Genomic DNA, 55235 nt, shown 5'->3' with positions numbered 1-55235 from the left:
GAGGCGGCGCAGCACGGCCTTGATCCTGGCGTCCAGCTGTGCGGCGCCGAAGGGTTTGACGATGTAGTCGTCGGCGCCCGCTTCGAGGACGGTGACCATCTGGGGCTCGTCGTCGCGGGCCGTCGCCACGATGACGGGGACGTCGCTGACCGCGCGCAGCATCCGGAGGACCTGCGCGCCGTCGACGTCCGGCAGGCCGAGGTCGAGGACGACCAGGTCGGGCCCGTCCGTCACCGCGGCGTCGAGCCCGGCCATGCCGTTGGGCGCGGTCGCCACGGCGTGCCCCTTGTCGCGCAGGGCCCGTACGAGGGCGCCGCGGAGCTGGGGATCGTCCTCGACGACGAGAAGATGTGCCATACAACCACCGTAGTCAGGGGTGGGGGCGGGGCCTTGTCCGGGTCAGGACGTGCTCAGGGCGTGCTCAGGACGCGCTCTTAACCGGGCGTTAGGAAACGATGCGGCACAGTGGCGGGATGAGGAAGTGGCGGAACGCCGTCGTGACGGCGGCGTGGGTGGCCGTGGGGACGGCGGCGGGGGCGTTGGGCGCGTGGCAGCTGGCGAGTTCCGACGGGGAGGGCGGGGCGGCGCACAGTCGTCCGTTGGACGAGGCGGCGGTGCGGAGGGCTCTGGCGGCGTCGTCCGCGCACCCTTCGGCTTCCGCGCCCCCGAAGTCCCCCTCGTCCCCGTCCCCCTCCTCCTCGCACCCGTCCTCGTTTCCCTCGGCGACCGCCTCCCCGGAACGCTCCACCGTCCGCTTCACGGGGGGATCGGCCACGGCGGAGTGCCGCTCCGACGGGACGGTCTACCTGGTGTCCTGGAGTCCAGCGGACGGCTTCCACATCGACGACGACGTGGAGCGGGGGCCTTCGGCGGTTGCCCGCCTTGAGGCGGAGCCGGGCGATGACGACGAGCGGGAGGACCTTCCGTACGAGATCCGCTGCGGGCGGTCGGGCCCCTGGGCCAAGGTGGTCCCGGACCTGGACGACTGACGCCCGCCCCTTGCGCCTGCGGCGCGCTCCTTGTGCCTGCGGCGCTCCTTGTGCCTGCGGCGCTCCTTCCGTCTGCGGCCCGCCCGTGGCTGGTCGCGCAGTTCCCCGCGCCCCTGAAGCAAGACCCGCGGCCCCCACCCGCAAAGGTGACGCCCAGGGCAGCCTCGTCCCCCGGGCCCCGCCCCTGAAGCAAGACCCGCGGCCCCCACCCGCAAAGGCGACGCCCAAGGCAGCCTCGTCCCCCGGGCCCCGCCCCTGAAGCAAGACCCGCGGCCCCCACCCGCAAAGGCGACGCCCAGGGCAGCCTCGTCCCCCGGGCCCCGCCCCTCAAAACCCCCGCCACCCGACACTCTGTCGGGTTCCGCGACACACGTCAGACAAGACGCCCATGTCCCGTCCACTCCGTGGACACTTACCCTCGGCCCCATGACCCCTCAGCCGAATCCCCAGGTCGGCGCCGCCGTGAAGGCCGCGGACCGCGCACACGTCTTTCACTCCTGGTCCGCACAGGAGCTCATCGACCCGCCCGCGATCGCCGGCGCCGACGGCTCGTACTTCTGGGACTACGAAGGAAACCGCTACCTCGACTTCACCAGCGGCCTCGTCTACACCAACATCGGGTACCAGCACCCGAAGGTCGTCGCCGCGATCCAGGAGCAGGCGGCGACGATGACGACGTTCGCGCCCGCCTTCGCCGTCGAGGCCCGCTCCGAGGCCGCACGCCTCATCGCCGAGCGGACCCCGGGCGACCTGGACAAGATCTTCTTCACCAACGGCGGCGCCGACGCCGTCGAGCACGCCGTGCGGATGGCCCGCCTGCACACGGGGCGCCCCAAGGTTCTCTCGGCGTACCGCTCGTACCACGGCGGCACCCAGCAGGCCATCAACCTCACCGGCGACCCGCGCCGCTGGGCCTCCGACACCGGCACGTCGGGCGTCGTCCGCTTCTGGGCGCCGTTCCTCTACCGCTCCCGCTTCTACGCGCAGACCGAGGCGCAGGAGTGCGAGCGCGCGCTCCAGCACCTTGAGGACACCCTCGTCTTCGAGGGCCCCGGCACCGTCGCCGCGATCATCCTGGAGACGATCCCCGGCACCGCGGGCATCATGACCCCGCCCCCCGGCTACCTCGCCGGCGTCCGCGCGCTCTGCGACAAGTACGGCATCGTCTTCGTCCTGGACGAGGTCATGGCGGGCTTCGGACGGACCGGCGAGTGGTTCGCCGTCGACCACTTCGACGGCGTCACGCCGGACCTGATGACCTTCGCCAAGGGCGTGAACTCGGGATACGTGCCGCTCGGCGGCGTCGCCATCTCCGCGGAGATCGCGGAGACCTTCGCCAGGCGCCCCTACCCCGGCGGCCTCACCTACTCCGGCCACCCGCTGGCCTGCGCCGCCGCTGTCGCCACGATCAACGTCATGGCGGAGGAAGGCGTCGTCGAGCACGCCGCCGCCCTCGGCGCCCAGGTCATCGAGCCGGGCCTGCGCGCGCTCGCCGAGCGCCACCCGTCGGTCGGCGAGGTGCGCGGCGTCGGCATGTTCTGGGCCCTCGAGCTGGTGAAGGACCGGGAGACCCGCGAGCCGCTCGTGCCGTACAACGCGACCGGCGAGGCGAACGCCCCGATGGCCGCGTTCGGCGCCGCCGCCAAGAAGCAGGGCCTGTGGCCGTTCATCAACATGAACCGCACCCACGTGGTCCCGCCGTGCAACATCACGGAGGCCGAGGCGAAGGAGGGCCTCGCGGCGCTCGACGAGGCGCTGACCGCGGCGGACGAGTACACGGTGTAGCCCGCCCGCACCCCCCGGTGACGGCCCCGGTGCCGGAACCCCGACCACGTAGTCTGACGTGCTCGTAAGCAAGACGACAGCACGACGACAGCATGACGACCACGTCAGACTCCGTGGGGGAATCCAGATGCCCGGCACCGACGGCTCCGCCGTCATCCGCAGCACCCTGCGCCAGCAGATCGCCGACGCCCTGCGCGACGAGGTCCTGGCCGGCCGGCTGGAACCCGGCCAGGAGTTCACCGTCAAGGAGATAGCCGAGCAGTACGGCGTCTCCGCGACCCCCGTCCGCGAGGCCCTGGTCGACCTCACCGCGCAGGGCCTCCTCGACGCCGACCAGCACCGCGGCTTCCGCGTCCACGAGCACACCCTCGCGGACTACCGCTCCATGCTGGAGGCCCGCGGCCTCGTCGCCGACGGCATCTTCCGCGACCTCGTCGCCCACGGCTCCCGCGAGGACGCCGGCGCCGGCCTGATCTCCGTGCGTCGCCGCGGCGAGGAAGCGGCCCGCGCGGCCTGCGCCGGCGACCTGACTGTCCTGATCGGCTACGACCTGCGCTTCTGGCGCGAGCTCAGCGCCCTCTTCGGCAACCCCTACCTCTCCGACTTCCTGCACCGGCTGCGCGTGAAGTCCTGGGTCTGCGCCGTCACCCACCTCCGCCGCTGGTCCGAGAGCAGCGGCGAGGACCTGCGGGGCCTCCTGTGGTCCCGGCACACCGAACTCGTCGACGCCCTGGCGCGCCGCGACCCGCGGACCGCCCACGGCATCGTCGAGGAGTACAACGCGCACTCCCTCGCCCTGATCGAGCGACTGGCCGCCGCATGAGCGTGGATCTGACCGTCGTCGTCCCCGCGTACAACGAGGAGCGGCGCCTCGGCCCCACCCTCGACGCGCTGCGCGAGCACCTGGACGGGACGGACGCCGGCACCTGGGAGCTGATCGTCGTCGACGACGGCTCCACCGACCGCACCGCGGAGATCGCCGAGGAGGCGGCCGAAGCCGACCCCCGCGTCCACCTCCTGAGCAGCGACCGCAACCGCGGCAAGGGCCACGCCCTGCGCCTCGGCGTCCTGGCCTCCTACGGCCGCCGCGTCCTGGTCACCGACGCCGACCTCGCCGCGCCCATCGAGGAGCTCGACCACCTGGAGAAGGCGCTCACCGACGGCCACGCCGCCGCGATCGGCTCCCGCGCCCGCCCCGGCGCGAGCATCGGCGCCCACCAGCACCGGCTGCGCGAGCTGCTGGGACGTACCGGCAACTTCGTCATACGCACGGTCGCCGTCCCCGGAATCCGCGACACCCAGTGCGGCTTCAAGCTCTTCGACGGCGACCGGGCCCGAGAGGCGTTCGCCTCGTCCAGGCTGCACGGCTGGGGCATAGACGTCGAGATACTGCAGTACTTCCGGCGGGCGGGCTGGCCCGTCGCCGAGGTCCCCGTGCGCTGGTCGCACCAGGAGGGATCGAAGGTCAGGCCGCTGGACTACGTGCGGGTCCTCGCCGAGCTGACCGCCCTGAAGGCCCGCGCGGTGAACCGGGCCGACGTCCGCGTCGCCCTCCTCTTCCTGACCCTGTCGGTCATCCTCTTCTCCGGCCGCCTGCTGGACCCCGCGCACCGCTACTTCCCCGACTCCATGCAGGACCAGAACCAGTGGGAGTGGTTCTTCGCGGTGACTGCGGACAACGTCCGCCACCTTCACAACCCCCTCTTCACCACTCTGCAGAACATGCCGGACGGCGTGAACCTCATGGCCAACACGGTCATGCTCGGCCTCTCCGTCCCGCTCGCCCCCGTCACCTGGCTCCTCGGCCCCGCCGCCGCCCTGAACGTGGCGATGACCGGCGGCCTCGCCGCCACCGCCGTCTCCTGGTACTGGCTGATCCGCAGGCGCCTGGTCCCGCACCGCGGCGCCGCCGCCGTCGGCGCGGCCCTCGCCGCCTTCGCGCCCCCGATGGTCAGCCACGCCAACGCCCACCCGAACTTCGTCGTCCTCTTCATGATCCCGCTGATCATCGACAGGGCGCTGCGGCTCTGCGAGGGCACCCGCGTCGTACGCGACGGAGTCGTCCTCGGCCTCTTCACCACGTACCAGATCTTCCTCGGCGAGGAACCGCTCCTCCTCGCCGCGCTCGGGCTGCTGCTCTTCGCCCTCGCGTACGGGATCGTCCGCAGGGACGTGGCGAAGGCCTCCTGGCGCCCGCTCGCCCGCGGCACCGCGGTGGCGCTCGCCGTCACCGTGCCGCTGGTCGCCTTCCCCCTGTACTGGCAGTTCTTCGGGCCGCAGAGCTACAAGAGCGTGCTCCACGGCGACCAGGCGGGCAACAGCCCGCTCGCCTTCCTCTCCTTCGCGGAACGCTCCCTCGCGGGCAGCGCCGAGAGCTCCGACCCGCTCGCGCTGAACCGCACCGAGCAGAACGCCTTCTTCGGCTGGCCGCTCGTCGCCCTGGCCTTCGCCATCGTCGTACGCCTCTGGGAGCGCCCGGCGGTCAAGGCGCTCGCCGCCACCGTGTTCGGGGCGGCGCTGCTCTCGCTGGGCCAGAAGTTCCGCATCCCGCTGACCGACATCGTCCTCCCCGGCCCCTGGGCGGCGCTCTCCGACCGTCCGCTCTTCGAGTCCGTCATCGAGGCGCGCGTGGCGATGGTGTGCGCCCCGGCGCTCGGCATGCTGCTCGCGCTCGCCCTGGCCCGCCTGCCGGCCCTCCCGCGCCGTGCCCACCGGTACGCGGGCGTCGCTGCCGTCGCCCTCGCGCTGCTGCCGGTCCTGCCCGCGCCGCTGAAGGCGGTGGACCGCGCCGAGGTGCCGCCGTTCATCGCGAAGGGCACCTGGCGCGCGTACCTGGGCGAGGGCGAGACCCTCGTCCCGGTCCCGGTGCCGGACGCCGCCCACGCGGAGGCCCTGCACTGGCAGACCAGCGCCGACCTGGCCTTCCGCATCCCCGGCGGCTACTTCAACGGTCCCTGGGGCCCGGACCGCGTCGGCATTTACGGGCCCGTGCCCCGCAACACGTCCAACCTCCTGCGCGGCGTCGGCGACTCGGGCCGCGTCCCCGAGGTCACTCCGGCCTGGCGCGCCGCGGCCCGCGAGGACCTGAGGTTCTGGAACGCGGGCGTCGTCGTCCTGCCGCCGCAGCAGAACGACGGACAACTGCGCATCACCGTCAGCGCCCTCCTCGGTCGCCCCGGAAAATGGGTGGACGGCGTATGGGTATGGGACCTGCACCCGGGCAAGGGAAGGGCAGGAACGGCGGGAGCGCCGGGGACGACAGGAACGGCCGTGCACGAGGGCAGCTGACAGGCCCCGTCCCCGACTACGCTGCCTGCCACGCCGGACGCCGACGCACAGCGAGAGCGCCGGTGTCCCCGCGCCATTCGTACCGTCCGAACGACCGACCCGAGGAGCCCTTCTTGGCCTGCGACCTGTGGCTGGTCCCCCTCGTCGACGTGCTGTGCCACAGCGCCGACAATCCCTTCGCGGAAGAGCTCGCCGTCTACGACAAGGCGCTGCACGAGGCCGGGCTCCCGGCCGTCCCGGTCTTCGCCTACATGCCGGGCCTGTCCGGCGACGTCGCCCCGGTCGCGGGCTTCGACTACGACGCGCTGCATTTCCTGCGCCGCGCCTACCTCCTGCGGATCTGCGGCCTGGAGGTCACGCCGGTCGACGAGCTGGGCGGTGACTACGAACAGCTCCTGGAGATGTTCGACGCCACGGCACAGCAGTCGCACCTGGTCTGGCACTACGACCACGCGGGCGCGTACGTGCCGGTGGACTTCCCCGCCCCGCTCTCCAACGACGAGTTGCTCTCCGGCGGCGGCCCGCTGGGCTCCTCGCAGGGGCTCCTGCGCGAGCTGGAGTTCGTCGCCCCCTCGATCGGCATAGACCCGGCGAACCCGCCGCAGGCCCCGGCCCCGCCCCGGGCGCCCACGGCCCTGGAGGAACCGGCCACCGTGCCCCCGTCGGACGAGAGCCCCTTCGCGCGGGAGCGGCACGTCTGGCTCGGCCTGCACGCGGCGGCGACCCGGAGCCTTGCGCAAGGCTCGATGATCGTCTACAGCTAGCCTTCGCAACCGTCTCCGCAACCGTCTCCGCAGCCCGTCTCCGCAGCCCGTCTTCGCAGCCCGTCTCCGCCGCGCCGATGAGTTCGTGCGGTCCGTGCGGTCTACCCGTCGTCGCCCACGCATCGTCGGTGACACATGAGGAGGAGCAGGACCCGTGCCACAGTTACTGAAAGTCCAGAACTTCACCGTCTCGCAGGACGGCTTCGGCGCAGGTGAGGGCCAGAGCCTGGAGCGGCCCTTCGGCCACGCCGACCCGAGGGTCATGGCCGCCTGGGCCGGTGCCACGGCGAGCTGGCCGAACCGCACCGACTCCGGCGGGACCCGCGGTCTCGACGACTACCTCGCGCGGGACTTCCACCACAACATCGGCGCCGAGATCATGGGCCGCAACAAGTTCGGGCCCCAGCGCGGGCCCTGGCAGGACCACGAGTGGCGTGGCTGGTGGGGCGAGGAGCCGCCGTTCCACACGCCGGTGTTCGTGATGACCCACCACGTACGCCCGTCGTTCACGCTCTCCGACACCACGTTCCACTTCGTCGACGGCGACCCCGCCACGGTCCTTCAGCAGGCGAAGGATGCGGCGCAGGGCAAGGACGTACGCCTCGGCGGCGGCGCCACGGTCATCCGCGAGTTCCTGGCGGCCGACCTGGTCGACACCCTGCACGTGGCGGTCTGCGAGGTGAAGCTGGGCTCCGGCACCCGGCTCTGGGAGTCCCCCGACGAACTGCGCGACCGCTTCCACGTGGACGTCGTGCCCAGCCCGAGCGGTGTGACCCACCACTTGTTCTGGCGGAAGTAGCCCCGGCCGTACACCTGGTACCGGGGGATCAGCTGGTACCGGGGGATCAGCTGGTACCGCGGGATCAGCGCGGCTCCGGCGGTCGCTGGCGGGGCATGTTCGGCCGGGTCCCGGGCGGCAGCGGGAACCGTCCCGGGGCGGCGGGCGCCTCCCGGGGCGGGCTGACCGGCACCATCGCCTGCATGGCAAGGGGCACGGGCCCCGCCCGGAACTCCACCATCCAGTCCGACGTCTCCGCCCGCACCAGCTCCGTCACGTCCTCCGTGAACTTCCGCAGCACCCCGAGACACCGCTCGGCGGCCTCGCCCGCGGTGCCCTCGGTGGGCCCGAGGACCTCCCGTACGCTCTCCGAGGCCCAGTCGAACTGCAGCACCTGGAGCCTGCGCTGCACGGCCTGCGCCGTCGCCACGTCCCGCATCCACCCGGACGTGAGCCCGAAGAACCGGTCGCACCCCACGCACGCCACCCCGGCGAGCAGCGAGACGAACCCCCAGGAGGCCACGGGCCCCACGCCTCCGGACAGCTCGATGAGCGGCAGCACCCCGCCGCCCACGGCGCCCAGCGCGGCACCGGCCCGCAGCAGCCGCGCCGCACGCCGCTTGCGGCCGCGGTCGGTGAGGTACCAGGAGGCGGTGTTCAGGGCGCCGCGCTCGACCCAGCGGTACAGCTCGTCCAGCCGGTCGGCGGGTTCGCCCCAGTCGCCGAGCGGAAAGGCCCGGCCGGTGAGATCACCGAGCAGCGCGCCGGGACCCGCACCGGCCCTCGGGTCCGCCCCCGCCGCCCCCGCACCCGGTTCCGGATTCGCCCCGCCCCCCGAACCCTGCCCCTCGGGGGGCACCCCCTCGGGCTGCATCTCCGGCTGGCTCACCCGGCACTCCTCCAGATCGCGCGTATCGGCGGGGGTTCAAGGACAGGCCCTAATTCCTACCGCCCAATGGGTGGCCCCGAGACTGGGTTCACGGCTTTTCTACCCGGAAGGGGTGCTTGATCAGGTATAGGAGGGCGGCCGATCTCACTCGAAAGTGTGCCGGGGAGAGTGCTGGGGCGACCCGCCCGCCGACCACGTAGGCTCGGACCAGGCGGAAAATCCCGCTGGACGGACCCGTACGAAACGGAGCTGATCGTGATCCCCGGTGGTGGCCAGCCCAACATGCAGCAGCTGCTGCAGCAGGCCCAGAAGATGCAGCAGGACCTCGCCGCGGCGCAGGAGGAACTGGCGCGCACGGAGGTGGAAGGCCAGGCCGGCGGCGGCCTCGTCAAGGCGACGGTGAACGGCTCCGGTGAGCTCCGCGGCCTGGTGATCGACCCGAAGGCGGTCGACCCCGAGGACACGGAGACACTGGCGGACCTGGTCGTCGCGGCGGTCCAGGCGGCCAACGAGAACGCGAATGCGCTCCAGCAGGAGAAGCTGGGCCCGCTGGCCCAGGGCCTGGGCGGCGGCGGCATCCCGGGGCTTCCCTTCTAAGAAACCCCCCGGCCAACTACCGTACGTAGAGGGCCGACACCCTCCAGAGGACTTCAGGAAAGGCGTTCCGTGTACGAAGGCGTGGTTCAGGACCTCATCGACGAGTTGGGCAGGCTGCCCGGCGTCGGTCCCAAGAGCGCGCAGCGGATCGCCTTCCACATCCTCCAGGCGGAGCCGACGGACGTCCGCCGTCTCGCGCACGCCCTGATCGAGGTGAAGGACAAGGTCCGCTTCTGCGCGACCTGTGGGAACGTCGCGCAGGAGGAGCTCTGCAACATCTGCCGCGACCCGCGCCGCGACCTCTCGGTGATCTGCGTCGTCGAGGAGCCGAAGGACGTCGTGGCGATCGAGCGTACGCGCGAGTTCCGGGGGAAGTACCACGTCCTGGGGGGCGCGATCAGCCCGATCGAGGGCGTGGGCCCGGACGATCTGCGGATACGCGAACTCCTCGCGCGGCTTGCGGACGGCACGGTCACGGAGTTGATCCTGGCCACCGACCCGAACCTGGAGGGCGAGGCCACGGCCACGTACCTCGCGCGCATGATCAAGCCCATGGGCCTGAAGGTCACCCGCCTGGCCAGCGGACTCCCTGTCGGGGGAGATCTGGAATACGCGGACGAGGTCACTTTGGGCCGCGCCTTCGAGGGGAGACGACTCCTAGATGTCTGACGCCACGCTGAACACCGTGACCGACAACCCGGACGACTTCGCGGTGCAGATCTCCGACCAGATCGAGAGCTTCATCGTCTCGGTCAGGGAGATCGCGAAGGGCGACGAGCCGGATTCGGCCGTCCCCTTCCTCCTCCTGGAGGTCTCCCAGCTGCTCCTGGCCGGCGGCCGCCTCGGCGCGCACGAGGACATCGTCCCCGACGAGCGGTACGAGCCGGACCTCGGCCCCGAGCAGGACGTCGACGACCTGCGCGAACGCCTGGCCCTGATGCTCGACCCGATCGACGTCTACTCCGAGGTCTTCGACCCGTACGAGCCCCGCAAGGCCCCGGTGCCCTGCCGCATCTCGGACGACCTGGCGGACGTCGTCGCCGACCTCTGCCACGGCCTGGCCCACTACCGGGCGGGCCGCACGACCGAGGCCCTGTGGTGGTGGCAGTTCTCCTACTTCTCCAACTGGGGCTCCACGGCTTCGGGCGCCCTGCGCGCCCTGCAGTCCCTGGTGGCCCACGTCCGCCTGAACCAGCCCCTGGAAGACCTCGACGGCCTCGACACCGACGAGGACCTGGCGGCGGAGGGCCTGGAGGAGGAGGCGGGCAAGGTGATGGCGGAGGAGATCGCGGGACCGCTTGGTCTTCGGACGGTGAAGTAACCCGTCCCTGTACCAGCTCCGCCCTGGCTCTGCACTGTGCCGCCTCGGGCCGACTTTCACCCTCGGTGGAGAAGTGGATGCTCACGCCGGCGGAGGAGGACTCTGTGTCGGCCGACTTGGTCGAGGTGGCCGTCGACATGCTGGCGGAGCACGGCCCCTCGCTGGGTCGCCCGCTCGTCGACCGGCTCACTGGCTGCCGGACACACAACGGCATGGAGAAGGAAAGGGCGGAGGCGCCTGATGGGTGAGCACAGCAGCTGGGCAGAGGTGAAGCGCCGGATGCGCGAAAGCGCCCCCGACGTGTCCGACGCCGAGTGGGAGCGCCGCAAGCAGACGGCGCGCACCGCCACCGAGGCGTACGTCCTCGGACACCACCTGCGGGAGATCCGCGAGGAACAGAACCTGACCCAGGCGGATGTCGCCAAGGCGGTCGGAATCTCCCAGGCGCGGGTCTCGCAGGTCGAGCGGGGCGAAATCCACAACCTGGAAACCATGCGGACGTACGCGGCGGCGCTCGGCGCGAGGATCACGGTGTCGATCGAGTACGGGGATCGGACTGTCGGCGCCGCATGAGGTGCTCAACTTCACCTATGGCACGTCCTATTGGTGTGCTCCGGCGATAGGCTGCCGCGACACCGGGATCTCTGAACGGGGGCCGCGCCATGGCGGACGAAGCGTGGGTGGGGCTGGCCGAGGCGATCGGGGCGGTGCGTGCGGAGTTGGGGCGGGCGGCCGAGGAGGGGCGAGGGCAGGGCCTCCAGTTCCGTACGGGACCGGTCGAGTTGGAGTTCACCGTCGACGTGCGCAACGACGGTGAGGCGCGGGCAAAGGTTCTTGTTCTGCCCTTCGGCGCGGAAGCGAAGGCTGCGCGGTCCCGGGGCACGGTGAACCGGCTCAAAGTGACGTTGCAGCCGGTCGACCCGGAGACGGGTGAGGACGCGCGGGTCGGGGACGACGTGGGGGAGCGCCCCCGGTAGGGCGGCGGGCGCGTCATGGACGTACGACGGGTCGTGGAGGTCTGGAACCCCCGTGCGGGGTGTGCCGGGACCGGGTACTTGGTCGCGGACCGGATCGTCCTCACAGCGCTGCACAACGTCCAGGGCGCCGGGGGACTGGAGGTCCGCCGACTCGACCCGGGCGACCGCGAGCAGTGGACCGAAGCCGATCTTCTCTGGCCCGAGCCCGGGCCGGACCCGCAGCCGGACGCGGCACTGATCCGCGTGACGGGCACGTCCTGGGCGCCGCTGCCGCCCGATGCGGCTCCCCTGCGGTGGGGCCGCATCGATCCGACCGTCACCGAAAGCCGACTCGGCTGCCTGGCCGTCGGCTTCCCGCGTTCCGAAGTGCGGGACGGCGTCCGGGATACGAAGGAGATCCGGGGCCGCGTCGAGACCCTGACCGGCCTGAAGTCGGGCGGTGACGTGATCACCGCGTACGTCGACCGGGTCGCGGCCCCCAGCAAGGCGGATCCGGACGAGACGTCCCGCTGGTCGGGAGCGTCCGGCGCGGCGCTGTTCGCTCGCGGCCGGCTTGTCGGTGTCGTCACGACCGACCGCGCACGGGACTACGAGGCGGACCAGCTCACGGCGGTGTCCGTGGCGTCGCTCGCCGCGCGGCCCGGCTTCGCGATGGCGGTGAAGGCAGCGGGCGGGGACCTGGTCCTGGAGGACGTCAGCGCGGCGTCCGACACGGGGCCGCCGCGCACGGCGTACGACGTGGAGGTGCCCCGGGGACTGCACAATCTGCCGGACCTGCCGTCACGGTTCTTCGTCGGCCGGGACGAGGCCCTCGCCACGCTCAGCCGCGCCCTGTCCGAGGACTCCCAGACGATCACCCAGACCCTGCACGGTCTGGGCGGCGTCGGAAAGACGACGCTGGCGCTGCACTACGCCCACGGCCACCGGGACGCGTACCGGCTGGTGTGGTGGCTCCGCGCGGACACTCCCGACCTGATCGACACGGGCCTGGCGGCGCTCGCCGACCGTCTCCGGGGGGACAGGGCCCCCGTCCTCGCCACGGCACAGGCGGCTTCCTGGGCCATCGGGTGGCTACAGACCCATCCGGGCTGGCTGCTCGTCTTCGACAACGTGAAGAGGCCGGAGGACGTCCGTACGGTGACGGGGCAACTCCGCGACGCAGGTCGCCGGTTGATCACCAGTCGCTGCAAGGGAGGCTGGTCGGGCGAGCCGATCCCCCTCCCTGTACTGGACGCCGTAGCGTCCCTGGACCTGCTGGCACGTCTGACAGACGGTGGCGACGAGGAGGAGGCCCGCGCCCTGGCCGAAGAGCTGGGCCACCTGCCCCTCGCCCTGGAGCAGGCGGGCGGCTTCATCGCGCAGACCTCGATCACGGTCGGGGAGTACCGCGAGATGCTCCGCGAGTACGCGCGGCACACGACGGACGCCGCTCCCGAGGGCTCGAACCCCGCGCAGACGATGGCCCAGATCTGGCGCATCACGTTGGACGCACTCCACGAGCGGGACCCTCGCGCGGTGGACCTCCTGCGGATCGCCGCCTGGTACGCCCCGACGGGCATACCCCGCGACCTCTTCACCCCGCTCGCCGAGAACCCCGTCGACCTGGCCGCACTCCTGGCCCTTCTGGCGAACTACAACATGATCACCCTCGACCGTTCGACCCTCGGCGTCCACCGCCTCGTCCAGACAGTGGCCCGCACACCGTCGGAGGACGATCCGCACCGCACCGATTCCCTGATCACGGAGGCCCGCGACCGAGCTGCGGCTCGGATGTGCGACGTGCTCCAGGGCGACCCGCTGGGCAACGTGGCTGTATGGCCGACGTGGAGAATTCTCCTGCCGCATGCCGAAGCCCTGTTGGAGGCGTGGGGTTCTGGCGAGGACACCGAGGACACGTGCGTAGTGATCAATAAGGTCGCGTCTTACCTTGAAGGTCAAGGGGAAGTCCGTAAGGCCATCAGTCTCTTTCACCGCGGTGCGGAATCTGCCACCCGAGTGTTTGGTGAGTCTCACCCGGACACGTTGAAACTGCGGAACAACTTGGCGGGTGCCTATGAGACATCCGGTGATGTGGGCCGTGCGATCTCTCTGTACGAGCAGACGTTGACTGATTTGCTGCGGGTGTTGGGTGAGGATCACCCGGACACGTTGAGGGCGCGGAGCAACCTGGCCTTTTCGTATAGGGCGGCGGGTGATGTGGGCCGTGCGATTTCCTCGAACGAGCAGACGTTGGCTGATTTGCTGCGGGTGTTGGGCGAGGACCACCCGGACACGTTGAGGGCGCGGAACAACCTGGCCTTCTCGTACGGGACGGCGGGTGACATGGGACGTGCGCTTCCCCTGTACGAGGAGACGCTGGCCGCGCGGCTGCGGGTGTTGGGTCCGGATCACCCGGACACGTTGTCCTCACGGAACAACCTGGCGGGCGCATATCAGGCGGTGGGCAAAGTAGGTCGAGCGACCGCCTTGTACGAGGAGACGTTGGCCGCGCGACTGCGGGTGTTGGGTCCGGATCATCCCAGCACCTTGTCATCCCGGAACAACCTGGCGGGCGCTTATCAGGCGGCGGGTGATGTGGTTCGTGCGCTTGCCCTGTACGAACAGATTTTGGCGGACAGCATTCGCGTGCTGGGTGCGGACCACCCGGGTACGTTGACGTCGCAGAACAACCTCGCCTTTGCCTATGAGTCGGCGGGGGATGTGGGACGTGCGCTCGTGTTGTACGAGCAGGTGCTGGCCGACTGCGACCGGGTATTGGGCGCGGATCACCCGAATTCACTGGGAGCGCGGAACAACCTTGCCTTGGCCTACGAGTCGGCGGGGGATGTGGGACGTGCGCTCGTGTTGTACGAGCAGGTGCTGGCCGACTGCGACCGGGTATTGGGCGCGGACAGCCCGCAGACGCTACAGTGCCGGAACAACCTGGCGGGTGCGTACAAGCGGACGGGTGATGTGGGACGTGCGCTTGAGTCGTACGAGCAGGTGTTGACGGACTGCGCCCGGGTGTTGGGCGCGGACAGCCCGCAGACGCTGATGTCCCGGAACAATCTGGCAGGGGCGTACTTGGCGATGGGTGACGTGGGTCGCGCCATCCCTCTGTATGAAGAGGCATTGGCCGCTCGGCTGCGGGTGTTGGGTGCGGACCACCCGGACACACTGCTGTCGCGGAACAACCTCGCGGGAGCGTGCGAGGCGGCGGGCGACCTGGGGCGTGCGGTTCCCCTGTGTGAGCAGACGCTGAGCGACTGCGTTCGGGTGCTGGGGACGGAGCACTCGACCACCGTGGTTGTACGTCAGAATCTGGCTGCCGTGCGTGCGCGGTACCGGGACTGGCAGTTCGGGGAGTCTACGGACTGACCAGGTCCAGGACTGCCAGCAGGTGAGCCGGTACCACGTACGGCGCCGTCGGCGTCGGTTCCGAGTACCAGAGCAACGGCCACGTGTTGCCGTTCAGGGCCGGGACGCCGATGTACGTCACCGTGCGCGGGGTGCCGAAGCGCTGTACGCCCAGCGGCCACGTGTGGTCCTTGGCCGTGCCCGGGGCCACCAGGAAGTACATCCACCGGAACCCCGTCGCCTCGCAGATGACGGGGCCGGCGTCCCCGTCCGCCTCGGCGAGCAGTCGCGCGGCGACCTGTTCCCCTCGTACGCCCTGAATGCGGAGCGCGTCGAAGTGCACGCCGGACACCCGGAGTTGGTGACCGGCCACCGGGACCCACTCGGGCCAGTGAATTGCGTTCGTCATGGTCACAGGGTGCGTAGCGCGGGGCTACGCTCGGTAGTGACTGAGGGGATACGCGCCCGGCTGTATCCGTCGGAGGTGGTCACTGTGTCCGTTCAGTACAACCCGACGTGGCGGTACAGCGGGAACCAGTTGAAGCGGTGGCGGATGAAGGCGAACGTCACGCGTGAGGAGCTGGGCGCCGCCTCCAATTATGCGCCGGACACCATCAAGGCCATGGAGCAGGGCGTCCGGATGCCGACTGCCCGGGTGCTGGATGTGGCCGACGGGATGTGTGGGGCGGATGGGCTGTTGAGCGCGGCCAAGGACTACGTGAGGGCGGATAAGTTTCCGGCGCGGGCCCAGGACTTCATGGCGTACGAGCAGCAAGCGATCAGCTTGTGGTGGTACGAAGCCGCTTTGGTCCCGGGTTTGTTGCAAACCGAGGCCTATGCCCGGAGCCTGATCGGTAACCGTTGCCCACCGCTGGATGAGGAGACGGTGGATGAGCGAGTTGTCGCACGCGTCGAGAGGCAGGCGCTGCTGTCGCGAAAGGCGCCGGTGGCCTGCAGCTTTGTTCTGTATGAGGCGGTGCTTCGAGGGCCGCAGGTGGACAAGGCTCAGTTGATCCGGCTGCTGGAGGTGGGACAGCGCTGCAACGTCACCATCCAAGTGCTGCCTTTCGACCGCGCTATTCCGTCCGCGCTTCTGGGGGCGATGGTGCTACTGGAGACTGGCGAGCGCGAGCGCTATGCCTTCAGCGAGGGACAGTTGGCATCGCAGCTGTCTTCGGAGCCAGAGGTAGTCGGTGTGTACACGGAGCGGATTAGCATGCTCAGGGCAGAGGCCCTCGGCGCTGCTGAGTCGGCCCGGTTCATCGAGCGGATGGTGGAAATGCAGTGAGCGAGCGGCTGGCGTGGTTCAAGTCGAGCTACAGCGACGACGAGGGCGGCGCGTGCGTCGAAGTCGCCCTTGACTGGTTCAAGTCGAGCTACAGCGACGACGAGGGAGCCAACTGCCTCGAAGTCGCCCGGGGTTCGGGCACGGGCATGACCGTGGCCGTCCACGTCCGGGACTCAAAAGACCCCGCCGGCCCCTCGCTCGCCGTCTCAGCCCCCGCCTGGACCACCTTCATCGCCGCAGTTCAGCCCGGGGCTTGAGCCTCGGGACCCGAGCTCTTCCCTGGGTCTGGTTCACCGATGAAATGAACCCAACCAACCTGGCCAGAAGCGGAGTTGAGGGCTCCGTCACCCTCAAGAGTGACGTTCCGTAGTCAGCTTGCGTCGGAACGTAAAACCGCCCTAGGTTCGCGGCAATAGAACGGCCCCGGTCGGTGCGCCAACACCGGTTCCGAGGCCTAGTCCTACGATCGATCGAAGGTCGACCGTGGCTTACGCCAAGCCTAATGCTGCCCTCCCCTCCCCGTCCCACCCGATGGCCAAATCGGGCTACGGGAAACGCCTCGCGGGTGACGCGGAACCGGACACCGAGCCCGACTTCGCACACTTGATGCCCCGCGACGCGGAACTCGCGACGTTCGTCGATCACCTCCCCGACGGGGCCGCGATGGGCCACAAGGTCATCGCCGCCGAACACCCCCGCTACGGCCAGCAGGCCACCCGCACGTCACTGCGGCGCCTCACCGAGGCCGGGCACCTGCGCTGGGTCAAGGAACACATCACCGTCGAGGACAACTCGATGCGGTGGGTGACCAGGACGTATTGGTCCAGGGAGCCCAAGTCCCCGGATTGGTGGGCCGAGTTCGTGCGGGCCCGGCACGGGCGGGACGTCACGGACGCCTACCAGTCGGGCCTTGCCAGGGCGACCGAGCCGGAGCAGGAACAGGTCCCGCCGCCCGCCGACGAGCCGAGCGCCGCCCACCACACCCTCGCCCAACTCCGTACCGCCGACCGCCGCATGGCCCTCTCCGAGCAGGAGTGCAAACAGCTCGCGCCCCGCGCAGCGGAGTGGCTGGAGCGTGGCGCGACGCCGCAGGACATCACCCGCGCCCTCACCGAAGGGCTGCCGCCCACCGTCACCAACCCGGGCGGTTTCGCCCGGACCAGACTGGAGAACAAGATGCCCCCCAAGCGTCAGGCCCCCGCCAAGGCACGCGGCCGTGTCACGCGAGCCGTCATGATCTGCCCGTTCTGCGAGGAGCCCGAGACCTCCGTCGAGCTGATCAACGGAATCTGCATGGACTGCTGCCCGCCGGAGGAGCGCTCGGGGTACGTCCCGGACACGTTCCTCGCACGGCCGCCGATCCCGCCGCGCCCGCACCCAGCGGGATACGACGACGTCGTGGACGTCACCGAGCGGGTGGCGGAGCTGCGCCGGGCCGCCGGACTGCCGACGCCCCGGGGCGGCGTATGAGCGTGCAGGACGTGTCGGTCCGGGCACCATGGAGTCAAGGAGGCGACGCCATGACCCCCAGCACCGAAGAGCGCCCGGAGATGTCCGTCGAGGAGTTCGAGGAACTCGTCCGCAGGGCTCCGGAAACCGTGCGCAACAGGCTCGAATTTCTCGGCGGGAGGTTGTGCGTGAAGCATGGCCCGATCGATGTCGAGGACTTCGAGGAACTCGCCAGGGTGGCGCCCGCGACGGTGACGCTCGAACTCATCGACGGGAAGCTAGAGGTCAAGCCCGTGCCCGACCTGCGTCATGGAGCCATCATCATGTGGCTGCTGCGCACGTGTATGCAGCAGCGGCCGGAACTGGCTCTCTACCCGGAGCAGGCGCTGGCGGTGCCGGCCTACAGAGCTGGGCGAGCCCGAGCGGACGGAGCTCTCGCCCCCTTGGACCACTTCGCGGACCAGGAAGGCGAGTGGGGGGACCCGGCGGGCGTCCTCATGGTCGTCGAGGTCACCTCGTACGACCGCGACACCGATCGCCGCGACCGCCACGAGAAGCGTCACGGGTACGCGCGGGCGGGCATCCCCGTCTACCTCCTCATCGACCGGGACAGCGACAGCCTGACGGTGTTCAGCGACCCGCACGACGGCGACTACCGGCAGAGCCCTTCGTACGCGTACGGCGCCACCGTCACACTCCCCGCCCCCGTCGCCATCGCGCTCAACACCGAGAAGCTCAAGGACTACGCCGACTGATGCCGACGGCCGGGGCGGGACTGTGACCCGCCCCACTTTCCGGAGTGCCCCGCTCCGAACCGGGCATGTGCCCAGCCGAGCGGCCGGAACGTACTCCCCGAACAGCGGGGGCGTATGCCCCTGGTGATCAACTTGTGAGCGGGACATCTCACGATGCGATATGACCGAGGCGGATTTCGGCCGCTCGTTAGACTGAGCCGACCGCACAACGGATTGAGCGAGGAGCGCACGTGGGCCTTGTCGTGCAGAAGTACGGAGGCTCCTCCGTAGCCGATGCCGAGGGCATCAAGCGGGTCGCCAAGAGAATTGTCGACGCCAAGAAGAACGGCCACCAGGTCGTTGTCGTGGTGTCGGCGATGGGCGACACGACGGATGAGTTGATCGATCTCGCCGGACAGGTATCCCCGATTCCTGCCGGGCGCGAATTCGACATGCTGCTGACCGCCGGAGAGCGGATCTCCATGGCCCTGCTGGCCATGGCGATCAAAAACCTGGGCCACGAGGCCCAGTCGTTCACGGGCAGCCAGGCCGGCGTCATCACCGACTCCGTCCACAACAAAGCGCGGATCATCGACGTCACCCCCGGGCGGATCCGGACCTCGATCGACGAGGGCAACATCGCCATCGTCGCCGGGTTCCAGGGCGTCAGCCAGGAGGGCAAGAACATCACCACGCTCGGCCGTGGTGGATCCGACACGACCGCCGTCGCCCTCGCCGCCGCCCTCGACGCCGAGGTCTGCGAGATCTACACGGACGTGGACGGTGTCTTCACCGCCGACCCGCGTGTGGTCAAGAAGGCGCGGAAGATCGACTGGATCTCGTTCGAGGACATGCTGGAGCTTGCGAGCTCCGGGTCCAAGGTGCTGCTCCACCGCTGTGTGGAGTACGCACGTCGTTACAACATCCCGATCCACGTGCGGAGCTCGTTCTCCGGACTGCAGGGCACGTGGGTCAGCAACGAACCGCAAGGGGACCGCAAGGTGGAGCAGGCCATCATCTCCGGTGTCGCGCACGACACCTCCGAGGCCAAGATCACGGTCGTCGGCGTGCCGGACAAGCCGGGCGAGGCCGCCTCGATCTTCCGCGCCATCGCGGACGCCGAGGTCAACATCGACATGGTCGTGCAGAACGTGTCGGCCGCCTCGACGGGCCTGACCGACATCTCCTTCACCCTTCCCAAGGCCGAGGGCCGCCGCGCCATCGACGCCCTGGAGAAGACCCGCACGGCCGTCGGCTTCGACTCGCTGCGCTACGACGACCAGATCGCCAAGATCTCGCTCGTCGGCGCCGGCATGAAGACGAACCCGGGCGTCACCGCGACCTTCTTCGAGGCGCTCAGCGACTCCGGCGTGAACATCGAGCTCATCTCGACCTCCGAGATCCGCATCTCGGTCGTCACGCGCGCCGACGACGTGAACGAATCCGTCCGCGCCGTCCACACGGCCTTCGGGCTCGACTCCGACACGGACGAGGCCGTGGTCTATGGAGGCACCGGGCGATGAACCGGAAGCCGACGCTCGCGGTCGTCGGAGCGACCGGGGCCGTCGGCACCGTCATGCTCCAGATCCTGTCGCAGCACGCCGACATCTGGGGCGAGATCAGACTCGTCGCCTCACCGCGCTCGGCCGGCCGCAAGCTGGCCGTGCGCGGTGCGGAGACCGAGGTGCTCGCCCTGTCGGAGGACGTCTTCGACGGGGTCGACGTCGCCATGTTCGACGTCCCCGACGACGTGGCCGAGCGGTGGGCGCCGATCGCCGCCGCCAAGGGCGTCGTCGTGGTCGACAACTCCGCCGCCTTCCGGATGGACCCGGACGTGCCGCTCGTCGTGCCGGAGGTCAACCCGCACGCCGCGCGCGTGCGCCCGCGCGGCATCGTCGCCAACCCCAACTGCACGACCCTCTCGATGATCGTGGCCGTCGGCGCGCTGCACGCCGAGTTCGGGCTGCGCGAGCTGATCGTCTCCTCGTACCAGGCCGTGAGCGGCGCGGGACGGGACGGCGTCGACACGCTCCGGCGTCAGCTGCGCCTTGTCGCGGGCACGGAACTCGGCACCAGCCCCGGTGACGTACGCCGCGCGGTCGGCGACGACACCGGCCCCTTCCCGGAACCCGTCGCGCTGAACGTGGTGCCCTGGGCCGGATCGCTCAAGGACGACGGCTGGTCGTCCGAGGAGATGAAGGTCAGGGACGAGTCGCGGAAGATCCTCGGACTGCCCGGCCTCCGCGTCGCCGCCACCTGCGTACGCGTGCCCGTCGTGACCACCCACTCCCTGACCGTCCACGCCCGCTTCGAGGACGAGGTCACGGTGGACAAGGCCCGCGAGATCCTCGCCACCGCCCCCGGCGTCGTACTGTTCGACAACCCGGCCGCGGGGGAGTTCCCCACCCCCGCCGACGTGGTCGGCACCGACCCGACCTGGGTGGGCCGGGTGCGGCGCTCGCTGGACGACCCGACCGCCCTGGAGCTCTTCGTGTGCGGGGACAACCTGCGCAAGGGCGCCGCGCTGAACACGGCGCAGATCGCGGAGCTGGTGGCCGGGGAGCTCACGGCCGGTTGAGCGGCCCGGCTCACGGGCGCCCCGTATTGGTATGGACCACCCCGAAGCGGACCCCTTTGTTGGATCTGTGTAAGTTCTGTGTCCAACTTGGTGGTCGTGAGTCCTTGAACTGGATCATCTCCGCGTTCGAAGATTCGCCTCTGATCAGTTGCAACCGACGGCGAGGCGGGGGGCGTCTTTAGCGGTCGCCCGCAGGGGTGGCTCGAGCGCTGTCGAATATGGGGCATAGGGGAAGAGCTGGTACGCATGGGGGCATTTGATGCATCGTCACGAGCGGTGCCCGCGCAGCATGCCGCAAACGCGAGCCCGGATGCGTACAACCCTGATGGGGGGAAGCGTGTCCAACAAGCGTGGCAGAGGTACTCGATTTCACAGTGGTACAGGCGAGAGGTGCGGCCGGGCTGCGCCCCGCTCGTCGACCCCGCACGACCGGCGGCATGCCGGTGATCGCTCCCATGCCCGCAGCGCGGCCCGCCCGCATCCCGGCGCAGCGCGAGGGCGATGACTTGCGCGTGACCGCGGGCACCACAGTCGACCATCTCACCGAGACCTATCGCGCCCATTACCGCTCGCTGCTCGGCCTCGCCGCGCTGCTCCTTGACGACACCGCGTCCTGCGAGGACGTGGTCCAGGAAGCGTTCATCCGGGTCCACTCGGCGCGCAAACGCGTGCGCGACCCGGAGAAGACCCTCGCGTACCTCCGCCAGACCGTGGTCAATCTCTCCCGTTCCGCGCTGCGCCGGCGCATCCTCGGGCTCAAGCTTCTCTCGAAGCCGATGCCCGACATGGCGAGCGCGGAGGAGGGGGCGTACGACCAGCTGGAGCGTGACGAGCTGATCAAGGCCATGCGCGGCCTGCAGCGGCGCCAGCGCGAGGTCCTCGTGCTGCGCTACTTCGCCGACATGACCGAGGCGCAGGTCGCCGAGACCCTGGGAATATCCCTCGGCTCGGTGAAGGCGTACGGCTCGCGCGGCATCGCGGCCCTGAGGGTCGCCATGGAGGCGCCGGCATGAGTGAGCGCAAGCGTGATGAGCAGGGCGGATCTGAGCACCATGGCAGGAACGGAAACGTGAACCACGGCCCCGAAGACGGCCTCGGGCCGGACAGCGGGCCCGAGGGGTCCGGCGTCGAGGAGAACGATCCAGGCGTCGAGGGAAACGATCCCGGAGCCGGTGACCCGGACTCCCTCGCCGACGAACTCGCGCTGCGGCGGATGATGCGGCGGGCCGTGGAGGAGATCGAGCCGAGCGAGCGCTCCCTCGAACACCTGCGGCAGGCGGTGCCCGCGCGCAGGGCCCGCAAGCGCCAGGCCGTCGTCGGCCTCGCGGCCGCCGCGCTCTTCATCGGCACCGCCGTCCCCGCCCTGGTGCACGTCACCAATTCGGCGGGCGACTCGGACGACCGGACCTCGATCGCGGGCAACAGCGCGGACGCGCAGGGCGGGTCGAGCCAGGGCAAGGGCCCCGACGGCGGCGAGAAGGACCCGGGCCAGAAGCCCGGCAAGTCCAAGAGCAAGGACAAGAAGGACAAGAAGGGCAAGAAGGAAGGCAAGGAGAAGGGCGGCACGGGCGGCGGCGGCACGGGAGCGCCGGACCCCTCCACCTCCGAGGCCGCCACCTCGCCGGTCTGCGACGCCACCCAGCTCGGTGCCACGGGCAGCGCGGGCGCACCCGAGGCCGACAACAAGGTGTACGGCTCCTTCCGCGTCTCCAACGTCTCCGACAGCAGCTGCACCATCGAGGCCGCGGGCGCGGTCGGTACGGTGGCGCAGGGCGCGGCCGACCCCGCGAAGATCACCGTGGTCGACCACACGGCGGGGGACGCGGCGACCGGCCTGCCGGACCCGTCGCAGGAGGCCAGCCCGTTCGTGCTGCAGCCCGGCGCGGCGTACGAGGTGCGCTTCCTCTGGTTGCCTTCGGAGGCGTGTCCCTCGGGCGGCGGGGACCCGACGCCCGACCCGACGCCCACGGAAGGCGGCACCGGCACTCCCGAGGGCGGTACGCCCGGCGGCGTGGAGCCGCAGCTCGAGCGGACGGACGGCGGCGTGACCGACGGCAGCGTCGTGATCTCCCTGACCGCGGAGGCGGGCTCGCCCTCGGCGGGGACGACGATCGCCAACGCGTGTGCGGGGACGGTGTACCGGACCGGGGTGCTGCCGGCTTCGTAGCCGGGCGGCGGCTCGCGTGGCGCGGCTCGCGTGGCGCGGGGGCGGGGCGGGCTACGGGGCCGGGAGCAGGCCCAGGCGGGCGTCGCGGGCGAACTCCGCCTCGCGGCGGAACAGGCGGAACCACATGAAGACGACGAAGCCCGCGAAGACGAACCACTCACCGGTGTAGCCGAGGTTCTGGAAAGCCTTCAGGTCCAGGCCGGTGTCGTTGGGCGCGGTCGCCGGTACGGGCTTCATGCCGGAGTCGGCCTTGCCGAGCGTGACCCACGCGTCGTACAGGTCGTCGCGTACGAGATTGACCAGCGAGGCCGAGCTGATCGCGCCCAGCTGCCCCTCGGGCAGCCCGCCCGTGGCGCTGACGCCGTTGGAACCCGGGCTCTCCGGGGCCTGCAAGGCGCCCGTGACCGTGACCTCGCCCGTGGGGGCGGCCGGGGCCTTCGCGGCGCTCGCGTCGCCGGGGAGCCAGCCGCGGACGACGGGCAGTGACTTGCCGCTCTCCGTACGCAGCAGAGTCAGCACGTAGAAGCCGCGCTTGTCGTCCAACTCCCGGTCCGGCACGAGCAGTTGCCTGCCGTAGCGGCCGGTGGCCGTGGCCTGCTCGCCGGAGGTCTCCTTGTCGACGGGCAGCAGCGAGTCGAGGGGACGCCCCCGCGTGTCCCGCTCCTTGCCCTGCTCCGCGACCTGCTCCTTCGCGGTCTCGTGATCCTGTACGCGGTCCTCGAAGCGGCCGAGCTGCCAGGACCCCATGAATATGCAGAAGGGGATGGCCAGCACGACGAAGATGTTGATCCCCCACCAGCGGGGCGTCAGCAGAAACCGGTACACACCCCCACGGTACGGGGCCCCTGCGGGGGGCTGGGCTGTGGGGTGGGATCGGCCGGCCCTGCGGGGGGCTCGCCTCTGGGGGCGGGTGGGTGGGGGAGATCGCCGCGAAGCGGCGTGCAGGGGTTCCGCCCCCGCCCCGGCGCCGGGCCACCCCCTCCCCTCAGCCCGCCGCAGGCAAATGCCGCGCCGCGAACGCCAGCTCCAGGGCGACCTGTTTGATGCGCTCGTCCACGACCAGTGACCCGTGGCCCGCGTCATACCGGTACACCTCATGGACCGCGCCCCGGGCGGCGAGACGGTCCACGTAGTTGTCGATCTGGCGGATCGGGCAGCGCGGGTCGTTGACGCCCGCGGAGATGTAGACGGGGGCCTTCACCTCGTCCACGTACGTCAGCGGGGACGAGGCACGGAACCGCTCGGGCACCTCCTCGGGCGTGCCGCCGAGCAGCGTGCGGTCCATCGCCTTCAGGGCCTCCATCTCGTCGTGGTACGCCGTCACGTAGTCCGCGACGGGCACCGCAGCCAGGCCCACCGCCCACGCCTGTGGCTGCGTGCCGAGGCCGAGCAGGGTGAGGTAGCCGCCCCAGGAGCCGCCCGCCAGGACCAGGCGGTCGGGGTCCGCGAGGCCCGACGTCACCGCCCACTCCCGTACCGCCGCGATGTCCTCCAGCTCGATGAGGCCGACGCGGTGCTTGAGGGCGTCCGTCCACTCGCGGCCGTACCCCGTGGAGCCGCGGTAGTTCACCCGTACCACCGCGTACCCGTGGTCGACCCAGGCCGCCGGGCCGGCCGCGAACGAGTCGCTGTCGTGCCAGGTGGGGCCGCCGTGCACCTCGAAGACGGTGGGGAGCGGCCCCGAGGAGCCCGCGGGCCGCTGCACGAGCGCGTGGATGCGGCCGCCGGGCCCCTCCACCCACACGTCGTCCACCGGGACGGACTTCGGCGCCTTCATGCCGGGCGGGTCGAGGACCACGCCGCCCGCCGTCGAGCGGACCACCGGCGGCTCGGCCGCCGACGACCACATGTACTCCACGGCGCCGTCGGGCCGCGCCGTCGCGCCGGACACCGAGCCCGCGGGCGTCTCGATGCGGACGAGCTCCCGGGAGGTGAGGTCGTAGCGGAAGAGCTCGCCGCGCGCCTCGAAGCCGTGGGCGATGAGCAGGGCGGAGCCGTCCGGATACCACTCGGCGCTCACATCGCCGGGCAGGCCGAGCGCGAGGTCGCTCTCCTCTCCCGTCGCCACGTCCCACACCATCGGCTCCCAGCGGCCCCGGCGCTGGTGTCCGATCAGCAGGCGCGAGTCGCCCTCGACCGGTGCGAAGCCGAGCACCTCGAGGCCGAGCTCGACCGTGCCGCCCTCGGTGTCGTCGAGCTCGGCGACCGTGGAACCGTCCGGGCGGATCACCCGCAGGGCGGAGTGCATCGCGTCGCCGTGCTCCGTGTGCTCCACGGCGATCAGCGTGCCGTCGTACGAGAGGTCGCCGACGCCCGCCGACTCGCGGTGGCGGTACACCTCCACCGGGCCGCCGTCATCGGGGCCCACGACATGGATCGTCGAGCCGTCCTCGTCCGTCGAGCGGCCGACGACCACCGTCCCGTCGTGCCTGCCGAGGGCGAGACCCGCGGGGTAGGAGGCGTCGAGGCCCGGCACCGCGGGCTCGTCGGCGCCGCCGCCGAAGGGCTGGCGCATCCATACGCCGAACTCGTCGCCGTCCTTGTCGTTGAACCACCAGATCCACTCGCCGTCGGGCGAGAGCGTGCCGTCCGTCGTGCCGTTCGGCCGGTCCGTCACCTGGCGCTGGACGCCGGTCGTGCGGTCCCACGCGTACAGCTCGTACGTCCCTGTCGCGTTCGACACGAACAGGGAGCGCTGCGGGGCGTCCTCCGCCCAGTCCGGCAGCGACACCCGAGGCGCCCTGAACCGCTTCTCCCAGTCCGGCATGGCATCAGCCCCCGTGCTCACCGCGCCCGCACTCATCGCGCCTGCCTCCCTCGCGCCCGCCGGACCCGTGCCACCCATGTCACCCGTCTCGCTCATGCCCCCATAGTGCCTGTCCCCGCCGACAATCCGCTGGCGCGATCCTCAGCCTGTGGATAACTTTCCGATCATGTACACCCCGACGCCCCCCGACTGGCGAGAGACCAACCGGAGACGTTGGGACGAGCGCGTCCCGATCCACCTCGCCAGCGACTACTACGACCTCGAAGCCTTCCGCGCGGGCAAGGACGCCCTGCGCGCCTACGAGCTCACGGAAGTGGGCGACGTACGAGGAAAGTCCCTGCTGCACCTGCAGTGCCACATAGGGCTCGACACCTTGTCGTGGGCGCGGCACGGCGCGTCCCGCGTGGTCGGCCTCGACTTCTCCGAACCCGCCGTCGAGGCCGCCCGCGAGCTCGCGGCCGGGCTCGGCCTCACGCCGGAGCAGGCCGCCTTCGTCGCCGCGGACGTGTACGACGCGCCCGATGCGGTGCCCGACTCCTCGTACGACATCGTCTACACCGGCGTGGGCGCGCTCGGCTGGCTGCCCGACATCCGGCGCTGGGCGGAGACCGCCGCCTCGCTGGTGGCGCCCGGCGGCTTCCTCTACCTCTCCGAGTTCCATCCGCTCACCGACGTCCTGGACGACGCGACGGGCTCCCGTATCGAACACGACTACTTCGCCCGGGACGCCTGGGTCGAGGAGGAGTCCGGAGGTTACGCGGACCCCGCCACGCCCACCGTCCACAACCGCAGCGTCGAGTGGCAGCACCCGATCGGCGACGTCGTCTCCGCACTCGCCGCCGCGGGCCTGCGCATCGACTTCCTGCGTGAGCGCGACGAGACCCTCTTCGAACGCTTCGGGGCGCTCGAACTGCGCGACGGCGCCTACCGGTTTCCGCCGGACCGCCCGCGCGTCCCGCTCATGTACTCACTGAAGGCGAGCAGGACCTGACGAGCAGGACCTGACGAGCAGGACCTGACGAGCAGGACCTGACGAGCAGAGCCTGACGACGAGCAGGCCCGGGTGTGTGCAGCAGCCGGCCGGGCCCGCTCAAGGCATCGGTGACGGTGGCCGCAGCCACCCCTCCCGCCCCGGCGTGAACTCGCCCAGCTTCCGCCAGTCCCACTCCTGCAGCACCTCCCGCCCCTGGTCGTCGTCCCGCTTGAGTACGGCGACGACGACGTCGGACGTGTGCCGGGTGAGGAGCAGTGTCCGCAGGCGGGAGGCGACGCCCGCCCTGCGCCCGGCGGGCGTCACCATCAGTTCGCTGAGCCGGAACACCCGCCCCGAGGACGTCTGCTCCCCGAACTCGGCGGGCAGCACGCTCCGGAACCCCTCCCACCACTCGCCGCTGCGCTCGGCGCGATAGCCGTAGAGGCAGCCGACCAGGCCCGCCGCGTCGGCCACGACCATCTCGAAGTCGGTCTGCTGGACGTCGTGGGCGAAGCGGCGCAGGAAGTCCTGCCGGTCGCGGTACTCGGCTCCCACCGTGCCGCGAAAGGCCTCTACGTAGAGGTCGGCCACGGCCTCCCGCTGCTGCTCCGCCTGCCAGCGGCTCAGCCGCCGCAGAAACACCTCTGACATGTATGCGCCTCCCGCCCCGCCCCCATGAGGGCCGCTCCCCCTACACCCTTGACTCCGCATGGTGACAGTACGGACCGGCGAGCGGAACGGGGGGACGCGGGCGCGCCGAACTCCTGGGTGAATCAGTGTGCTTAACCCGGTTCCAAACGGGCAGGCGGACTGTTGTCGTACCGTCCGATGTCCCCGACCGAAGGTGAACCCGTGAGGCCGCCTACACAGTTGACCGCAGCATCGACGTACGAGGAAGCACGCACGGCGGGCCCCTGGGAAGAGACGTCCAGCAGCGAGCTGCCGTGGGTGGAGGACGCGGGCAGCGTCGCGCCCAAGGACGCGCGGGCCCTGTCGAAGATCTTCTTCGACCGGCTGCAGTTCCTCGAAGAGGGCACGCACGAATACCAGTACGCGCGCAACACCCTGATCGAGATGAACCTGTCCCTCGTGCAGTACGCGGCCGCGCGCTTCCGGGGTGGCAGCGCCGACGTCGACGACATCGTGCAGGTCGGCACGATCGGCCTGATAAAGGCCATCGACCGCTTCGAACTCTCCCGCGACGTCGCGTTCAGCACCTTCGCACTGCCCTACATCACCGGCGAGATCAAGCGGTTCTTCCGCGACACCACCTGGGCCGTCCACGTGCCGCGCCGCCTCCAGGAGCTCCGGGTCGACCTGGCGAGGGCCAAGGAGCGGCTGGCCGGCGAGCTGGACCGCGAACCGACCGTCCGGGAACTCGCCGACCACCTCGGCCTCACCGAGCACGAGGTCAACGACGGCCTCGTCGCATCGAACGGCTACACGGCGGGCTCCATCGACGTCCCCGTCGGTCAGGACGACGGGACGCAGGGACGCGACTTCGCGGACGTCCTCGGCGACGACGACCCCGCGCTCGACCTCTTCGAGGAACTGCACACGCTGGCACCCCTCATCGAGCAACTGGACGACCGCGAGCGCCACATCATCGAGATGCGCTTCGGCCAGGAGATGACGCAGGCGCAGATCGGCGAGGTGCTCGGGATCTCCCAGATGCACGTCTCACGCCTGCTGACGCGCACGCTGGGCAAGCTCCGCTCGGGCATGCTCACCGAGGCCTGACCCGGACGTGCTCACCGAGGCCTGAGAGCCTGTGTCATATCCCCGGCCGGGTGGTCGCCGTCTGGCACGCACGCTCGCCGCGTTGCCGAAAAGCCCTAGTAGCTCCTCCCCCAGGCCTGAACGGCCCGGGGGGACCCCCACCGAGGACTTCCCGGCGCCTTGCGATCGCACGCACCAGACGACGCCCACTGATCCGACCGGGGATATGACACAGGCTCTGAACGGAACGGCCGTCTGCGTCAGCGCAGCCGACGCCGTCCCTGCCCGCGTGACCGTGCCTTGGGTGAGCGCGCCTCGCGCGACCGCATGGTGAGTCGTACGTCGACGGCCAGCGGGCGTGGCGACGTCGCCGCCCGCGCCTCGGCCACCGTATGCCGGGCCAGGTCGCGCAGCACCGCCTCCGGGGAGCTGTCAGGCAGCAGCACCAGCGTGACCCGGGCGCGCAGCCGCCGCGGGCTCCCGCGCAGGCTCACGTACGCGTGGGCCACGCCGTCGACGGCGCCCGCCCGCTCGGCCATCACCGCGGCGAGCGCAGGCCCGGACAGGGTGACGTCGGGGTGTCCGAGCGGCAGTTCGCGCAGCCGCCCGCGGCGCACCGCCGCCACGGCCCACCCCAGGAACAGGAGTACGCCGACACAGAGCGCGGCGACGACCAGGGGCGTCCACCAGCCGTGAGCGCGCCAGCGCGCGAGATCCGCCCCGTCGAGCCAGACCCGGTCGCCCCCGAGCCGCGGCCAGCCGGACGGCAGCCGGTCACGGACGGGTCCTGTCGCCGACGCGAGCACGGCTCCCGAACCCAGCAGGACCGCCGCCACGCAGAGCAGGGCGGCGCGATTGGCGCCGGTGCGCAGTCGTGTCACGGGCCGGTACCCCCTTGCGTGGCGCTTCCTTGCGTGGTGCCTTCTTGCGGGGTGCTCCCGTACGTCGTGGTGGCGCCGTCGCCGTCCGGGGTGGGCCTGGGCGCCGTCGGCGTACGCCAGAGAGGGCCCGCGCGCAGGCGGACCCGGTATCGCGGTGTGCGCCCGAGGCCCCAGGACGCCAGCGTCCGCTCCACCGCCCCGGTCAACTCCGCCCGGGTCGCCTCCAGATGGCCGAAAGCGAGCCCCGCGCGTACGCGGACCCGGCGGCGGCCGACGTCGATCCGCACCCGGGTGATCCCCGGCAGCTCCGACACGGCGTCCCGCAGCAGCGCCGCCGCCGCACTCCGGTCGAGGACCGCGCGGATCTCCGGCAGCGGCTCCCGCATGGGGAGCCGGCCTCGGAGCCCGGGTGTCACGGCGAGAACCAGCAGCCACACGCCGAGCCCGAACACGGCGAGTGCCGCCGCGAGGCCGGGCCAGGCGCTGCCGGCCGGGCCGTGCGCGGTGAGCCACTTCGTCAGGTCGGCCCGCCACGGAGCGGGCGGCCGTCCCGCGGCGTGCACGGCCAGCACGTCGTACAGGAGCACACCGCAGACCGCTGCGGCGGCGAGCGCCAACGCCCCGACGGGAAGCCCCCGTTGGGACCACGGCCGCCGCACCCGACGGCCACCCGTCTGCTCCTGCCCCTCCTGTCCCTCCTGCCCCTCCTGCCCCTCCTGCCACCGTTCCGGAACGGCGTGCGGAAGGGGTTCTTGCACCGGTTCCCGCAGCCGCAGCCCCCCGACCCTGACCCGCGCCGAAGGCACGACGAGGCCGGTGAGCCGCTGGGTGCGGTCGGCGACATGCGACCGCACGCGTTCGCCCGCCTCGTCGAGCACCTCGGGGTACGGCAGCGTCACGGTGACGGCGACCCGGGCCCGGCGTCCGCGTACCGTCGCCGCACCCCGGACGGTCCTGACCTCGCCGGGAGCCAGCGCCTCCGTGGCGGCCCGCTCCGCGACGCGCCGCACCGCGCGGTCGGCGACGCTCGTCGAGCCGCGGTCCCCCGCAGGCGTCCGCACCCTCATCGCCGCCCCCGGTCACGGCCGCCGAGGAAACCACGGATGTCCGTGCCGTCGTCCACGAGGCGCCCCACGACGAAGCCGACCGCGCCCAGTGCGGCGACCAGGAGGAAGGCGCCGAAACCGCCGAACCAGCCCGCGAATCCCAGGGCCATCCCGGCGACCAGGCCCACCAGAGCTGTGCTCACCACTCACCTCACACCACAGAAGGAGACCGTCACACCACAGTTGGGGCCCTCGCACCACGTACGGGGGTGACACCGCTGCCGTACCCCGGGTCGGACGCGGGATGCCTGCGAGAAGGCGCCTACTCCACGCGCGTCTCGCCGCCGGAGTCCGTGCTCTCGTCGTCGGGCAGCCGTACGTCGTTGACCGCGACGTTGACCTCGACGACCTCAAGGCCGGTGATGCGCTCCACCGCCGCGACGACGTTCTCGCGCACGTCGTGGGCGACATCGGTGATCGGGACGCCGTACTCGACGACGATGTCCAGGTCGATGGCCGTCTGCCGCTCGCCCACCTCGACCTTCACGCCGCGCCCGACGTTCGGACGGCCGCCGGGGACACGGTCGCGGACGGCCCCGAGCGTGCGGGAGAGCCCGCCGCCCATGTCGTACACACCGGGGATCTCCCGCGCCGCCATACCGGCTATCTTCACCACCACCACATCGGCGATGGAGGTCTTCCCGCGCGTCGCGGCCGGCTCGGTGGCGCCGGTGCCGCCCGTCACCGTGGTGCTGCCCGGCACGCTCGGCCGCGCGCCGCCGGTGAAGCCCGTCGCTTCGCCGCCGGAATCGGCCGTCTTCGAAGTGAACTCCTGAGTCGCCATGAAGCCGTCTCCTCGTAGTCAGGGACTTGCCGCTGTCGGACCTGTCGCTGTCGGACTGTCGCTGTCACACGTGCGGCCGCAGCCGTTCGCTGCGCCTGCCGACCGAGCGCTCGGTGAAAGCCGAGTGCCCGGCCCGCCACTCATCTGACACCCGCGTACGGGATTCGTGACGCGGCTCGGCCGAAATTCTTCCCCGCCGGATCACGCGTCCGCGTCGCGTAACGCGGGCGGGCGGCGCAGTGTCATAGGTGTACGAGCCGAGTGAGAGGAGCCGCGGGTGCCGGGGGACCGGGACAGCGCGCGCGAGGACGCGGACGAGTCCGTACGGGAATCCGCGGGCGGAGCCGCCCTGCGCGAGGACGGATTGCTGGCGGTACGGGCCGCCGAGGGCGACGAAGAGGCCTTCGAGCAGCTCGTGCGCCGCCACGCGCCCGCACTGCTGCGGCTCGCGACGCGGCTGCTCGGCAGCCGGACGGAGGCGGAGGACGCGGTGCAGGAATCCTTCGTGAGCGCCTGGCGCAAGATGCCCGAGTTCCGCGGGGACGCGCGGTTCGGCACATGGATGCACCGCATCGTCACGAACCGGTGCCTGAACGTCCTGCGGGCCCGCCGCCCCTCCGTGGACCTGGGGGAGGTGCCCGAGCCGCAGGCACCGGAGCACGAGGCGTCCCCGGCCCGGGTCGCCGAGTCGCACGCCGCCGTGGTGGCGCTCGGCAGGGCGATGGAGGGGCTGTCCCCGGAACAGCGGGTGTGCTGGGTGCTGCGCGAGCTCAACGGCGTCGCCTACGAGACCATCGCCGAGACGGTCGGCATCAGCCCGGAGGCGGTACGGGGCCGGGTCTTCCGGGCACGGCGCTATCTCACGGAGGCGATGGCCGCATGGCGGTGAACGAGGAGCGAGGGCCGGGCGGAGAGATGCCGAGCGGAGGAACGCCGACCGGAGAGATGCCGGGCGGAGGGATGCGGGACGGAGAGATGGCGGGCGAACCCAACGAGTTCCTGCCCTGCGGACGCGACGTGTGGGGCGTCTGGGAGCGCGCGGAGAGCGGCGGGAGCGATCCGCACGCCGCCACCTGCCCGCACTGCGCCGGCGCCCTGGACACGCTGCGGAGCCTGGAGGACGTCGTCTCCGCCGCCCGCGAGGCGGAACCGCGGGAGGCGGAGCCGGACGCCTCGGCGCTCGTCGGCCGCGTCATGGACGTGGTCCGCCTCGAACTGCGGCCCGGCCGCACCCTTCCGCTCGGCGAGGAGGACGAGGACGCGTGGATCGTGGAGGCCGCCGCCGCCCGGACCGTCCGCGCCGCCGCGGAGACCGTGCCGGGGGTACGGGCGGGCAGCTGCCGCATCGAGCCGTTCACCGGCGAGGACCGCACCGCCACTTCGGCGTCGCGCGGCTCGCGCGGCTCCCGCGCTCCTGTGCGCATCCGCCTGGCGGTGGCCGTGGCCCTCACCCGGAATCTCCAGGAGGTCGCGGAGCGGGTCCGCCACCGCGCCCTGGAGGCGGTCGACGCCGAACTGGGCATGCGCGTCGCGGCCATCGACGTGACGATCACCGACATCACCGATATCACCGACAGTGCCCGCGTCACCGACGACGACGGCGTGGAGAGGCGGCGGCAGCCGTGACCGAACCGCTCACCCCCGAGGTCCCGGCCGACGCCACCGACGCCGACCTCACCGAAGCCGTCCGGGAAGCGGTGCTCGCCACGCCGGGCGTCGCCTTCCTGCGACCGGGCCTCGCCGACCTCCTCCGGTCCGCCCTGCGCACGCCGTCCCGTTCCTCGGGCATACGACTCACCCGCACAGGTGACGCCCATGTCCGGCACGCCGACATCCACGTCGTCCTGCACCGGGGCCACCGTGCCGTGGACGTCACCCGTGAGGTGCGCGCCGCGGTGACCGAGGTGCTGCGGCGGCGGGACGGCCGGTCACGGCCACCAAGCGTCTCGGTGACGGTGACCGGCCGCGTATGACCCGGCCTGCGGACCAGGCAGCCCGGAGTCAGGCGAACGTCACCTCGCCCGCCGTCTCGGCGAGGTTGCGCACCTCGGCCGTACGGGGGTCCTTGCCGGTCAGCGTCACCTTGACCTTCGCCTTGCTGCCCTTCGCACCCGGCCCGTAGAAGGTGCTCTCCCAGCGGTGGGGCGTGGCGCTGCCGTCGCAGGAGACGGGGTGGGACTGCTCGCTGAGGTTGTTCGAGGAGCTCGTCGTCGGGACGGGGACGCCGGGGACGCCCAGCCACTGGAAGACGTGCTGCACCGTCGCGGTCTCCGCCGGGGTGAGCGGTCGCGACTGGTCCGTACGGAGCGAGACCTTGAGCCGCACGGTGCCGGTGTAGCCCTCGCACGTGTAGGTGCCGGAGAGGACGGCTCTCGAACCGTCCGCACTGGTGCGGGCCGTGCTCTCCACGGTGACCGCGTGCCGCTCGGCGGCGATCGCCGCACCGGGCGCCAGCGCCGCCGTCGCGGCCGTCGCTGTCACGAGCATGGTCTTCAGGATTCGCTGCACGGCGTAACCGGCCCTTCCAGGTTGGCGGATGATGACAGGTGATGACGGGATACGCCGGATCGGGAGGCGTATCGCTTCATGGAACCCCGTCGTCGTCCGCTTCGCCCGGCAGGCACACGGTGAGGGGCGGGTCCGCTGGTCCAGCAGGGTGGCCGGTGCGGCCGCGGGCTCACGCCGCCAGTGGCACGCGGGCGACGATGCGTTTCCCGCCGCCGGGCAGGTGCGTCACGGTCACGTCGTCGGCAAGGCGGCACACGGAGGGCCAGCCGTGTCCGCCGCTCATCAGGGGGCTCGGCCTGGGGCGGGTCACCGGGACCTCGTCGCTGCCGTCCTCGACGGCGATCTCGACGGATTCGGACCTCATGCGGCACTCGAAGCCGCGCAGTCCGCCGCCGTGCCGGATGGCGTTGGTGACCAGTTCCGAGGTCACGAGGACGGCGTCGGCGACGGCCAGGTCACCGATGCGATGGGTGCCCTGGCACAGCAGGGCGCGTACGACATCCCGGGCGGCGCCGGGGCTGCGGGGACAGGTGAGGAGTGCGGTGTCCGGCGTGCTGTCGATTGTCACAGCGCATCACTTCCACCGATCTTGATGGGGGCTGTTTCTCTTCGGTTGCCCTCCGACCGTGGGCCCACACGCATCGATGCGGATGATTGGCCCGAATGGGATGAAACGCGCGGTGGCCGCACACGGGGAGACCCGTGGCGGCCACCGCGAAGCCGTGCCCGTCAGAGCAGCCCAATGTCCAGCAGGTGGTCGTGGTTGTAGTAGTGGTGATGGTGGTGACCGTGGTGGTGGTCCCAGTCGTCGTCCCAGTCGCCGGCGGCCTGCTGGGCGGCCGGAGCGGCGGTGACGGCGGGGGCCGCGGCGGCGACGCCGACGGCCGGGACGGCCAGTGCCGCGGTGATGCCGGCGATGGACACGGCGCGGGCTATGCGCTTCATGGTCAGACCCTTCGGTGTGGGTGCGTGCGCACGCATCGAAAGTGCGTGCGCGAACGCTCACCACGCTGAAGGGTCCTACGGATGGCCGCCCGCCGGACTGGGCCGGACGGGTGACACCGACGCGGGTCCGGGGAAGGCGCCGTCACCTGCGTACGGGCCTTCCCCGGCACTGCCCCCGGCCATGGGGGGGGCGCTCGAATCAGTGGTTGTCGACGCCGTTGCCCGAGAGCAGCGGGATGTCCTCCAGGATGTGCGAGAGCGGCTCGTCGCCCTTGGCCTGCGTCGAGTTCTCGACACACTGCTGGGTCTGCGGCGCGGAGAGGATCGGGAGGTCCTGGATTCCGACGTTGACGAGGGCGACGATGTTCTGGATGTTGGCCTTGGCCGGGAGGCCGACGCAGAGCTTGTTCAGCGAACCCTGGACCAGGGTCATCTGCGGGCTCATGTTGCCCTTCGTCGCGGAGTTGCCGAACGACTGCCCGGCGCCGTTTCCGCTGACCGACTGGGTGTTCGAGTCGTCGCCGATGGCCATGGCCTGCGGGGTCGCGGTGGCGGCCAGGCCGGCGGCGGACAGGGCGACGAGGGTCGTTGCGAGCAGCTTCTTCATGGTGAGGAGTTCCCTTCGAGTGAGGCTCCACTCCGGAGCCGCATGGTGATCAACTGAGCTATGGGACGGGAGTTGCGGCGATTGCACTGTTCGGGGGATAAATATGCTGATCTTCGGCGAACGTCGGCTTTCCCCTCAACGGCACCGTTTCGTCGCGCACTTCGGCAGGAACGAAGACGGAGACGCTCCCCACTCTCGGCGAGGAAAAATGGCTGACCGCACAGGACCATGGCAGCGGCTGGGTGTCATTCCGACGAGCAGGCAGTCCCCGGAGTGCCGCACCGACCCCATCTACGATTCCGTGCTGCGGAGTTGGTACGCGCAGGGAAAGACCGTTCCGGGCCGGCCCGATCCCGAGTGGCGGAGGCTGGTCGAGCGCGACCCCTGGCCCAGGAACTGAGATACGGCAGTGGGCCGCCGAAGTGGAAGATGGCGGCCCACCGAAGGGCGTGCGGGTGTGTCAGTGGTTGCTGACGCCGTTGCCCGAGAGCAGCGGGATGTCCTCCAGGATGTGCGAGAGCGGCTCGTCGCCCTTGGCCTGCGTCGAGTTCTCCGTGCACTGCTGGGTCTGCGGCGCGGAGAGGATCGGGATGTCCTGAAGCCCGATGTTGACGAGGCCGACGATGTTCTGGATGTTGGCCTTGGCCGGCAGGGCGATGCAGGGCTTGTTGAACGAGCCCTGGATGAGCGCCATCTGAGGGCTCATGTTGCCGTGCGTGGCGGAGTTGCCGAACGACTGCATGGCGTTGTTGCCGCTCATGGTCTCGGTACCGCTGTCGTTGCCGGTGGCGAGGGCCGTGGGCGCGGCGGCGGCGGACATGCCGACGACGGAAGCCGTGACCGCAGCCGCGGTCATAACCTTCTTGATCACAGGTGTTCCTCTCTGAGTTAGCCCCGTCCTCGGAGCATCATGAGCAACTGCCCCGAACTGGAGGGGTTGCTGAAATTCACTCCGATGGCCCAATGCGCGGCCGCTCGCGTGGATGAGTGATTTCGTCGTCGCGTCGATCACCGGCGATCCGATGGAGTGAATGCCCGGAACTAAACGCGGAGCGGGGAGTTGAGCAGGCCGCAGTAACGTGAGCGTCTGCCCCAGAAAAGGATCCACAAATGCTTCAGAAGGCAATGGCAATGGCAGTGGCCGCGGTGGCCGCGGCCGGTATCGCTTCCCCGGCGATGGCCATCGGTGACGACTCCGGCACCCAGTCGCTGAGCGGCAACGGTGCTGAGCAGTCGTTCGGTAACTCCGCCACCAAGGGCGACATGAGCCCGCAGCTCTCCCTGGTCCAGGGCACGCTGAACAAGCCTTGCATCGGCCTCCCGGTCAAGGCGAACATCCAGAACATCGTCGCCCTCGTCAACGTCGGAATCCAGGACCTCCCGATCCTCTCCGCGCCGCAGACCCAGCAGTGCACCGAGAACTCGACGCAGGCCAAGGGCGACGAGCCGCTGTCGCACATCCTCAGCGACCTGCCGATCCTCTCGGGCAACGGTCAGCACAACGGCTGATCCACCGCCCGGTAGAGACTGCTCGGGTCGCCCGCCCTTTTCCTCCTCGGGCGGCCCGGGCTTTCTCATGTCACGGCGAACTCCGCTGCGCGAATCCACCGTTCAGTGGCGCCTCGCATTCGAGTGAACTTCCGAATGGTGTCAACACGGCGGTTTCTTCGGTCCCGGCCACTCGTTGAGTAGGGCTCAGGTCGCGGTGCGGGAACAGGGAATGCCCGCCCGGCTCCGGCCGCCGTTTAGGCGTGGCCCGAAAGAAGGGAAAAGCTGTGAAGCTCAAGAAGAGCGCGACGATTATCGCCGGTGCCCTCATGGCGCTGAGCCTGGGCGCCCCGGCGTTCGCCGACGCCGGTGCCGAGGGCGCGGCCGTCGGTTCCCCGGGTGTCCTCTCCGGCAACAACGTGCAGGTGCCCATCCACGTGCCCGTCAACCTGTGCGGGAACACCGTCGACATCGTCGCTCTCCTGAACCCGGCGTTCGGCAACAAGTGCGCCAACGACTGACGTAACGGCTCAGCTGTTCCTGCTGTGCCTCAGCCGGCCCTGGCCGCCCTTCCGGCGCCAGGGCCGGTTGCCCGACGGACAGAGAAAGACCACTAGATTGCGACAGGCCCTCAGCAAAGGAATGCTCTCCGCCGCGGCTGCCACGAGCATCCTGTCCCTGTCCGGCGCCCACGCGTTCGCCACTTCCGGAGCGGACGGGCAGGCATCGGACTCGCCCGGCATCTTGTCGGGCAACAACGTGCAGGCCCCCCTGGAAGTACCGGTCAACGCCTGCGGCAACACGGTGAACGCCGCCGCGGTGGGCAACCCGGCTTTCGGAAACAAATGCGGCCCCGCCGGCTCCCACCACAGCTCTTCCCCGCACCACCCCGCCCCGCACCACCCCGCCCAGCACGGCTCCGCGTCCCCGCGGACGACGCAGAGCGCTCCGGTGCCGGAGCCGCGGGCCGGACAAGGCGGCCAGAGCGGCGCCGGTGCCCAGGGCTCGGCGGCCGACGCGCCCGGCGCCGTCTCGGGCAACAACGCGCACGCACCGGTGGACGCGCCGGTGAAGGCCTGTGGCAACACGGTGGGCATCGTGGCCGCGCTCTCGAACGCCCTCGGCAACAAGTGCGGGAGCGAGCCCCCACACCCGGACGCCCCGCACAGCGCCCCGCCGCACGCCGACGCCCCGCCCGCGCCGCACTCCCCCGAACCGCGGCCCCGGGCCATGCCCCACGCCCCTCGTCACACGGTCCCCGAGGACCCCGCCGCGGTGCCGGAGACGGCGCCGCGCCACACGCCGCACGGCACCCGCGTCCACCTTCCCGCGCAGGCCGCCGCGGCACAGGACCAACTGGCCATGACGGGCGCGGACCCCGCGCTGCTCTTCGGGGCGGGCGCCGGGCTGCTGCTCGGCGGCGCGATTCTGTACCGGCGTGGATTCGCCGGGACCCGGCGGTAGAGCAAGGGGTCGGGCGCACCGCGTCCGACCCGGTACACGCCGAAAGGGAAGCCCGGACGGAAGGGCTTCCCTTTCGGCGTGGAAGGAGGCGGTGACCGGCCCGTTGGGGTGGTCGCTCCCCGTCGGCATGACTGCCGACGGCTGGCGGGGAGCGACCCGTGCCTGTCCCATGAAGCGCATTCAGTGCATCACTGGACGGCTCTCGGCGGAACCGCGGTTCACCCGTTCGCCCGCCCTGTCACTCAGAAGAGCGGCCGGGAAGTGCCGTAGCCGTACGTGCCGTTCGACGCCTCGCACGAGCCGTTCCGCGGTGAACGAGGCCCCGTACACGAAGCGCATGGCGGGGCCGAAGCTCGACGCCGTCGTCAGTCCTGCCAGGAAGAGCCCGGGGCAGGACGTCTCGAAGCGGTCGCTGACGTACGGGGTGCCGTCCGCCAGGGAGTGGAGGCGGGTGCGGACCTCGGGGGCCAGGACGTCGATGCGGCGGGTCGTCGCCCGGAAGCCGGTGGCGGCGATGACGTGGTCCGTCGCGAACCGCAGGCCCTCGCCGGTGAGAGCGGCCGTCCGCACCTGTACGCGCCCGTCGGCGAGCGCGGCCGACTCGACGCGGTGGCCGGTCCGCACCTCGACGCCGGCCTCGACGCGTTCCCTGATCCACCACGCCCCGGCCGGGCCGAGCGCGCCCGCGGCGACCCGGGCGCGGGCCTGTTCGGGCAGGCGCCGGAAGAGGTTCGGGGTCCGCGCGTAGAACGCGTTGCGCCAGCCGCAGCCGAGGCCGGTGTGCGGGGCGCGCACCGACTCCCACCACGGCCGCCGCCAGGGCGCGGGCGCGGTGTTCCAGGACACGTGCGGGGACCGGGCGACGATCCGTACCCGGGTGCCCTGCTCCGCGAGGAGCGCCGCCGTCTCCAGGGCCGCCTGCCCGGCGCCGAGCACCGTCACGTCCTGGCCGCGGAAGCGGCGCAGGTCGGCGTGGTGGCTGCTGTGCGAGACGTGGTCGGCGCCGAGGCCACGTACGGCCTGGGGGATCTCCGTGAAGGGCAGCACGCCCACCGCGAGGGCCACGGCCCGCGCGCGGCAGACCTCGCCGTCCCGGGTGCGCACCTCGTAGCCGCCGGGGGTGAGCCGTACGGAGGCGATGAGGCGTTCGTCGACCGGCGGGGCGGCCCGCTCGGCGAACCAGAGACCGTAGGACGCGAAGTGCTCGATGGGCAGCGGCCGGCCGTGCTCGGCGGGCAGGCCCTCGCGGGCGCAGTAGGCGGCCAGGCCGTACCGGCCCGCGGGGTCGGAGAGGTCGGAGGCCCAGGGCTCGGACTTCAGGAACATGCCGCGCGGCATGTGGTCGCGCCAGGACGCCATGGTCCGGCCGAAGATCCGCACGTCGAGGCCGGCCGCCACGGCGTGCGAGGCGATCGACAGGCCGTAGGGGCCCGCGCCGACGATCAGCAGGTCATGCATCGGTGACTGCTCGCTCTCTGTTCGGCGTGCCGGGCAGGACGGCGGGTGCGTGCTCCCGCGCCCTGCTCGAAAGGAAGGTCAGGACGGTGCCCAAGCGGTGGGTGAGGCCGTCGCGCAGCCGCCGCAGCACGTGGCGGCCCCAGAGGCGGCGCAGGGCCGACCCGGGCGCGGGGTCGTCGGCGGCGTGCCAGGCGAGCTCGCCGGACGGTGGCTTCGCGCGCGGGAACGGCCGGGGAAGGGCGCGCAGCGCGGTCAGCGGGGCGTAGTTCTCCACGACGAAGGTGCGGCCGGGCAGGGGCGCTGCCGGCGGTACGGGGCGGTGGGTCAGGTCGAGGTGGAGGGCGCGGACGACGTCCGTGCCGGTGCCGTCCGCGAAGAGGCGGAACTGGGCGCCGGGGCGCGGGTTGAAGTCGATGAGGTGGTAGTCGCCGGTCGTGGCGTCCCTGCGGAAGTCCATGTCGAAGATCCCCCGGTACTCCAGGGTCGCCACGATCTGCGTGGCGGCCGACCAGAGGCCGGGTTCCGCGGCCCACTCGCCGCGCACCGTGAGACCGGCGGAGCGCGGCCAGGAGCGGTGCTTGCGGCCCGTGCCGCCGCCGCGTACGACACCGTCCCGGCCCGCGCAGCCGTGCACGAACCAGTCCGCGCCGCGCGCCCCGGGAACGAACGCCTGGAGCAGCAGGGGGCTGCCCGCCTCTGCCCTGCGGTCGAACAGCGCGGCGGCCTCGCGCGGGGAACCGATCACGGTGGTGCTGCGCAGCCCGGTGTCGCGGGGCAGCAGCCAGGGGCGGCTCCACTTCGCCACGGCGGGGGCGCCGAGCCGGCGCACGGCGCCCGCGGCCTCGGCGGCGGACTCCGGGGCCAGCGTCGCCGGGTGGGCCACACCGGCCTGCGCGCAGACCTGGGCCAGGGTCGCCTTGTCCGCGACCCGCTCGGCGACGTTGTCGCCCGCCCGGGGCAGCAGGAAGAGGCCGGTGAGCTCGTCGTACAGGGCGCCGACCGCGAGGGCGCCCGCGTCGTCGAGGGGGATCAGCACGGCGGGGCCGGGGAGGCGGTGCGAGACCCGGCGCAGTACGGCGGCCACCTCGGCCAGGGACGCTCCGGGGGCGGGCGGCGCGTGCAGCTGGTGCAGGTACCGGGACCGTCGTACGGGGCTTTCGTGGTCGTCGGCCACCAGGTGGACCTCGACGCCCGCCCGTCCCAGCGAACGCACGGCACCGAGGGTTCCGTGGTGAAAGGGATTCCTGTCGATCCGCAGGAGGACCGCAGGAATGCGTGTATCGAGAGGCTGCAACGTCATCCTCGCTTATCGATCGCCCATGCGGGCGATGTGGGGGAACTCAGGATTAGAAACCCGTTTGGCGCAATAGAAATACATATGACGGATTGTCAGAGAGGTGCGGTCGGGAACGGTCGTAGAACGAGGAGCTGATATGTCCCCACAGCGTCGTCAGCGCGGTAAACGTCTCGCCTTCATCGCTGCTGGAATCGTCTCGTCGGTGGCCCTGGCATCCGTGCCGGGACACACGGTGGGCGTCGTACGCGACGGCGAACCTCTGGGGGGACCCGCGACCGCGCCGAAGACGCCCGCCTTCGGCGCGTACCTCGACTACGGCCCCCGCGGGGTCGAGCGCATGAGCGAGCTGAGCAAATGGCTCGACGGCGCCGAACTGCGGGTCGGCCACACCTATCTTCCGGGCGATCGCTGGAGCAACATCGAGGGCGCCCCGAACTTCCTGGAGAAGTGGGCCGAGTGGCGCAAGCAGAAGGACGATCGGTTCTTCGTCCTGAACGTCCCGATGCTCGAACGCAACGAGGAAGGGGTCGGCGACGCCGAGGTGCAGCGGATGCTGCGGCAGGGCGCCGCCGGTGAGTTCGACCAGCACTTCCATACGCTCGCCGAACGCCTCGTCGCCCTCGGCGTCCCCGACACGGTCATCGTGCTCGGCTGGGAGATGAACGGCACGACGTACACCCATCGCTGCGGTCCTGACCCGGAGTCGTGGAAGAAGTACTGGAACAGGGTCGTCACCGCGATGCGTGCGGTACCGGGGCAGAAATTCCGGTTCGACTTCACGCCGAGCAGAGGGCGGGACGCGGTTCCCTGGACGCAGTGCTATCCCGGGGACGACGTCGTCGACATCATCGGAATGGACTCGTACGACCAGCCGCAGGGAATGCCGTTCGACGAGCAGATCTCGGAGCCTTACGGGCTGCAGCGGCACGTGGACTTCGCGAAGGAGCACAACAAGCCCATCTCGTATCCGGAATGGGGCCTGTTCCGCAACGGCGACAACGACGTGTACATGCGCCGCATGCTGAAATGGATCGACGAGAAGAAGCCGCTGTACAACACCGTCACCGACTACTGCCCGCACGGGGTGTGGCAGTGCAAGGAGAATCCCGCCGCCGCCAAGGTCTACCGCGACCTGCTCTCGGGCCGCGAAGCGCTGCCGGCTGAGCCGACGGTGCCCACCGTGCCGACCGCGCCCACCGTGCCGACCCGGCCGGACGAGCCCGCGAAGGCCCCGCTCTGCACGCCGGTGGAGCTCGGCGACTGGGTCGAGTACTGGACGGGCGGGCTGTGTCTGCGCATCGACTGGTGGCACGCCCTGAAGCGCCCCTGAGAGCCTGTGTCATATCCCCGGCCGGGTGGGCGTCGTCTGGCACGCACGCTCGCCGCGTTGCCGAAAAGCCCTAGTAGCTCCTCCCCCAGGCCTGAACGGCCCGGGGGGACCCCCACCGAGGGCTTCCCGGCGCCTTGCGATCGCACGCACCAGACGACGCCCACTGATCCGACCGGGGATATGACACAGGCTCTGAGAACCTCGCGGCGGCGCGGCGGCGCGAACCGTCACGACGAGGTTCCGCCGCCGCGCGCCGCGCGCTCGCGCAGCCGCCGCTTCGCCCACTCGCGGCCCGCCGCGCCCCAGGCCACCGCGCACACCAGCGGCGACGTGCGCCTGCGGGCCAGCAGGAAGCGCCGGTTGTGGACCGGCTCGGGCCGCCAGTGGTGCTTGTAGGACTCGTTGCCCCGCAGCAGGCTCAGCGCGCGCGGGTGCTCGCCGCCGGTGTGGCGGGTGCAGGCGTCCAGGAGCATCGTGGCGACATCGACCTTGCGCTCCCTGAGCCGGGGGTGGGCGCCGTACAGATAGCCGCCGGCCAGCGTGCCCGAGAGCAGCGTCAGATCCGCGGCCAGCACCTCGCCGTCCAGCCGGAACTCGGTCACCACCGCCTCCCCGGCCGCGACCATCGGGCGCATGGAGCGGAGCAGGTGCTCGTGGAACCGCGGCTGGAGGTGCTCGGCGGTCACCTTGCGGCCCTGCCACTGCAACTGGTGCAGGTGCAGCAGCGTCCGCACCGACGTCTCCACCTCCTCGACGGGGACGACCCGGCTCTCCACCCCCAGCGCCGCCAGCTTGCGGATCTTGGCCCGGGTGCGCTGCGCGCGCGGCGCCGGAAGCCGCTTGAGCAGTTCGTCCATCGGCAGCGCGGGCAGCTCCAGGCAGGCCGAGTCGGCCAGCGTGCGCCGCGGCCCCGGCCACCGCTCGTACAGGCTCTCCACACACGCGCCGGGCCTGACTTCGCCGAAGTCGACCACCGCGGTCCTCGCCAGCGCGTAAAGACCCGCGAGGAGCGCCTCCGTGCCCGCCTCGCGGTGCGCGTCGTCGAGCAGGACGTCGGTGAAGTCGGAGATCTCGCCGCCCAGCGGCTTCAGCGCCGGGACCGGGGTGTCCACCCGCATCAGCGGCGCCGCCGCGATCAGCCGCCCGCCGTCGCGGACCAGGACCACCCGCAGCCGCCCGGGACGGCCGTACGAACGCCACCAGGACGACAGCCAGGCATGGCTCTGGAACGGTGTCGCCGCCGGGCACGACCGGTGCAGCCGCCCCCACGGTTCGGCCAGCGCCTCGAACTCGTCCTGTTCCACGCACAGTTCGGCCCGCGGACGCTCGCCGGTCGCCGCACTCACGGGGCGCTCCGCACCAGCGCGGACGCGGGCCCGGGGACGGAGAGGCCGGACGCCTGCTCCGTACGTCCACGGGGGCGGACCAGCAGCGCGAGGCCGCCGAGCAGACCGCCGGCGCACCCGCCGACCAGGGTGGTCACGCCGGTGGAGAGCGAGGAGGGCGCGTTCGGCTCCAGTGCGCGGGAGAACGCCAGGAGTTTCACGCGGGTGCTGCCCTTGGAGTGGTTGGCGCTCCTGGCCAGCGACCGCGCCACCGCGTTGGCGGTGAGGGCGGCGGAGGAGGGCTGCTCGGTGGTCGCGGAGACCGCGATCATCGGCGCGTCGGGCGAGGTGACCACCTGCACGCTGTCCTGCAGCTGAGCCGGTGACATGCCCGCGGCCACCTGGGCGTCGCCGAGGACGGCGAGCTGCGTGGCCACCCGGCCGTACGCCTGGGCGAATCCAAGGGCCGTGGCCGGGTCCGCCTTCTCCTGCGGTACGGCGACGACGTAACTCGTGGCCGTGTACTGCGGGGTCTGGAGCGCGCCGTACCCGGCGCCCGTCACCAGTCCGAGGGCCGCGCAGGCCGGCAGGGCCCACCAGCGGGGCAGCCGCGCGAGGCGGGCTCGCAGGTCGCCGATGCGCGGTCGCTCGTTCACGGAGTCGCTCATCGAGGGTTCACCTCCGGGGTCGGGCCGGGCACGAGGGACGCGTACACGCCCATCAGCTGCTCGGCGCTTCGGGTGATGCTGTAGTGCCGCACCGCGGCCGGGGCCGAGCGGTGCGGCGGGACGTCCTCGCGCAGCCCCCTCAGGGCTCGTGCGAAGGAGTCCGGATCGCTCGGGCAGTACGCGGCGCCGGACCGCTCGCCCGCGCTGAGGCCCTCCAGGGCCGGGCAGGACGCGTACAGCACGGGCAGCCCGCTGGCCAGGCCCTCCACGAGCGCCAGGCCGAAGGCCTCCTCGGGGGAGGGGGAGGCGAGGGCGTCCATGGCGGACAGCAGGGAAGGCAGGTCCGGTACGCGGTCCGCGCCGCCGCCCTCGTGGGCGGACTCACCGGCGAACCGCACCCGCCCCGCGATGCCGAGCCGCTGCGCGAGCCGCCGCAGGCCCTGCTCCTCGGGCCCGCCCCCCACGAGCAGTACGACGACGTCCTCGGGCAGTGCGGCGGCCGCCCGCAGCAGCACGTCGAACCGCTTGCCGGGCGCCAGCCGTCCCACGCCGCCGACGACGAAGGCCGAGGCGGGCAGCCCCAGTTGGTCGCGCGTACGCACCCGGGCTGCTGGATCGAACCGGAAGCGCTCCACCTCGATGCCGTTGGGCACCACCCGGATGCGCCTGCGCGGCACGCCCCAGCGGTGCAGCCGCGCCCCGACGGCGGGCGAGACCGCGACCGTCATCCGGCCGAGCCGCTCCCCGGCCAGATACAGCGCGCGGACCCCCGCGGTCAGCGGCCGGCCCTCCATCTGGGAGTCGCCGAGGGAGTGTTCCGTGGCCACCACCGCCCGCACCCCCGCGAGCCGGGCCGCGACGCGTCCGTACAGGCAGGCCCGGTAGAGATGGGTGTGCACGACGTCGTAGCGGCCCGCGCGGATGAGCCGGACGAGGCGCGGCAGCGCCGCCACGTCGCGGTTGCCGGACATGCCGAGGTCGGTCACCCGGATGCCGTCGGCAGCGATGCCCCGCGCCACCGTGCCCGCGTCGGTCAGCGCGACGACGTCGCACGGGGTCGGCAAGTGGCGCAGCAGCAGGCGCAGTTGCAGCTCCGCGCCGCCCACCCCGAGCCCGGTGATGATGTGCAGGACCTTCACCCGAACACCGCCGAGCGCTCGTCGAACACCGCCGAGCGGTCGAGGACGCGGCGCCTGAGCCGGTTCGTGCGCAGCTTCAGGCGCATGCGCCAGGCCGAGTCGCCCTGGCCGATGTGGACGCGCGGCAGGGCGAGGGGGCCGGCGAGCGCGCCGGGGGCGATCGCGCAGGCGTAGCGGTACCCGGCCTCGCGCACCGCGGCCGTCACGCGGGCGTCGACGTGGCCGTAGGGGTAGCAGAACCCCTGCACCTCACGGCCGGTCAGGGCGTACAGCGCGGCCCGGCTGCCGCCGACCTCGCGGCGCAGGAGGCGGTCGTCGGCCTTGGTCAGGTCGACGTGGGTGAGCCCGTGCGAGGCGATCTCCATGCCGCTCTCGGCGATGTGCCGGATGCCTTCGGCGTCCAGGAGCGGTTTGCGCGGGCCGAGCGGGTCCCAGGCGTTCTCCCCGCCGAGGCGGCCGGGCAGCACGAACACGGTGGCGGTGCAGTCGTGCTGCCGCAGCAACGGCAGCGCGTGGTCGACGAAGTCGCGGTACCCGTCGTCGAAGGTGAGGCCGACGAGGTTGTGCTCCTGCCCCTGCGCGCACGCCTCGAACAGGTACTTCATCGACACGCCGCGCAGCCCGTTGCGCCGCATCCAGCGCAGCTGCCCGGCGAGGCGCTCCGGCGCGACGGTGATCCCGTACGGGTCGTCGGCCGGGTCCGCGACGGAGTGGTACATCGCCACCCACGCCGGGGTGCGGGGCGGCCGGAACCGCAGGAACGGCTCCGTGCCGGACGGGGTGGACGGGGTCGGCGGAGTGGGCGGGTCGGACGGGGTGAGGTCAACGGACATGGCGGAGCTTTCTGGTCACGGAGCGGAGGGCGGACGGCCAGGGCTGCGCCCCCAGGAGCAGGCCCAGGAGTGCGAAGGAGACGGTCACGACCGCGCAGCTCGCGAGGACGGCGGCGGCGGGCGGCCCCGCCATCCGCCCGGTGCACAGGGCGCCGAGCACCGCCGCGCCGCCCGCGGCGAGCACCAGCCGGCCAAGGCGGCCGACGACGACGCGCTTCCTGACGGCCACGGTGTGCGGGCCGGTGCCGCGCAGCAGGAGCAGTGCGGCGACGCAGATGCCGGCCGCGTTGGCCCCGGCGATCCCGCGGACGCCCCAGGCACCGACGGTCAGGAGGCCGAGCCCCGCGGTGGTGACGACGCCGGTGACCATCGCGCCGAGCGGGACCCAGGTGGTCCTCGCCACCGAGAAGTGGGCGCGGGCGAGCGCGCCCACCAGCGTGTGGCCGAGCAGGCCCAGCGCGTAGACGCGCATGACCGAGGCGGTGGCGGCGGTGTCCCGCGCGGTGAAGGCGCCGCGCTGGAAGAGCAGTTCGATGAGCGGGGGCGCGGCGGCGATGACGGCCGCGGCACCGAGAAGCACCATGCATCCGGCCAGGACGAGGTCGCGTTCCACGCGCTCGCGGGCGCGTTCCGTCTCGCCGTTGGCCAGGGCCCGCGCGACCACGGGGAAGGTGACGGTGCACACCATGAGGGAGAGCACCATCGGCATCTGCGCGACCTTCTGCGCGTAGTTCAGGTGCGAGATGGCGCCGGCGGGCAGCGACGAGGCGAGGAACCGCTCGATGAGCACCTGCGACTGGCGGCAGAGCGCGAAGAGGAGGACGGTCCAGATGATGGTGGTCTGGAGCGCCTGGGCCGGCGCGGGTTCCGGCGCCGGTACAGATTCCGATTCGGGCTCCGACTCAGATTCCGGTTCAGCTGCCCGTACGGGTACGGGTACGGGCACAGGTACGGGCGCGGGACCCGGTGCCGACCGCAGCTGGCGCCACAGCGACGGGGCCTGGACGGCGACCATGAGCGCGCCGCCCACCGCCACGCCCGCCGCCGCGGCCCGCACGCCCAGCGGTGCCGCGAGGGCGAACAGGGCGGCGATGATGGCCGCGTTGTACGCGACGTAGACCGCCGCGGGCGCCACGAACCGGTGGTGGGCCCGCAGCGCCGCGCTGCAGTAGCCGGCCAGACCGAACGTGAGGGCGCAGGTGGCGGTGAGGCGCGTGCAGTCGACCGCCAGGCGGGGGTCGGGGAGGCCGGGGGCGAGGACCGCGACCAGGTAGGGCGCCGCCGCGATGAGCAGGGCGCCCGCGCCCGCGAACCAGAGCGCCATGCGAGGCAGCGATGCCCGCACGAGAGCGTGGACGGGGTCGGTGGCGGCGGCCGGGGTGTCCGCGCGGCGCGCGAGCGCGAGGCTGAACGCGGGGACGAGGAAGAAGGCGAGGCCGTCCTCGATGAGCAGGGTCGCGGCCAGTTCGGGCAGCGTCCACGCCACCAGGAAGGCGTCGGTGTCGGTCCCCGCGCCGAAGAAGTGCGCCAGCGCCTGGTCGCGTACGAGGCCGAGGAGCGACCCCGCGATGGACAGCACGGCCGTGACGATGGCGGCCTTGGCGAGGAACGAACCGCCGGACTTCCCGGCCGCCTCACCCGCGCCGGCCCCGACGGTTCCGGTTCCACTTCCAGTTCCGATTCCACTTCCGGTCCCGGCCGTCGTGGTGGCTGCCGCAGCCGGTTCCGGGGCCACCTCCGGTGGCACGGTCGTCATCGCGCGTCCGCCTCTCCCGGCCCGCCGCGCAGGCCCACCGACCACCAGGCGATGAGGCCGAGGGCGACCGCGGTCAGGACGGTGGAGGGGCCGCCGATATCGGCGTACATGAAGTCGACCAGCTGCCAGACCAGCAGCCCGCAGGCGACCAGCGCGCAGTCCAGCTCCGGCCCGCTGGGGCCGCCGGGCCCGCTGGGGCCGCCGGGACCGTCCCGCCGGGCCCACTGCCCCTTCCAGCGACGCACCCCGCACACCACGAGCCCCGCCCAGCAGCCCGCCAGCGCGGTGAGGCCGAGCAGCCCCTGCTCACCGAGGACGAGCAGGTACATGTTGTGCGGGGAGAGCAGTGGCTGGCGCACGAAGCCGCTGCCGGCCCCCGCGGTGTCGCTGCCGGAGGACAGAGCCAGCGAGGCGTGGCTGTCGCGGTGGCCGGGGAACCCCTTCAGGCCCACCCCGGTCACCGGGTGCGCGCGCCACATGTCGGCGGAGGCCGCCCACATCGTGTAGCGGTCGGTGACCGACTGGTCGGGGGCGTCCGTCACCTGCGTGATGCTGCTGAGGCGCTCCTGGAGCATGGCCGAGCCGACGCCGAGCCCGGCCACCAGGACGACGGCCGCCGCACCCGCCGCGAGCAGGGCCCTGGCCGCCCTGCGCACCCCGGCGAGCAGCAGCACCGCGGCGCAGCCCGCCGCCGTGGCGATCCACGCCCCGCGGCTGAACGACAGGGCGAGCGGCACGGTCAGCAGGGCCGCGCACACGAGCGCGGCCGTCCGTTGGCGCGGCGCGCGGGGGCGGTGCGCCAGGGCCAGCGAGCTGATGAGTCCGTACGAGACGACCGTGGCCATCCCCATGACGTCCGTGGAGCCGAACGTGCCCACCGCGCGGATGTCCTCGCCCATGTACGAGGCGCCGGTGCCGGTCAGGTACTGGTGCACGCCGATGACGCCCTGCCAGAGCCCCAGCGCGACGAACGACCAGGCCAGCAGGCGGAAGTGGGACGCGTCGCGGATCAGGAGCAGCACGGCGGCCGGGACCAGCACGAAGATCTGCAGGTAGCGCGCGGCCCCGGCGACCCCGGTCGCGGCGGACGAGGCGCCGAAGGCGGCCACGGTGATCCCGACGACCGGCATGCCGAACAGCACCGCGGCGGTGCGGGTCAGCGGGCGTCGGCGGGCCCGCACGGCGCGCAGGACGCAGTGGCCGACGACGAGGGCGGACACCGCGTCGGCCACGGTCCCGGTGCCGCCGCCGGACGTGGCTCCCTCGGCGGGCACCGGCAGGGCGAGCAGCGCGACGAGGAGCACCACAGGGAGGACCGGGGCGTACCGGCGCAGCAGGGGCGGCACCACGGTGTGCGGGCGGGTGGCGGGCAGGGCGGGGGAGGGGGCGGGCAGGTGGGTCACTTCTCAGCTCCCCGTGCGGCGTACGAGGCAGCCGACGGTGCGCAGCAGGATGCACATGTCCTGCCAGAACGACCAGCTGTCGATATAGGCATTGTCGAAGCGGCACCGGTCCTCGATGGAGGTGTCCCCGCGCAGGCCGTGGATCTGGGCGAGGCCGGTGATGCCGGTCGGCATGCGGTGCCGGTGGGCGTAGTCCGGGTGGGCCTGGCTGAACTGAGCGACGAAGAACGGTCGTTCGGGCCGCGGTCCGACCAGGCTCATGTCGCCGCGCAGTACGTTCCACAGCTGCGGGAGCTCGTCGAGCGACGTGCCCCGCAGGAACCGGCAGAACGGGCTGATGCGCTGCTCGTCGGCGACGCTCCACCGCGTCGCGGCCTCCTGCGGGTCGGCGGGCCGGTGGGTACGGAACTTGAGCAGGGTGAACAACTCGCCGTCCTTGCCGACGCGTTCCTGCCGGAAGATCACGCCGGGGCCCTCCACGGCGCGCAGCACCAGGGCGCACACCGCGAGGACCGGCGCGGCCACCAGGAGCAGGACGCCCGACACGGTGAGGTCGAGGAGCCGCTTGCCGACGCCGGTCCCGCGGGCCCGGGTGGGCAGCAGGGGGCGGCAGGCGAACCCGGCCACGTACTCCGTGGGCCCGCCCGGCGCGGGCGCGATGTCCGGACAGCGCGGGTCGAGTTCCCACAGGTCGCAGCCGAGGCCGCTCAGCGCGGGCAGCCACCCGGCGAACGCGGGGCCGCGGTCGGCGAGCAGGAACACACCGCCGATGTCGTTCTGGATCACCGCGCGGTGGAGTTCGTCCTCCGTGCGGAGCACCGGAAGCTCGGGCCCCGGCATCCCCTCGGTGTCGCCGCCGCCCTCCTCGTCCTGCCGGTGCTCCGCGCTCTCGCCGAGGATGCCGACCGGCCGCATGCCGCAGCCCGGCCGCCGCAGCAGCGCGGCGGCCACGCCGCGCGCCGGGCCGCTCGGACCGAGCACCAGGACCGGCCGGGGCCTGCGCACGGCGCGGGAGCGCCGGTGCCGGTGGACCAGGGCGCGCCCGCAGAGGCTCAGCAGGCAGTGCAGGGTGGCCGCGCCGAGGAGGGCCTCAGGGGCGAGCGGCCCCGGAGCGGGCAGGACCGACGCGGGCAGGACCGACGCGGTCAGCGCCGGGGCGAGGACCGCGGTGAAGGACCAGCCGAGCACGATCCGCCCGGCGAGCGACGGCGCCTGGCCGAGCGTGTCGGGCAGCGCGGCGTACTCGTACAGCCGGCCCCGCGCGTTCAGGATCAGCACCACGGCCACGAGCAGCGGCGCGAGGACGGCCCGCTGCCGCGGCTCGTCGAGCGGCAACAGGCTCAGTAAAGCGGCGGCGCAGTCGACGGCCACGAGGGCGGCGGCCGAACGCCGTCTGCGGGCGGGCGTCCGTGCCGACGCCCCCGCGCGATGGCCCATGGCTTCGCGTGGCGCGACGACGAAGGACCCGGGCGGGGCCTGGGTGTCCTGCCGCGGCTGACTGGATGAGGAGGCAACGGTCCGTTCCGCACTCACGTGGTGGTGCACTCCCTGTGTCCGGTGGGCGCCGTGCCCAGAAGCTCGCCGTACACCGCGTCGATGGCGGCCGTGGTGTGCCGTGCGTCGTGGTGGTCCAGTACGTGCCGACGGCCCCGCCGCCCCAGCGAGTCGCGCAGCTCCCCGTCCCGCAACAGGGCGAGCAGGGCCCGCGACAGCGCTTCGGGGTCCTCCGGCGGTACGAGGGCGTGCCCGCGGTGGGACGGCGGCAGGCTCTCCCGCGCCCCGTCCACGTCGGTGACCACGACCGGGCGGGCACAGGCCATGGCCTCCAGCGGCGCCAGCGCCATGCCCTCCCAGCGCGAGGGGAGTACGACCACGTCGGCGGCCCGGTACCAGGGGGCCGCGTCGGCCGCCTCCCCGGCGAAGGCCACCCGCGGCCCGGCCTGGGCGCGCAGCCGTTCGCCGTCCGGCCCGTCCCCCACGAGGACCAGGCGGGCGTGGGGGACCTGCGCGGCCACCGCGGGCCAGGCGCGCAGCAGCACGTCCTGCCCCTTCTGCCGGCAGAGCCTGCCGACGCACACCACCAGCGGAACGCTCACGTCGGGCGCCCGGCCGGGCGCGGTGGGCGTGAAGCGGTCGGTGTCCACGCCGTTGGGGACCACCGAGTAGGAGCCCGTGACGCCCGCCCGCCGTCCGGTGACCCACTCGGCCTCGCTGACACAGACGATGCGCGTCGTCCACCGCGCCGCGCGGCGCTCCCAGAGCCGGGCGAGGAGCGCGGTGACGCCGCCGACCGCCTCGAACGACCAGGCGTGCGGCTGGAACACGGTGGGCACGCTGCCGCGCAGCGCGAGGCGCGCGGCGAGCCCGGCCTTGGCGCTGTGCGCGTGGACGAGCGCGGGCCCCGTCGCGTCGACGATGCGCTTCAACTCCCTGGTCTCGGCCCGCAGGCCGGGTCCGGGGGAGCGGGTCGCCGCCCAGGGGTGTACGCGGACGGCGGGTCCGAGGGCGCCCAACGCCCGGGGCAGGAAGCCCTCCTCGGGGCAGGCCACGTGTACGTCGGTGCCCGCGGCGGCCTGCGCCGTGACCAGGTCGACGACGACCCGCGCCACGCCGCCGTCCACGGGCTGGCTGACGTGCAGGACCCGCGGGGGAGCGAGTGCTGAGGGCAGAGGCATGCGCGACTCCCTTGAGTCAGTGGCAGCGCGTGGCCGGTGCGGTGCTTCCGGAGTGTGGAGACTCGAACCACAGCGGAGTTGGGGGATTCGCGAGCAATGAACGAATCTGAACGCATATGACTGGAATGCCCTAAAGGGAAGCGCAACTGTAGCCGCTGAAGCGGACAAGTCGGTCAACCTCGGCGCGTGTGTCGGAACGGTGAAGGACGTGGCAGTCGGGCGACCGCGCACCCGGGCGGCGGCCCGGCGGAGCGAGCGGAGGTCGCGGCGCGCCCGGCGGCCCGCGACCGCGGCACCGCAATGGATCGGACGCAGCATCACCCGTCTGGGCGCACAACTCGTCGTGCCGCTCAGCAGTTGATCCCTCCAGACGGGTATCCCTCCCGTCCCTGGCAACATCACCAAGGAGCAGCACTCCATGTCGCGTACCACCAAGGCTCTTGCCCTGTCCGCCGTCGCCGCCGCCGCCGTGGCCGGAACCGCGGGTGTCGCTGCCGCGGACAGCGGCGCGCAGGGTGCCGCCACCAACTCCCCCGGCGTGATCTCGGGCAACAACGTGCAGGCGCCGATCCACATCCCCGTGAACCTGTGCGGCAACAGCATCAACGTCATCGGTCTGCTGAACCCGGCGTTCGGCAACACCTGCGTCAACGACTGACGCACCGTCCGACCGCGGCGGCCGTCCCCGTACTGGCGGGGGCGGCCGCTTCGCGTACCGGCGCGGGCCGTGCCCCGAATGGGGGGCCGCGCCACCGTCAGCCGACTGCCCGTCACATCCAGTTCCCACCTGCGCGGATGCTCGCGCCGCACAGGCACGGCCGGTACGTCGCGCGACCGCTCGGTTGCGGGCGGCGTGGGCCGATCCCACGGTGATCACAAGATCTGACGCATCACCGGAAGGGAACCACTCATGCGCGCTCTGCCCGTACGGCGTATCGCGACCACCACCCTGTGCGCGACGCTGCTTCTCGGCACGGCCGGCCCGGCCTTCGCCTCCCAGGGCGACGCCTCACCCGACCGCACCCGGGCCCAGCAGCTCGACGACCTCGGCGGGGTCATCGCCCCCGTCCTGAACCTGCTCCACGCGGTGCTCACGGCGAAGGACAACAAGCTCTCCCCCGAGGACGCCAAGAAGCACGCCGACGCGATCCAGAAGGCGTTCGCGGCCGCCGCCCAGCCGCCCGCCCAGCCCCCGGCCAAGGCACCCCTCGCATTCGACAGGGGACCGGTCGACCCCAAGGGCGACGCCGCCGCCGCGCTGCAGAAGGCGATCGACGCACTGACCAAGGCCGCCGAGGCCGGTGACGTCAAGGCCGTCCTCACGCAGACCCCGACGGTCATCACCAGCGCGGTGAACCTCGGCCTCACTCCCCTGCAAGGCGGCGGCACATCCGCGGCCGGCCTCTAGTCACGGCCCAAGAATCCGGGGCGGCAAACGCCCGTATGCATCGGCCGGTTGATATGAGAATGGCATGGGAATTCTTCCCCAGCGGGCCGGGGGAAGTTTGCGGCACAGGGGTTTCCGCATCGGCCGGTGCTCGTTGGTCCCCGTGAAGAGAGACACCAGGCAATCGATGCCTGAACGGTTCTCCCACGGGCGACACGCGTTGCCAAAGAAAGGAACATGATGAAGGCCCTGAAGGCTGCCGCAGTCCTTGCCGGTTCGATCGCCATCGCCGGTTCCGCCGCGCCCGCGTTCGCCGGCGACCTGGCGCCCACCAGCCTCAACGGCGGTCTCGACGCCCTCACCGGCCAGTCCCTGCTCAAGACCAAGCCGGTGGGCACGAACATGCTCGACACCGAGAACGAGGACTCCGTCGTCAACGCGGTCAAGGGCATCACGGAGGGCCTGAACGAGGGCGGCGGCCCCGCCGGGCTCCTCGGCGGACTCCCCCTCGGCAAGTAGCCTCTCCCTTCCACGGGCGCGCCCCGGGCAGCCGTTCGAGCAGGCAAGGGCCGGTCACCTCTGCCACGGACCGGCCCTTCGGTGTGCCGGCGAAACCCTGCCCGTCGGTGGCGCGTGCGTTCGGCCGCGCCGCCCCACGGGCGCCGACCGGGTGACCCCATCGTGTGATGCCGTACCCGCGCTGGGCCACACGGGTGACAACGGACCCGGGCCGGTCCTCCGGCGTCTATACGGTTCCCCTCATGACCTCAACTTCCAGCGAACAGCGCCCCCTGCGAGCAACAGATCTGGGAACCGTGGCCGTTCTCGCCTGGAGCGGTGAGCACCCCGAGGACGAGAGGGACATGCCCTTCCTGCTGGCCTACTCCCTCGGGGACACCGAGGGCGGCCCCGAGGCCACCGCCGCGGCGCTGGCCGCCCTCCTCACGGAAGCGGGCCTGCCGATCGGCGGCCCCCTCCTCGACGGCGCGCGCCACCCCTCCCTGCCGGTGAGCCTGCTCGTCGAGGGCGACAACGTCGTGGTCAACATGCCAGGCCTGAACGCGCAGTGCGTGGTGCCGCCGGAGTGGATCGCCGCCGTCAAGCTGCGCGGCCACGCCTACTTCATGGCCACCACGCGCGCGTGGCCCGATGCCAAGCCGGGCGAGCCCGTGTCGGAAGAGAGCCTCGGCGAGTTCGCCGGGTCCGAGGAGACCATGGTCAACGCCGCCCACTGCCTGCTGCCCGCACGCAGCCTGCGCTGATGCGCCGCACCACCGAACCGCCGCCCACGCTCCCGCTCCAGGCCGTCGGCGCACCCGGCGCGGTCCCCGCCGCGGCGCCCTCCACCCCGGCGCCCCGGGAGCAGGAGGCGGGCCCTTCCCTCGGCGCGCTCCTGGTGGTCACGGGCGTCGCGGGGCTCCTTGCCGCGTGGGTCATCACCCTCGACAAGTTCAGGCTGATGGAGGACCCGGACTTCGTCCCCGGGTGCAGCCTCAACCCGGTGGTCGCCTGCGGAAACATCATGAAGAGCGAGCAGGCCGCCGCCTTCGGATTCCCCAACCCGATGCTCGGGCTCGTCGCGTACGCGGTGGTGGTGTGCGTCGGAGCGGGCCTGCTCGGCGGCGCCCGCTTTCCCCGCTGGTACTGGCTGGCCCTCAACGCGGGCACGGCGTTCGGCGTCGCGTTCTGCGCCTGGCTGCAGTTCCAGTCCCTCTACCGCATCCACTCCCTCTGCCTGTGGTGCTGCCTGGCCTGGGCCGCGACCGTCGTCATGTTCTGGTA

At 71.8% G+C, this 55235-nt stretch carries 61 protein-coding genes (2 of these 61 cut by a window edge); 35 read left to right on the top strand and 26 right to left on the bottom strand.

Annotation, left to right across the window (positions count from 1 at the left end; genetic code table 11):
- Positions 1 to 357: the 5' portion of a response regulator transcription factor gene (locus AC07DI_RS27425; protein WP_478906597.1), read on the bottom strand. It extends 339 nt beyond the left edge of the window; only the first 357 of its 696 coding nucleotides appear in the window; its start codon is at positions 355 to 357; its stop codon lies off the left edge, out of view.
- 88 nt (positions 358 to 445) lie between these two features.
- Positions 446 to 775: a hypothetical protein gene (locus tag AC07DI_RS27420; protein ID WP_478906595.1), complete on the bottom strand. Its 330-nt coding sequence runs from the start codon at positions 773 to 775 to the stop codon at positions 446 to 448.
- 34 nt (positions 776 to 809) lie between these two features.
- Between AC07DI_RS27420 and AC07DI_RS27415 the strand changes: the two genes are divergently transcribed.
- The 6 genes from AC07DI_RS27415 (at position 810) to AC07DI_RS27390 (ending at position 7625) form a co-directional block, all read left to right on the top strand.
- Positions 810 to 989, top strand: a complete 180-nt coding sequence (locus tag AC07DI_RS27415; protein WP_384260349.1) for a hypothetical protein — start codon at positions 810 to 812, stop codon at positions 987 to 989.
- Positions 990 to 1415: 426 nt separating this feature from the next.
- Entirely contained in the window at positions 1416 to 2774 is a 1359-nt protein-coding gene (locus AC07DI_RS27410) for an aminotransferase class III-fold pyridoxal phosphate-dependent enzyme (RefSeq protein WP_478906593.1), read from the top strand.
- A gap of 127 nt (positions 2775 to 2901) precedes the next feature.
- On the top strand, positions 2902 to 3597 hold the full coding sequence (locus AC07DI_RS27405; RefSeq protein ID WP_384260345.1) for a GntR family transcriptional regulator: 696 nt from the start codon (positions 2902 to 2904) through the stop codon (positions 3595 to 3597).
- The gene (locus AC07DI_RS27400) at positions 3594 to 6062 is read left to right on the top strand and encodes a dolichyl-phosphate beta-glucosyltransferase (RefSeq protein ID WP_478906590.1); all 2469 of its coding nucleotides are present in this window, start codon (positions 3594 to 3596) and stop codon (positions 6060 to 6062) included. The genes AC07DI_RS27405 and AC07DI_RS27400 overlap by 4 nt, the downstream gene beginning before the upstream one ends.
- Positions 6063 to 6175: 113 nt before the next feature.
- Positions 6176 to 6826 carry a hypothetical protein gene (locus AC07DI_RS27395; RefSeq protein ID WP_384260340.1) on the top strand — a complete coding sequence of 217 codons (651 nt, stop codon included), beginning with the start codon at positions 6176 to 6178 and terminating at the stop codon, positions 6824 to 6826.
- A gap of 154 nt (positions 6827 to 6980) precedes the next feature.
- Positions 6981 to 7625 carry a dihydrofolate reductase family protein gene (locus AC07DI_RS27390; RefSeq protein ID WP_478906588.1) on the top strand — a complete coding sequence of 215 codons (645 nt, stop codon included), beginning with the start codon at positions 6981 to 6983 and terminating at the stop codon, positions 7623 to 7625.
- A 64-nt stretch (positions 7626 to 7689) separates the two neighbouring features.
- Here AC07DI_RS27390 and AC07DI_RS27385 read toward each other — a convergent pair whose 3' ends face one another.
- The gene (locus tag AC07DI_RS27385; protein ID WP_384260335.1) at positions 7690 to 8493 is read right to left on the bottom strand and encodes an SLATT domain-containing protein; all 804 of its coding nucleotides are present in this window, start codon (positions 8491 to 8493) and stop codon (positions 7690 to 7692) included.
- Positions 8494 to 8748: 255 nt separating this feature from the next.
- Between AC07DI_RS27385 and AC07DI_RS27380 the strand changes: the two genes are divergently transcribed.
- The 7 genes from AC07DI_RS27380 (at position 8749) to fxsT (ending at position 14745) form a co-directional block, all read left to right on the top strand.
- Positions 8749 to 9090, top strand: coding sequence for a YbaB/EbfC family nucleoid-associated protein (locus tag AC07DI_RS27380; protein WP_384260333.1), 342 nt, complete (start codon positions 8749 to 8751; stop codon positions 9088 to 9090).
- Positions 9091 to 9159: 69 nt separating this feature from the next.
- On the top strand, positions 9160 to 9759 hold the full coding sequence (recR, locus tag AC07DI_RS27375) for a recombination mediator RecR (protein WP_389717611.1): 600 nt from the start codon (positions 9160 to 9162) through the stop codon (positions 9757 to 9759).
- Positions 9752 to 10411: a DUF5063 domain-containing protein gene (locus tag AC07DI_RS27370; protein ID WP_384260328.1), complete on the top strand. Its 660-nt coding sequence runs from the start codon at positions 9752 to 9754 to the stop codon at positions 10409 to 10411. Before recR ends, AC07DI_RS27370 begins: the two co-directional genes overlap by 8 nt.
- Positions 10412 to 10476: 65 nt before the next feature.
- Complete coding sequence (locus AC07DI_RS27365; RefSeq protein ID WP_478906585.1) at positions 10477 to 10659, top strand: hypothetical protein; 183 nt, start codon at positions 10477 to 10479, stop codon at positions 10657 to 10659.
- Positions 10652 to 10984: a helix-turn-helix domain-containing protein gene (locus AC07DI_RS27360; RefSeq protein ID WP_478906583.1), complete on the top strand. Its 333-nt coding sequence runs from the start codon at positions 10652 to 10654 to the stop codon at positions 10982 to 10984. Before AC07DI_RS27365 ends, AC07DI_RS27360 begins: the two co-directional genes overlap by 8 nt.
- 89 nt (positions 10985 to 11073) lie before the next feature.
- Positions 11074 to 11388, top strand: a complete 315-nt coding sequence (locus AC07DI_RS27355) for a trypco2 family protein (protein WP_478906581.1) — start codon at positions 11074 to 11076, stop codon at positions 11386 to 11388.
- 78 nt (positions 11389 to 11466) lie between these two features.
- The gene (gene fxsT / locus AC07DI_RS27350) at positions 11467 to 14745 is read left to right on the top strand and encodes an FxSxx-COOH system tetratricopeptide repeat protein (protein WP_478906579.1); all 3279 of its coding nucleotides are present in this window, start codon (positions 11467 to 11469) and stop codon (positions 14743 to 14745) included.
- Here fxsT and AC07DI_RS27345 read toward each other — a convergent pair.
- Positions 14735 to 15133 (bottom strand): hypothetical protein, encoded by a 399-nt coding sequence (locus AC07DI_RS27345; protein WP_478906577.1) that lies wholly within the window; start codon positions 15131 to 15133, stop codon positions 14735 to 14737. The two genes, fxsT and AC07DI_RS27345, sit on opposite strands and share 11 nt — an antisense overlap.
- An 84-nt stretch (positions 15134 to 15217) precedes the next feature.
- Between AC07DI_RS27345 and AC07DI_RS27340 the strand changes: the two genes are divergently transcribed.
- The 8 genes from AC07DI_RS27340 to AC07DI_RS27305 all read left to right on the top strand — a co-directional run bounded on the left by AC07DI_RS27340 (position 15218) and on the right by AC07DI_RS27305 (position 22940).
- Entirely contained in the window at positions 15218 to 16012 is a 795-nt protein-coding gene (locus AC07DI_RS27340) for a helix-turn-helix domain-containing protein (RefSeq protein ID WP_478906575.1), read from the top strand.
- Positions 16009 to 16269 (top strand): DUF397 domain-containing protein, encoded by a 261-nt coding sequence (locus tag AC07DI_RS27335; RefSeq protein ID WP_478906573.1) that lies wholly within the window; start codon positions 16009 to 16011, stop codon positions 16267 to 16269. Before AC07DI_RS27340 ends, AC07DI_RS27335 begins: the two co-directional genes overlap by 4 nt.
- 274 nt (positions 16270 to 16543) lie before the next feature.
- The gene (locus AC07DI_RS27330) at positions 16544 to 17482 is read left to right on the top strand and encodes a hypothetical protein (RefSeq protein ID WP_478906661.1); all 939 of its coding nucleotides are present in this window, start codon (positions 16544 to 16546) and stop codon (positions 17480 to 17482) included.
- Positions 17483 to 17532: 50 nt separating this feature from the next.
- Complete coding sequence (locus AC07DI_RS27325) at positions 17533 to 18216, top strand: Uma2 family endonuclease (protein WP_478906571.1); 684 nt, start codon at positions 17533 to 17535, stop codon at positions 18214 to 18216.
- Positions 18217 to 18446: 230 nt separating this feature from the next.
- Positions 18447 to 19718 carry an aspartate kinase gene (locus AC07DI_RS27320; protein WP_384260308.1) on the top strand — a complete coding sequence of 424 codons (1272 nt, stop codon included), beginning with the start codon at positions 18447 to 18449 and terminating at the stop codon, positions 19716 to 19718.
- A complete protein-coding gene (locus AC07DI_RS27315) occupies positions 19715 to 20773 on the top strand; it encodes an aspartate-semialdehyde dehydrogenase (protein WP_384260306.1) in 1059 nt (352 codons plus the stop codon). The genes AC07DI_RS27320 and AC07DI_RS27315 overlap by 4 nt, the downstream gene beginning before the upstream one ends.
- A 437-nt stretch (positions 20774 to 21210) precedes the next feature.
- Entirely contained in the window at positions 21211 to 21786 is a 576-nt protein-coding gene (locus AC07DI_RS27310; protein ID WP_062774674.1) for a SigE family RNA polymerase sigma factor, read from the top strand.
- A gap of 56 nt (positions 21787 to 21842) precedes the next feature.
- On the top strand, positions 21843 to 22940 hold the full coding sequence (locus tag AC07DI_RS27305; RefSeq protein ID WP_478906568.1) for a hypothetical protein: 1098 nt from the start codon (positions 21843 to 21845) through the stop codon (positions 22938 to 22940).
- A gap of 51 nt (positions 22941 to 22991) precedes the next feature.
- Here the strand turns inward: AC07DI_RS27305 and AC07DI_RS27300 are convergent, their stop codons facing one another.
- The gene (locus AC07DI_RS27300) at positions 22992 to 23765 is read right to left on the bottom strand and encodes an SURF1 family protein (RefSeq protein WP_478906566.1); all 774 of its coding nucleotides are present in this window, start codon (positions 23763 to 23765) and stop codon (positions 22992 to 22994) included.
- Between the two features lie 160 nt (positions 23766 to 23925).
- Positions 23926 to 25743, bottom strand: a complete 1818-nt coding sequence (locus AC07DI_RS27295; RefSeq protein ID WP_478906659.1) for a S9 family peptidase — start codon at positions 25741 to 25743, stop codon at positions 23926 to 23928.
- Between the two features lie 130 nt (positions 25744 to 25873).
- Here AC07DI_RS27295 and AC07DI_RS27290 point away from each other — a divergent pair, with 130 nt between their 5' ends.
- Positions 25874 to 26698 carry a class I SAM-dependent methyltransferase gene (locus tag AC07DI_RS27290; protein WP_478906564.1) on the top strand — a complete coding sequence of 275 codons (825 nt, stop codon included), beginning with the start codon at positions 25874 to 25876 and terminating at the stop codon, positions 26696 to 26698.
- A 99-nt stretch (positions 26699 to 26797) separates the two neighbouring features.
- Here the strand turns inward: AC07DI_RS27290 and AC07DI_RS27285 are convergent, their stop codons facing one another.
- A complete protein-coding gene (locus tag AC07DI_RS27285; protein WP_478906562.1) occupies positions 26798 to 27331 on the bottom strand; it encodes a GNAT family N-acetyltransferase in 534 nt (177 codons plus the stop codon).
- Between the two features lie 219 nt (positions 27332 to 27550).
- Between AC07DI_RS27285 and AC07DI_RS27280 the strand changes: the two genes are divergently transcribed.
- The gene (locus AC07DI_RS27280; RefSeq protein WP_384260424.1) at positions 27551 to 28420 is read left to right on the top strand and encodes an RNA polymerase sigma factor SigF; all 870 of its coding nucleotides are present in this window, start codon (positions 27551 to 27553) and stop codon (positions 28418 to 28420) included.
- Between the two features lie 239 nt (positions 28421 to 28659).
- On the opposite strand, the gene AC07DI_RS27275 is transcribed toward AC07DI_RS27280, so the two are convergent.
- The 4 genes from AC07DI_RS27275 to AC07DI_RS27260 all read right to left on the bottom strand — a co-directional run bounded on the left by AC07DI_RS27275 (position 28660) and on the right by AC07DI_RS27260 (position 31170).
- The gene (locus tag AC07DI_RS27275) at positions 28660 to 29280 is read right to left on the bottom strand and encodes an Asp23/Gls24 family envelope stress response protein (protein WP_478906560.1); all 621 of its coding nucleotides are present in this window, start codon (positions 29278 to 29280) and stop codon (positions 28660 to 28662) included.
- Positions 29277 to 30347, bottom strand: coding sequence for a DUF6286 domain-containing Asp23/Gls24 family envelope stress response protein (locus AC07DI_RS27270; protein WP_478906558.1), 1071 nt, complete (start codon positions 30345 to 30347; stop codon positions 29277 to 29279). Before AC07DI_RS27270 ends, AC07DI_RS27275 begins: the two co-directional genes overlap by 4 nt.
- Complete coding sequence (locus AC07DI_RS27265) at positions 30344 to 30529, bottom strand: hypothetical protein (RefSeq protein ID WP_384260292.1); 186 nt, start codon at positions 30527 to 30529, stop codon at positions 30344 to 30346. Before AC07DI_RS27265 ends, AC07DI_RS27270 begins: the two co-directional genes overlap by 4 nt.
- A 119-nt stretch (positions 30530 to 30648) precedes the next feature.
- Positions 30649 to 31170 carry an Asp23/Gls24 family envelope stress response protein gene (locus AC07DI_RS27260; protein ID WP_384260289.1) on the bottom strand — a complete coding sequence of 174 codons (522 nt, stop codon included), beginning with the start codon at positions 31168 to 31170 and terminating at the stop codon, positions 30649 to 30651.
- 277 nt (positions 31171 to 31447) lie between these two features.
- On the opposite strand from AC07DI_RS27260, the gene AC07DI_RS27255 reads away from it, so the two are divergent.
- Genes AC07DI_RS27255 through AC07DI_RS27245 form a run of 3 tightly spaced genes read left to right on the top strand, consistent with a single transcriptional unit; the run spans position 31448 to position 33143 of the window.
- Entirely contained in the window at positions 31448 to 32059 is a 612-nt protein-coding gene (locus AC07DI_RS27255) for an RNA polymerase sigma factor (RefSeq protein WP_384260287.1), read from the top strand.
- On the top strand, positions 32050 to 32796 hold the full coding sequence (locus tag AC07DI_RS27250) for an Asp23/Gls24 family envelope stress response protein (protein WP_478906555.1): 747 nt from the start codon (positions 32050 to 32052) through the stop codon (positions 32794 to 32796). Before AC07DI_RS27255 ends, AC07DI_RS27250 begins: the two co-directional genes overlap by 10 nt.
- The gene (locus AC07DI_RS27245) at positions 32793 to 33143 is read left to right on the top strand and encodes an Asp23/Gls24 family envelope stress response protein (protein ID WP_478906553.1); all 351 of its coding nucleotides are present in this window, start codon (positions 32793 to 32795) and stop codon (positions 33141 to 33143) included. Before AC07DI_RS27250 ends, AC07DI_RS27245 begins: the two co-directional genes overlap by 4 nt.
- 28 nt (positions 33144 to 33171) lie before the next feature.
- Here the strand turns inward: AC07DI_RS27245 and AC07DI_RS27240 are convergent, their stop codons facing one another.
- From AC07DI_RS27240 to AC07DI_RS27220, 5 genes are all read right to left on the bottom strand, one after another.
- On the bottom strand, positions 33172 to 33657 hold the full coding sequence (locus tag AC07DI_RS27240) for a hypothetical protein (RefSeq protein WP_384260280.1): 486 nt from the start codon (positions 33655 to 33657) through the stop codon (positions 33172 to 33174).
- 190 nt (positions 33658 to 33847) lie between these two features.
- Positions 33848 to 34246 carry an ATP-binding protein gene (locus tag AC07DI_RS27235; RefSeq protein ID WP_478906551.1) on the bottom strand — a complete coding sequence of 133 codons (399 nt, stop codon included), beginning with the start codon at positions 34244 to 34246 and terminating at the stop codon, positions 33848 to 33850.
- A gap of 161 nt (positions 34247 to 34407) precedes the next feature.
- Positions 34408 to 34623, bottom strand: a complete 216-nt coding sequence (locus AC07DI_RS27230) for a hypothetical protein (RefSeq protein WP_384262936.1) — start codon at positions 34621 to 34623, stop codon at positions 34408 to 34410.
- A gap of 199 nt (positions 34624 to 34822) precedes the next feature.
- On the bottom strand, positions 34823 to 35230 hold the full coding sequence (locus tag AC07DI_RS27225; RefSeq protein WP_384262933.1) for a rodlin: 408 nt from the start codon (positions 35228 to 35230) through the stop codon (positions 34823 to 34825).
- A 460-nt stretch (positions 35231 to 35690) separates the two neighbouring features.
- Positions 35691 to 36101, bottom strand: a complete 411-nt coding sequence (locus tag AC07DI_RS27220; RefSeq protein ID WP_384262930.1) for a rodlin — start codon at positions 36099 to 36101, stop codon at positions 35691 to 35693.
- A gap of 239 nt (positions 36102 to 36340) precedes the next feature.
- Here AC07DI_RS27220 and AC07DI_RS27215 point away from each other — a divergent pair, with 239 nt between their 5' ends.
- The 3 genes from AC07DI_RS27215 (at position 36341) to AC07DI_RS27205 (ending at position 38182) form a co-directional block, all read left to right on the top strand.
- Complete coding sequence (locus tag AC07DI_RS27215; RefSeq protein ID WP_478906548.1) at positions 36341 to 36739, top strand: rodlin; 399 nt, start codon at positions 36341 to 36343, stop codon at positions 36737 to 36739.
- 308 nt (positions 36740 to 37047) lie between these two features.
- Positions 37048 to 37239: a chaplin gene (locus tag AC07DI_RS27210; protein WP_478906657.1), complete on the top strand. Its 192-nt coding sequence runs from the start codon at positions 37048 to 37050 to the stop codon at positions 37237 to 37239.
- A 97-nt stretch (positions 37240 to 37336) separates the two neighbouring features.
- Positions 37337 to 38182, top strand: a complete 846-nt coding sequence (locus tag AC07DI_RS27205; RefSeq protein ID WP_478906546.1) for a chaplin — start codon at positions 37337 to 37339, stop codon at positions 38180 to 38182.
- A 180-nt stretch (positions 38183 to 38362) separates the two neighbouring features.
- Here AC07DI_RS27205 and AC07DI_RS27200 read toward each other — a convergent pair whose 3' ends face one another.
- Both AC07DI_RS27200 and AC07DI_RS27195 read right to left on the bottom strand, forming a co-directional pair.
- Positions 38363 to 39640: an NAD(P)-binding domain-containing protein gene (locus AC07DI_RS27200; protein WP_478906544.1), complete on the bottom strand. Its 1278-nt coding sequence runs from the start codon at positions 39638 to 39640 to the stop codon at positions 38363 to 38365.
- Positions 39633 to 40934, bottom strand: a complete 1302-nt coding sequence (locus AC07DI_RS27195; protein WP_478906655.1) for a carboxylate--amine ligase — start codon at positions 40932 to 40934, stop codon at positions 39633 to 39635. The genes AC07DI_RS27200 and AC07DI_RS27195 overlap by 8 nt, the downstream gene beginning before the upstream one ends.
- A 139-nt stretch (positions 40935 to 41073) precedes the next feature.
- Between AC07DI_RS27195 and AC07DI_RS27190 the strand changes: the two genes are divergently transcribed.
- Entirely contained in the window at positions 41074 to 42267 is a 1194-nt protein-coding gene (locus tag AC07DI_RS27190) for a glycoside hydrolase family 26 protein (protein ID WP_478906542.1), read from the top strand.
- Between the two features lie 227 nt (positions 42268 to 42494).
- Here AC07DI_RS27190 and AC07DI_RS27185 read toward each other — a convergent pair whose 3' ends face one another.
- The 8 genes from AC07DI_RS27185 to AC07DI_RS27150 are packed head-to-tail and all read right to left on the bottom strand — an operon-like array spanning position 42495 to position 52066.
- Positions 42495 to 43613, bottom strand: a complete 1119-nt coding sequence (locus tag AC07DI_RS27185; protein ID WP_478906540.1) for a GNAT family N-acetyltransferase — start codon at positions 43611 to 43613, stop codon at positions 42495 to 42497.
- Positions 43610 to 44260 carry a YveK family protein gene (locus AC07DI_RS27180; protein WP_478906538.1) on the bottom strand — a complete coding sequence of 217 codons (651 nt, stop codon included), beginning with the start codon at positions 44258 to 44260 and terminating at the stop codon, positions 43610 to 43612. Before AC07DI_RS27180 ends, AC07DI_RS27185 begins: the two co-directional genes overlap by 4 nt.
- A complete protein-coding gene (locus AC07DI_RS27175; RefSeq protein ID WP_478906536.1) occupies positions 44257 to 45399 on the bottom strand; it encodes a glycosyltransferase in 1143 nt (380 codons plus the stop codon). Before AC07DI_RS27175 ends, AC07DI_RS27180 begins: the two co-directional genes overlap by 4 nt.
- Entirely contained in the window at positions 45396 to 46232 is an 837-nt protein-coding gene (locus AC07DI_RS27170) for a polysaccharide deacetylase family protein (protein ID WP_384262910.1), read from the bottom strand. Before AC07DI_RS27170 ends, AC07DI_RS27175 begins: the two co-directional genes overlap by 4 nt.
- On the bottom strand, positions 46222 to 47988 hold the full coding sequence (locus tag AC07DI_RS27165; RefSeq protein ID WP_478906534.1) for a lipid II flippase MurJ: 1767 nt from the start codon (positions 47986 to 47988) through the stop codon (positions 46222 to 46224). Before AC07DI_RS27165 ends, AC07DI_RS27170 begins: the two co-directional genes overlap by 11 nt.
- Complete coding sequence (locus tag AC07DI_RS27160; RefSeq protein WP_478906532.1) at positions 47985 to 49391, bottom strand: O-antigen ligase family protein; 1407 nt, start codon at positions 49389 to 49391, stop codon at positions 47985 to 47987. The genes AC07DI_RS27165 and AC07DI_RS27160 overlap by 4 nt, the downstream gene beginning before the upstream one ends.
- A 3-nt stretch (positions 49392 to 49394) precedes the next feature.
- Positions 49395 to 50924 (bottom strand): sugar transferase, encoded by a 1530-nt coding sequence (locus tag AC07DI_RS27155; RefSeq protein WP_478906530.1) that lies wholly within the window; start codon positions 50922 to 50924, stop codon positions 49395 to 49397.
- Complete coding sequence (locus tag AC07DI_RS27150; RefSeq protein ID WP_478906528.1) at positions 50921 to 52066, bottom strand: glycosyltransferase; 1146 nt, start codon at positions 52064 to 52066, stop codon at positions 50921 to 50923. The genes AC07DI_RS27155 and AC07DI_RS27150 overlap by 4 nt, the downstream gene beginning before the upstream one ends.
- Before the next feature lie 418 nt (positions 52067 to 52484).
- On the opposite strand from AC07DI_RS27150, the gene AC07DI_RS27145 reads away from it, so the two are divergent.
- The 5 genes from AC07DI_RS27145 to AC07DI_RS27125 form a co-directional block, all read left to right on the top strand.
- The gene (locus AC07DI_RS27145) at positions 52485 to 52724 is read left to right on the top strand and encodes a chaplin (RefSeq protein ID WP_478906526.1); all 240 of its coding nucleotides are present in this window, start codon (positions 52485 to 52487) and stop codon (positions 52722 to 52724) included.
- A gap of 252 nt (positions 52725 to 52976) precedes the next feature.
- Positions 52977 to 53474, top strand: a complete 498-nt coding sequence (locus AC07DI_RS27140) for a hypothetical protein (protein WP_478906524.1) — start codon at positions 52977 to 52979, stop codon at positions 53472 to 53474.
- A gap of 219 nt (positions 53475 to 53693) precedes the next feature.
- Complete coding sequence (locus AC07DI_RS27135; protein ID WP_384262938.1) at positions 53694 to 53972, top strand: hypothetical protein; 279 nt, start codon at positions 53694 to 53696, stop codon at positions 53970 to 53972.
- 242 nt (positions 53973 to 54214) lie between these two features.
- A complete protein-coding gene (locus tag AC07DI_RS27130; protein ID WP_478906522.1) occupies positions 54215 to 54715 on the top strand; it encodes a DUF5949 family protein in 501 nt (166 codons plus the stop codon).
- Positions 54715 to 55235: the 5' portion of a vitamin K epoxide reductase family protein gene (locus tag AC07DI_RS27125; RefSeq protein WP_478906520.1), read on the top strand. It continues 154 nt past the right edge of the window; only the first 521 of its 675 coding nucleotides appear in the window; the start codon lies at positions 54715 to 54717; the stop codon falls past the right edge of the window. The genes AC07DI_RS27130 and AC07DI_RS27125 overlap by 1 nt, the downstream gene beginning before the upstream one ends.

This window comes from Streptomyces sp. NPDC044106 (assembly GCF_056433985.1).
Note: the sequence above shows the minus strand (reverse complement) of the source record. Positions and strands in the feature narration are given on the sequence as shown.

Excerpts from the sequence above, each read along its gene's own strand:
- AC07DI_RS27410 (WP_478906593.1), top strand. The coding sequence starts at position 1,416 with ATGACCCCTCAGCCGAATCCCCAGGTCGGCGCCGCCGTGAAGGCCGCG.
- AC07DI_RS27405 (WP_384260345.1), top strand. The coding sequence starts at position 2,902 with ATGCCCGGCACCGACGGCTCCGCCGTCATCCGCAGCACCCTGCGCCAG.
- AC07DI_RS27400 (WP_478906590.1), top strand. The coding sequence starts at position 3,594 with ATGAGCGTGGATCTGACCGTCGTCGTCCCCGCGTACAACGAGGAGCGG.
- AC07DI_RS27370 (WP_384260328.1), top strand. The coding sequence starts at position 9,752 with ATGTCTGACGCCACGCTGAACACCGTGACCGACAACCCGGACGACTTC.
- AC07DI_RS27360 (WP_478906583.1), top strand. The coding sequence starts at position 10,652 with ATGGGTGAGCACAGCAGCTGGGCAGAGGTGAAGCGCCGGATGCGCGAA.
- AC07DI_RS27355 (WP_478906581.1), top strand. The coding sequence starts at position 11,074 with ATGGCGGACGAAGCGTGGGTGGGGCTGGCCGAGGCGATCGGGGCGGTG.
- AC07DI_RS27345 (WP_478906577.1), bottom strand. The coding sequence starts at position 15,133 with ATGACGAACGCAATTCACTGGCCCGAGTGGGTCCCGGTGGCCGGTCAC.
- AC07DI_RS27330 (WP_478906661.1), top strand. The coding sequence starts at position 16,544 with ATGGCCAAATCGGGCTACGGGAAACGCCTCGCGGGTGACGCGGAACCG.
- AC07DI_RS27325 (WP_478906571.1), top strand. The coding sequence starts at position 17,533 with ATGACCCCCAGCACCGAAGAGCGCCCGGAGATGTCCGTCGAGGAGTTC.
- AC07DI_RS27315 (WP_384260306.1), top strand. The coding sequence starts at position 19,715 with ATGAACCGGAAGCCGACGCTCGCGGTCGTCGGAGCGACCGGGGCCGTC.
- AC07DI_RS27310 (WP_062774674.1), top strand. The coding sequence starts at position 21,211 with ATGCCGGTGATCGCTCCCATGCCCGCAGCGCGGCCCGCCCGCATCCCG.
- AC07DI_RS27295 (WP_478906659.1), bottom strand. The coding sequence starts at position 25,743 with ATGAGTGCGGGCGCGGTGAGCACGGGGGCTGATGCCATGCCGGACTGG.
- AC07DI_RS27290 (WP_478906564.1), top strand. The coding sequence starts at position 25,874 with ATGTACACCCCGACGCCCCCCGACTGGCGAGAGACCAACCGGAGACGT.
- AC07DI_RS27285 (WP_478906562.1), bottom strand. The coding sequence starts at position 27,331 with ATGTCAGAGGTGTTTCTGCGGCGGCTGAGCCGCTGGCAGGCGGAGCAG.
- AC07DI_RS27270 (WP_478906558.1), bottom strand. The coding sequence starts at position 30,347 with ATGAGGGTGCGGACGCCTGCGGGGGACCGCGGCTCGACGAGCGTCGCC.
- AC07DI_RS27260 (WP_384260289.1), bottom strand. The coding sequence starts at position 31,170 with ATGGCGACTCAGGAGTTCACTTCGAAGACGGCCGATTCCGGCGGCGAA.
- AC07DI_RS27250 (WP_478906555.1), top strand. The coding sequence starts at position 32,050 with ATGGCGGTGAACGAGGAGCGAGGGCCGGGCGGAGAGATGCCGAGCGGA.
- AC07DI_RS27240 (WP_384260280.1), bottom strand. The coding sequence starts at position 33,657 with ATGCTCGTGACAGCGACGGCCGCGACGGCGGCGCTGGCGCCCGGTGCG.
- AC07DI_RS27230 (WP_384262936.1), bottom strand. The coding sequence starts at position 34,623 with ATGAAGCGCATAGCCCGCGCCGTGTCCATCGCCGGCATCACCGCGGCA.
- AC07DI_RS27225 (WP_384262933.1), bottom strand. The coding sequence starts at position 35,230 with ATGAAGAAGCTGCTCGCAACGACCCTCGTCGCCCTGTCCGCCGCCGGC.
- AC07DI_RS27215 (WP_478906548.1), top strand. The coding sequence starts at position 36,341 with ATGCTTCAGAAGGCAATGGCAATGGCAGTGGCCGCGGTGGCCGCGGCC.
- AC07DI_RS27210 (WP_478906657.1), top strand. The coding sequence starts at position 37,048 with ATGGCGCTGAGCCTGGGCGCCCCGGCGTTCGCCGACGCCGGTGCCGAG.
- AC07DI_RS27200 (WP_478906544.1), bottom strand. The coding sequence starts at position 39,640 with ATGCATGACCTGCTGATCGTCGGCGCGGGCCCCTACGGCCTGTCGATC.
- AC07DI_RS27190 (WP_478906542.1), top strand. The coding sequence starts at position 41,074 with ATGTCCCCACAGCGTCGTCAGCGCGGTAAACGTCTCGCCTTCATCGCT.
- AC07DI_RS27180 (WP_478906538.1), bottom strand. The coding sequence starts at position 44,260 with ATGAGCGACTCCGTGAACGAGCGACCGCGCATCGGCGACCTGCGAGCC.
- AC07DI_RS27170 (WP_384262910.1), bottom strand. The coding sequence starts at position 46,232 with ATGTCCGTTGACCTCACCCCGTCCGACCCGCCCACTCCGCCGACCCCG.
- AC07DI_RS27165 (WP_478906534.1), bottom strand. The coding sequence starts at position 47,988 with ATGACGACCGTGCCACCGGAGGTGGCCCCGGAACCGGCTGCGGCAGCC.
- AC07DI_RS27150 (WP_478906528.1), bottom strand. The coding sequence starts at position 52,066 with ATGCCTCTGCCCTCAGCACTCGCTCCCCCGCGGGTCCTGCACGTCAGC.
- AC07DI_RS27145 (WP_478906526.1), top strand. The coding sequence starts at position 52,485 with ATGTCGCGTACCACCAAGGCTCTTGCCCTGTCCGCCGTCGCCGCCGCC.
- AC07DI_RS27140 (WP_478906524.1), top strand. The coding sequence starts at position 52,977 with ATGCGCGCTCTGCCCGTACGGCGTATCGCGACCACCACCCTGTGCGCG.
- AC07DI_RS27135 (WP_384262938.1), top strand. The coding sequence starts at position 53,694 with ATGAAGGCCCTGAAGGCTGCCGCAGTCCTTGCCGGTTCGATCGCCATC.
- AC07DI_RS27130 (WP_478906522.1), top strand. The coding sequence starts at position 54,215 with ATGACCTCAACTTCCAGCGAACAGCGCCCCCTGCGAGCAACAGATCTG.